General features: G+C 70.3%; 51 protein-coding genes and 1 pseudogene (1 of these 52 running past the window's edge). 20 read left to right on the top strand and 32 right to left on the bottom strand.

From position 1 onward, the window contains the following. Positions 1-106: 106 nt before the first annotated feature. From AC07FN_RS26130 to AC07FN_RS26140, 3 genes and pseudogenes are all read right to left on the bottom strand, one after another. Complete coding sequence (locus AC07FN_RS26130) at positions 107-1,282, bottom strand: RNA-guided endonuclease InsQ/TnpB family protein (protein ID WP_478398016.1); 1,176 nt, start codon at positions 1,280-1,282, stop codon at positions 107-109. Positions 1,283-1,465: 183 nt separating this feature from the next. Continuing rightward, positions 1,466-2,029 (bottom strand): annotated as a pseudogene (locus AC07FN_RS26135) (CoA transferase subunit A); the annotation flags it as partial. Between the two features lie 378 nt (positions 2,030-2,407). Continuing rightward, positions 2,408-2,902, bottom strand: coding sequence for a winged helix-turn-helix transcriptional regulator (locus AC07FN_RS26140; protein WP_132482568.1), 495 nt, complete (start codon positions 2,900-2,902; stop codon positions 2,408-2,410). 110 nt (positions 2,903-3,012) lie between these two features. On the opposite strand from AC07FN_RS26140, the gene AC07FN_RS26145 reads away from it, so the two are divergent. Then, entirely contained in the window at positions 3,013-3,609 is a 597-nt protein-coding gene (locus AC07FN_RS26145) for a dihydrofolate reductase family protein (protein ID WP_452618704.1), read from the top strand. 122 nt (positions 3,610-3,731) lie between these two features. Then, positions 3,732-4,436: an SdrD B-like domain-containing protein gene (locus AC07FN_RS26150; RefSeq protein ID WP_478398017.1), complete on the top strand. Its 705-nt coding sequence runs from the start codon at positions 3,732-3,734 to the stop codon at positions 4,434-4,436. A gap of 6 nt (positions 4,437-4,442) precedes the next feature. On the opposite strand, the gene AC07FN_RS26155 is transcribed toward AC07FN_RS26150, so the two are convergent. Continuing rightward, complete coding sequence (locus AC07FN_RS26155) at positions 4,443-5,072, bottom strand: NAD(P)-dependent oxidoreductase (RefSeq protein ID WP_478398018.1); 630 nt, start codon at positions 5,070-5,072, stop codon at positions 4,443-4,445. Positions 5,073-5,174: 102 nt separating this feature from the next. On the opposite strand from AC07FN_RS26155, the gene AC07FN_RS26160 reads away from it, so the two are divergent. After that, positions 5,175-5,738 carry a TetR/AcrR family transcriptional regulator gene (locus AC07FN_RS26160; protein WP_478398019.1) on the top strand — a complete coding sequence of 188 codons (564 nt, stop codon included), beginning with the start codon at positions 5,175-5,177 and terminating at the stop codon, positions 5,736-5,738. Between the two features lie 65 nt (positions 5,739-5,803). After that, a complete protein-coding gene (locus tag AC07FN_RS26165) occupies positions 5,804-6,346 on the top strand; it encodes a DinB family protein (protein WP_478398020.1) in 543 nt (180 codons plus the stop codon). A 37-nt stretch (positions 6,347-6,383) separates the two neighbouring features. Here the strand turns inward: AC07FN_RS26165 and AC07FN_RS26170 are convergent, their stop codons facing one another. The 3 genes from AC07FN_RS26170 to AC07FN_RS26180 form a co-directional block, all read right to left on the bottom strand. Beyond that, complete coding sequence (locus tag AC07FN_RS26170) at positions 6,384-7,643, bottom strand: M20 family metallopeptidase (protein ID WP_478398021.1); 1,260 nt, start codon at positions 7,641-7,643, stop codon at positions 6,384-6,386. Positions 7,644-7,967: 324 nt separating this feature from the next. Next, positions 7,968-10,805, bottom strand: a complete 2,838-nt coding sequence (locus tag AC07FN_RS26175) for a penicillin acylase family protein (RefSeq protein ID WP_478398022.1) — start codon at positions 10,803-10,805, stop codon at positions 7,968-7,970. Positions 10,806-11,090: 285 nt separating this feature from the next. Continuing rightward, the gene (locus AC07FN_RS26180) at positions 11,091-12,347 is read right to left on the bottom strand and encodes a LysR family transcriptional regulator (RefSeq protein WP_478398023.1); all 1,257 of its coding nucleotides are present in this window, start codon (positions 12,345-12,347) and stop codon (positions 11,091-11,093) included. A gap of 358 nt (positions 12,348-12,705) precedes the next feature. Here AC07FN_RS26180 and AC07FN_RS26185 point away from each other — a divergent pair, with 358 nt between their 5' ends. Beyond that, positions 12,706-13,296 carry a hypothetical protein gene (locus AC07FN_RS26185; protein ID WP_358576420.1) on the top strand — a complete coding sequence of 197 codons (591 nt, stop codon included), beginning with the start codon at positions 12,706-12,708 and terminating at the stop codon, positions 13,294-13,296. A gap of 327 nt (positions 13,297-13,623) precedes the next feature. Here the strand turns inward: AC07FN_RS26185 and AC07FN_RS26190 are convergent, their stop codons facing one another. Both AC07FN_RS26190 and AC07FN_RS26195 read right to left on the bottom strand, forming a co-directional pair. Continuing rightward, positions 13,624-14,487, bottom strand: a complete 864-nt coding sequence (locus AC07FN_RS26190; protein WP_478398024.1) for a fumarylacetoacetate hydrolase family protein — start codon at positions 14,485-14,487, stop codon at positions 13,624-13,626. A gap of 238 nt (positions 14,488-14,725) precedes the next feature. After that, positions 14,726-15,187, bottom strand: coding sequence for a MarR family winged helix-turn-helix transcriptional regulator (locus AC07FN_RS26195; RefSeq protein WP_478398025.1), 462 nt, complete (start codon positions 15,185-15,187; stop codon positions 14,726-14,728). An 80-nt stretch (positions 15,188-15,267) separates the two neighbouring features. Here AC07FN_RS26195 and AC07FN_RS26200 point away from each other — a divergent pair, with 80 nt between their 5' ends. After that, complete coding sequence (locus AC07FN_RS26200; RefSeq protein WP_478398026.1) at positions 15,268-16,050, top strand: dioxygenase family protein; 783 nt, start codon at positions 15,268-15,270, stop codon at positions 16,048-16,050. 66 nt (positions 16,051-16,116) lie between these two features. Here the strand turns inward: AC07FN_RS26200 and AC07FN_RS26205 are convergent, their stop codons facing one another. Together AC07FN_RS26205 and AC07FN_RS26210 are read right to left on the bottom strand one after the other, a co-directional pair. Beyond that, entirely contained in the window at positions 16,117-16,905 is a 789-nt protein-coding gene (locus AC07FN_RS26205) for an IclR family transcriptional regulator (RefSeq protein WP_478398027.1), read from the bottom strand. A 222-nt stretch (positions 16,906-17,127) separates the two neighbouring features. Further along, complete coding sequence (locus AC07FN_RS26210; RefSeq protein WP_478398028.1) at positions 17,128-18,039, bottom strand: pseudouridine-5'-phosphate glycosidase; 912 nt, start codon at positions 18,037-18,039, stop codon at positions 17,128-17,130. A gap of 69 nt (positions 18,040-18,108) precedes the next feature. Here AC07FN_RS26210 and ileS point away from each other — a divergent pair, with 69 nt between their 5' ends. Further along, positions 18,109-21,246, top strand: coding sequence for an isoleucine--tRNA ligase (gene ileS, locus AC07FN_RS26215; RefSeq protein ID WP_478398029.1), 3,138 nt, complete (start codon positions 18,109-18,111; stop codon positions 21,244-21,246). A gap of 96 nt (positions 21,247-21,342) precedes the next feature. On the opposite strand, the gene AC07FN_RS26220 is transcribed toward ileS, so the two are convergent. The 3 genes from AC07FN_RS26220 to AC07FN_RS26230 form a co-directional block, all read right to left on the bottom strand. Beyond that, positions 21,343-22,131, bottom strand: coding sequence for a S1 family peptidase (locus AC07FN_RS26220; protein ID WP_478398030.1), 789 nt, complete (start codon positions 22,129-22,131; stop codon positions 21,343-21,345). A gap of 648 nt (positions 22,132-22,779) precedes the next feature. Next, a complete protein-coding gene (locus tag AC07FN_RS26225; protein ID WP_132482538.1) occupies positions 22,780-23,439 on the bottom strand; it encodes a response regulator in 660 nt (219 codons plus the stop codon). Then, positions 23,432-24,694, bottom strand: coding sequence for a sensor histidine kinase (locus AC07FN_RS26230; protein ID WP_478398031.1), 1,263 nt, complete (start codon positions 24,692-24,694; stop codon positions 23,432-23,434). Before AC07FN_RS26230 ends, AC07FN_RS26225 begins: the two co-directional genes overlap by 8 nt. Positions 24,695-24,889: 195 nt before the next feature. Between AC07FN_RS26230 and AC07FN_RS26235 the strand changes: the two genes are divergently transcribed. From AC07FN_RS26235 to AC07FN_RS26245, 3 genes are all read left to right on the top strand, one after another. Then, positions 24,890-26,362 carry a glycosyltransferase family 39 protein gene (locus AC07FN_RS26235; RefSeq protein ID WP_478398032.1) on the top strand — a complete coding sequence of 491 codons (1,473 nt, stop codon included), beginning with the start codon at positions 24,890-24,892 and terminating at the stop codon, positions 26,360-26,362. Between the two features lie 125 nt (positions 26,363-26,487). Beyond that, positions 26,488-27,003 carry a PH domain-containing protein gene (locus AC07FN_RS26240; RefSeq protein WP_478398033.1) on the top strand — a complete coding sequence of 172 codons (516 nt, stop codon included), beginning with the start codon at positions 26,488-26,490 and terminating at the stop codon, positions 27,001-27,003. After that, complete coding sequence (locus AC07FN_RS26245; RefSeq protein WP_478398034.1) at positions 27,000-28,562, top strand: PH domain-containing protein; 1,563 nt, start codon at positions 27,000-27,002, stop codon at positions 28,560-28,562. Before AC07FN_RS26240 ends, AC07FN_RS26245 begins: the two co-directional genes overlap by 4 nt. A 63-nt stretch (positions 28,563-28,625) precedes the next feature. Here AC07FN_RS26245 and AC07FN_RS26250 read toward each other — a convergent pair whose 3' ends face one another. The 3 genes from AC07FN_RS26250 to AC07FN_RS26260 form a co-directional block, all read right to left on the bottom strand. Beyond that, complete coding sequence (locus AC07FN_RS26250; RefSeq protein WP_452619251.1) at positions 28,626-28,817, bottom strand: DUF397 domain-containing protein; 192 nt, start codon at positions 28,815-28,817, stop codon at positions 28,626-28,628. Further along, positions 28,818-29,666 carry a helix-turn-helix domain-containing protein gene (locus AC07FN_RS26255; protein WP_358576396.1) on the bottom strand — a complete coding sequence of 283 codons (849 nt, stop codon included), beginning with the start codon at positions 29,664-29,666 and terminating at the stop codon, positions 28,818-28,820. Positions 29,667-29,893: 227 nt separating this feature from the next. Next, the gene (locus AC07FN_RS26260; RefSeq protein WP_478398035.1) at positions 29,894-31,627 is read right to left on the bottom strand and encodes a pyruvate dehydrogenase; all 1,734 of its coding nucleotides are present in this window, start codon (positions 31,625-31,627) and stop codon (positions 29,894-29,896) included. Positions 31,628-31,811: 184 nt separating this feature from the next. On the opposite strand from AC07FN_RS26260, the gene AC07FN_RS26265 reads away from it, so the two are divergent. Together AC07FN_RS26265 and bcp are read left to right on the top strand one after the other, a co-directional pair. After that, entirely contained in the window at positions 31,812-31,979 is a 168-nt protein-coding gene (locus AC07FN_RS26265) for a hypothetical protein (RefSeq protein ID WP_478398036.1), read from the top strand. Between the two features lie 53 nt (positions 31,980-32,032). Continuing rightward, positions 32,033-32,506 (top strand): thioredoxin-dependent thiol peroxidase, encoded by a 474-nt coding sequence (gene bcp / locus AC07FN_RS26270; protein WP_132482522.1) that lies wholly within the window; start codon positions 32,033-32,035, stop codon positions 32,504-32,506. Between the two features lie 186 nt (positions 32,507-32,692). On the opposite strand, the gene AC07FN_RS26275 is transcribed toward bcp, so the two are convergent. Continuing rightward, complete coding sequence (locus AC07FN_RS26275) at positions 32,693-33,451, bottom strand: sulfite exporter TauE/SafE family protein (protein WP_452619247.1); 759 nt, start codon at positions 33,449-33,451, stop codon at positions 32,693-32,695. A 153-nt stretch (positions 33,452-33,604) separates the two neighbouring features. On the opposite strand from AC07FN_RS26275, the gene AC07FN_RS26280 reads away from it, so the two are divergent. After that, a complete protein-coding gene (locus AC07FN_RS26280) occupies positions 33,605-35,032 on the top strand; it encodes a carotenoid oxygenase family protein (protein WP_478398037.1) in 1,428 nt (475 codons plus the stop codon). Between the two features lie 90 nt (positions 35,033-35,122). Here AC07FN_RS26280 and AC07FN_RS26285 read toward each other — a convergent pair whose 3' ends face one another. Beyond that, entirely contained in the window at positions 35,123-35,818 is a 696-nt protein-coding gene (locus AC07FN_RS26285; RefSeq protein ID WP_478398081.1) for an MOSC domain-containing protein, read from the bottom strand. A 192-nt stretch (positions 35,819-36,010) separates the two neighbouring features. Then, entirely contained in the window at positions 36,011-37,027 is a 1,017-nt protein-coding gene (locus tag AC07FN_RS26290) for a L,D-transpeptidase (RefSeq protein ID WP_478398038.1), read from the bottom strand. A gap of 560 nt (positions 37,028-37,587) precedes the next feature. Here AC07FN_RS26290 and AC07FN_RS26295 point away from each other — a divergent pair. Continuing rightward, positions 37,588-40,776 carry an NACHT domain-containing protein gene (locus tag AC07FN_RS26295; RefSeq protein WP_478398039.1) on the top strand — a complete coding sequence of 1,063 codons (3,189 nt, stop codon included), beginning with the start codon at positions 37,588-37,590 and terminating at the stop codon, positions 40,774-40,776. 9 nt (positions 40,777-40,785) lie between these two features. Here the strand turns inward: AC07FN_RS26295 and rdgB are convergent, their stop codons facing one another. From rdgB to AC07FN_RS26320, 5 genes are read right to left on the bottom strand one after another with little or no spacing between them, the layout of a single operon-like run. Continuing rightward, positions 40,786-41,391: an RdgB/HAM1 family non-canonical purine NTP pyrophosphatase gene (rdgB, locus tag AC07FN_RS26300; RefSeq protein ID WP_452619242.1), complete on the bottom strand. Its 606-nt coding sequence runs from the start codon at positions 41,389-41,391 to the stop codon at positions 40,786-40,788. Continuing rightward, positions 41,388-42,143, bottom strand: a complete 756-nt coding sequence (gene rph / locus AC07FN_RS26305) for a ribonuclease PH (RefSeq protein WP_478398040.1) — start codon at positions 42,141-42,143, stop codon at positions 41,388-41,390. The genes rdgB and rph overlap by 4 nt, the downstream gene beginning before the upstream one ends. 45 nt (positions 42,144-42,188) lie before the next feature. Then, the gene (locus AC07FN_RS26310) at positions 42,189-42,959 is read right to left on the bottom strand and encodes an MBL fold metallo-hydrolase (protein WP_478398041.1); all 771 of its coding nucleotides are present in this window, start codon (positions 42,957-42,959) and stop codon (positions 42,189-42,191) included. After that, positions 42,956-43,771, bottom strand: coding sequence for a glutamate racemase (gene murI, locus AC07FN_RS26315; RefSeq protein WP_478398042.1), 816 nt, complete (start codon positions 43,769-43,771; stop codon positions 42,956-42,958). Before murI ends, AC07FN_RS26310 begins: the two co-directional genes overlap by 4 nt. Beyond that, positions 43,768-44,364: a rhomboid family intramembrane serine protease gene (locus tag AC07FN_RS26320; protein ID WP_478398082.1), complete on the bottom strand. Its 597-nt coding sequence runs from the start codon at positions 44,362-44,364 to the stop codon at positions 43,768-43,770. The genes murI and AC07FN_RS26320 overlap by 4 nt, the downstream gene beginning before the upstream one ends. Positions 44,365-44,556: 192 nt before the next feature. Between AC07FN_RS26320 and AC07FN_RS26325 the strand changes: the two genes are divergently transcribed. Beyond that, complete coding sequence (locus tag AC07FN_RS26325; protein ID WP_478398043.1) at positions 44,557-45,387, top strand: SMP-30/gluconolactonase/LRE family protein; 831 nt, start codon at positions 44,557-44,559, stop codon at positions 45,385-45,387. 510 nt (positions 45,388-45,897) lie between these two features. Here AC07FN_RS26325 and AC07FN_RS26330 read toward each other — a convergent pair. The 4 genes from AC07FN_RS26330 to AC07FN_RS26345 form a co-directional block, all read right to left on the bottom strand. After that, positions 45,898-46,848 (bottom strand): PLP-dependent cysteine synthase family protein, encoded by a 951-nt coding sequence (locus AC07FN_RS26330; protein ID WP_132482501.1) that lies wholly within the window; start codon positions 46,846-46,848, stop codon positions 45,898-45,900. Between the two features lie 233 nt (positions 46,849-47,081). Continuing rightward, complete coding sequence (locus AC07FN_RS26335) at positions 47,082-47,360, bottom strand: MoaD family protein (RefSeq protein WP_358385211.1); 279 nt, start codon at positions 47,358-47,360, stop codon at positions 47,082-47,084. Between the two features lie 69 nt (positions 47,361-47,429). After that, the gene (locus AC07FN_RS26340; protein ID WP_358304495.1) at positions 47,430-47,885 is read right to left on the bottom strand and encodes a M67 family metallopeptidase; all 456 of its coding nucleotides are present in this window, start codon (positions 47,883-47,885) and stop codon (positions 47,430-47,432) included. Between the two features lie 98 nt (positions 47,886-47,983). Beyond that, positions 47,984-49,015, bottom strand: coding sequence for a P1 family peptidase (locus AC07FN_RS26345; protein WP_478398044.1), 1,032 nt, complete (start codon positions 49,013-49,015; stop codon positions 47,984-47,986). Positions 49,016-49,211: 196 nt separating this feature from the next. Between AC07FN_RS26345 and AC07FN_RS26350 the strand changes: the two genes are divergently transcribed. The 4 genes from AC07FN_RS26350 to AC07FN_RS26365 all read left to right on the top strand — a co-directional run bounded on the left by AC07FN_RS26350 (position 49,212) and on the right by AC07FN_RS26365 (position 53,602). Continuing rightward, on the top strand, positions 49,212-50,522 hold the full coding sequence (locus AC07FN_RS26350) for an MFS transporter (RefSeq protein ID WP_478398045.1): 1,311 nt from the start codon (positions 49,212-49,214) through the stop codon (positions 50,520-50,522). 45 nt (positions 50,523-50,567) lie between these two features. Then, positions 50,568-51,224, top strand: coding sequence for a response regulator transcription factor (locus AC07FN_RS26355; RefSeq protein WP_093261950.1), 657 nt, complete (start codon positions 50,568-50,570; stop codon positions 51,222-51,224). Positions 51,225-51,320: 96 nt separating this feature from the next. Beyond that, positions 51,321-52,694 carry a sensor histidine kinase gene (locus AC07FN_RS26360; RefSeq protein ID WP_478398046.1) on the top strand — a complete coding sequence of 458 codons (1,374 nt, stop codon included), beginning with the start codon at positions 51,321-51,323 and terminating at the stop codon, positions 52,692-52,694. Further along, on the top strand, positions 52,694-53,602 hold the full coding sequence (locus tag AC07FN_RS26365; RefSeq protein WP_478398083.1) for a TAXI family TRAP transporter solute-binding subunit: 909 nt from the start codon (positions 52,694-52,696) through the stop codon (positions 53,600-53,602). Before AC07FN_RS26360 ends, AC07FN_RS26365 begins: the two co-directional genes overlap by 1 nt. A gap of 50 nt (positions 53,603-53,652) precedes the next feature. Here the strand turns inward: AC07FN_RS26365 and AC07FN_RS26370 are convergent, their stop codons facing one another. The 3 genes from AC07FN_RS26370 to clpS all read right to left on the bottom strand — a co-directional run bounded on the left by AC07FN_RS26370 (position 53,653) and on the right by clpS (position 56,601). Then, on the bottom strand, positions 53,653-55,653 hold the full coding sequence (locus tag AC07FN_RS26370) for a neutral/alkaline ceramidase (RefSeq protein WP_478398047.1): 2,001 nt from the start codon (positions 55,651-55,653) through the stop codon (positions 53,653-53,655). Positions 55,654-55,743: 90 nt separating this feature from the next. Continuing rightward, on the bottom strand, positions 55,744-56,307 hold the full coding sequence (locus tag AC07FN_RS26375) for a DUF2017 domain-containing protein (RefSeq protein WP_478398048.1): 564 nt from the start codon (positions 56,305-56,307) through the stop codon (positions 55,744-55,746). After that, complete coding sequence (gene clpS / locus AC07FN_RS26380; protein ID WP_010693751.1) at positions 56,308-56,601, bottom strand: ATP-dependent Clp protease adapter ClpS; 294 nt, start codon at positions 56,599-56,601, stop codon at positions 56,308-56,310. Between the two features lie 111 nt (positions 56,602-56,712). On the opposite strand from clpS, the gene AC07FN_RS26385 reads away from it, so the two are divergent. Further along, a protein-coding gene (locus tag AC07FN_RS26385; RefSeq protein ID WP_478398049.1) for a nicotinate phosphoribosyltransferase crosses the window boundary here: on the top strand, positions 56,713-57,257 show its start. Its footprint extends 760 nt past the window's final position; the window shows 545 of its 1,305 coding nt (coding positions 1-545); its start codon is at positions 56,713-56,715; its stop codon lies off the right edge, out of view.

Here is a 57,257-nt window from a genome sequence, read left to right on the forward strand (position 1 = left end):
ACCGGCACACCCCTGGGAAACACCAGAACTTCCCACCTCACTGCCCTCAATCTCGAACTGGCCGCCTGATCGAAATTGAGCAACAGAGTCCTGAAGGCCGGAGATTCTACTGCGCTTTAGCGGCGCTTCGCTGGGTTCCTGCTTCAACCCCAACCGCCCCGGTAGGGGGTCTTACATCGGGTCCACAGGCGTTTAACCTCTCCACCCGTCCAGCGGCGAGGATGTTACAAGCTGCGTTCACATCACGGTCCAACACAAGCGGGCACTTCTCGCACCGGAACACCCGCTCGTCTAGCGGCATAGCACCCTTCACGTGTCCGCAGGCAGAGCAAGTCTTCGTACTAGGGAGCCACCGGTCGACCACTACCAGCGTTCGGCCGGCGCGGGCGCATTTCTCTTCCAGCAGCTTGCGGAAGCTGCCCCACGATGCGTCGTGCACGCTCCCGGCCAACCGGGTACGGCCCAAACCGGACACAGCCAAGTCTTCCAGGTAGATCGCTTGGTTCTCACGAACGAGCCTGGTCGTTTCCTGGTGCAGCCAGTCCGACCGAGCATCGGCTACCTTGGCGTGCTGCCTGGCCAGGCGCTGCCTGGCCTTGGCGCGGTTATTGCTGCCTTTCTGCTTACGCGACATTTGCCGTTGTGCGCGTTTAAGCTTTCTCTCTGCCTGCCGCAGGAACCTCGGGTTCTCGATCCGCCGTCCCTGGTCGTCGACGGCGAACACAGACAAGCCCAAGTCGAGGCCAGCCTCGATCTCGTTTCCGCATTCGTCGAGCACAGGACCGGTGGTTTCGTCACCGACCTCGACCACGAACGACGCGAAATAGCGGTCATCAGCGGTTTTGATCACCGTGACAGTCTTCGGGACGCTGGGCAGGTTCCGTGACCAGGCAACCTTGATGTCACCGATCTTCCCCAACCGCAACCTGCCATTGTCCAGTATTCGGAACCCGTTGGCTTGGAATCGGATCGTCTGCCTGTTGTCGCGTCGCGACTTAAACCGAGGCACACCCATCCTCCGGCCCACTCGCCTGCCTGCGAGCGAATCGAAGAAGTTCTTGTAGGCCATATCGCAGTCCCGAACGGCCTGCTGCAGCATCGAATGCTGCACGTTCGCCAGCCACGCCCGCTCGGGAGTGCGTTTTGCTTCGGTAATTAACCGCTTCTGCAGTGCCCCCGATGTCGGGTACTCCTCACCTGCCAACCACGCGGCACGACGCGCTGCCACAGCGTCGTTGTAGACCACGCGCGCGCACCCGAACGATAGGGCAAGAGCCTGCATTTGCCCTGGGGCAGGGTAGAGCCGGTACCGGTAACGCAGCTGCAGCGTTGATCACCTCACCTTCACTCTGGGCAGGTTACCGATCAAGGCTGAAAGGGACGCGTACGCCAATAGCCCCTGAAAGACGAAACACCCTCAACTCGAAATCCTGTGCGAGCTCGTATCGAGCATCGGTAGTTCTAGCACCGACGCGCGTGCGCCGAGCATGCCCCAGGCCTGCACGTTCCCGGCCCGGTCGGTGCGCTGCGCGTGGATGATCGAGACGTCCGGGTTCAGCGCGGGCACCACGTGGATCTCGCCGCCGCCGTAGGGGTCGGTGACGCTCTTGATCAGCGGGTTCAGCGCGACCAGGTCGCTGCCGGTGTAGGAGCGGATCGGCGCGAACGGCAGCTTGGCCGCGCCGGCGGCGTAGCGGGCGACCATGCCGCCGTGGCTGTACTCCTCGAACTCCAGCGGCTCCGGATCGTGGTGCTCGATGCGCCGCCGCAGCTCGTGCAGCGACCCGGCGGAGCTGTTGCCGACGAACGACGAGATCAGCTTGGTCACGCACCCGGCCGCGAGCAGCTGGTCCACGAGCGTGTCGCCGGTCATCCGCGCCAGGGTCAGGCCGGTGACGCCCTGCCGGATGATCTCGTGCGCGGCGGCGGTCGGGACCAGGTGGCCGAAGCCCTCCAACGCCACCGTCTGCCCGTCGCGGACGTGCCGGGTTATCGCCTCGGCAAGGCTCAGTGTCTTGTCGGTCGGCACGTTCGCCCCTCCGTTGCAGCTGGCCGAATCACGTTGCGAGCCTTGCACATTCGCGCGCGCCCGAACCAATACCGATTCGGTGGGGAATAGATGCCCAACCGGCATCAACGGGCGCGGTCAGGGCGTGATGGTCAGGGCGGCGAGGACCTCGTCGGTCTGCGTCACCTCGGTGCTCGGCTGCTTGACCTGCACCCACACCAGGCGGCCCGCCGTGGACATCAGCGCGTCCTGCACCACGACCGCGCCGCATCACGACGCAGCTGGAGCTGCCGGAAGGCACGGTGAAGTCCCGGATCCACGGCGCCCGCGCCCGGATGCGCGAGCTCATGGCCCAGCACGCGCACGGCTGACCAACGCCGCCGAGCGCGGGGAACCGCGTCACTCCCGCGCGAGTTCCGCCTCGTAGGCGGCGCGCAGGCGGGCGAAGACCGATTCGGTTCCGGCCGGCCGCGGGATGCCCAGGTGCTGCTCCCGCAACTCGTCCATGAACTCGTCCCACAGCTCGGGGCCGCCCCGTTCGAGCAGTTCGGCGCGGATGGCCAGCTCGCGCGTCACCGGCAGGTGGCGGCGTCCCCAGGCGCCGAGGTGCGCCATGACCGGGACGAGCTGGATGGCGGTCTCGGTGAGGCTGTAGATCACCTTCTGCTTGTGGCTCGGGTCGGCGGCCTTCGACACCAGCCCGTTCTCGACGAGGCGCTGCAGCCGCGACGCGAGGATGTTCGAGGCGATGCCTTCCTCGGAGTTGTTCAGCAGCTCGCGGAAGTGCCTGCGGTTGCCGAACATCATGTCCCGGATGACGACCAGCGACCACTTGTCGCCGAGCACCTCGACGGCGAGGTTGATCGGGCATCCGGATCGGCGCTCGTCCTTCACCGAAACCTCCTTTGATCAGAAACCGCTTGCATTCTGCATCCGGCTCTGCATATGATCCCACTACCGGTTGCAAAACGCAATCGGATGGGACGACGAACACGGGAGAACTCATGTCCAAGGTGGTTTGCGACATCGCCGTTTCGGCCGACGGATACGCTGCCGGGCCCGGCCAGAGCCACGAGAAGCCCTTCGGCGACGGCCCGGTCGACCGGCTGACCGCCTGGATGTTCGAGACCGCGGACGAGAACAAGACCGAAATGGACGCGATCACCGCGGTCGGCGCCAACGTGATGGGGCGCAACATGTTCGGGCCGATCCGCGGCGAGTGGGACCTGGACTGGACAGGCTGGTGGGGCGACGAGCCCCCGTACCACGCCCCGGTCTTCGTGCTCACCCACTACCCGCGCGAGCCCCTGGTCATGGCGGGCGGCACCACCTTCACCTTCGTCACCGACGGCATCGAATCCGCGCTCGACCAGGCGAAGAAGGCGGCGGGCGACCGCAACGTCGCGATCGCCGGCGGCGTGGCCACGGTCAACCAGTACCTCAGCGCCGGGCTCATCGACGAGCTGCGCACCCACATCGCCCCGGTCACGCTCGGCGCCGGAGAGCGGCTGTTCGACGGCGTGCCCGCGCTGGACCTGGAACTGGTTTCGGCACGCCCCGCCTCGCTGGTCACGCACATCACCTACCGCGTCCGCCGCTGAGAACGCGAGTCGTGAGCGCTCCTGGTCGCCACAGCAACCGAAAACACTCACGACAGGGCAACCGCTACCGGGCGAAGCGCGTCTTCGACGCAGAACGGGTACCCACTGCGAGCGGAGGCGTGATGACGGGAAGAGGCGCGGTTTTCGTGGCGGCGAGCGCGTTGGCGCTGCTGGGAACGGCGATGCCGGCGGCAGCCGAGCCGCCGACCGGGACCGTGCGAGGGCTGCACTACTTCGACCGCAACGCCGACGGCGTCTGGCAGCCCGGCGAGCCGAGCGGTGGCAGCGCGGTCGGGCTGTACCACCTGGACGGCAGCTGGGTGGCGACGGTCGGGACGAATCCCGATGCCACGTACGAGATTCCGGGCGTGCCGCCCGGCCGGTACCGGGTCGGCATCAATCCGATCGGCTACCAGATGACCACGCCGGACGAGGTCGTCGTCGAGGTGCACCCCGGCGGCACCAGCACCGCCGACTTCGGCAAGCTCGGCAGCGACATCACCGGCGTCGCCTGGCACGACCTCAACGCCGACGGGCAACGCCAGGCGGATGAGCCGTTGCTGCCCGATATCCGCTTCTGGATCGGCAGGTGGGGCAGCGGCAGCGACGGCACCGGGCACTACGCGATGCCGAACCAGGGCACCAGCACCTACGTCCTGCGCTTCGTCCCGCCCGAGGGCATGGGCTTCTCGCCGCAGCACGTCGGCGCGCCGGAGACCGACTCCGACGCCGCCCCGGCCGACGGCACCGCCACCGCCGTCGTCGCGCTGACCGACGGCAAGATCAACCAGGTCCCGAACCTCGACATCGGGCTGATCACGAAGTAGCCGGGTTCAGTCGGCGACCGCGATCGCCTTGCCCACCGAGCCCGGATCGGCGAGCTCGCGCAGCAGGCAGTCGGCCACGTTCGCCCGCGAGATCCGCTTGGCGCCGCGCACGTTCCGGTCGACCGCCGTCCGGTACCGGCCGGTGCGCGGGCCGTTCGTGAGCTGCGGCGGCCGGATGATCGTCCAGTCCAGCCCGCTGGCCCGGACGACTTCCTCCATGTGGCCCATGTCCGTCCAGGGGTTCCGGAGGATGCGCCACAGGATCGGCTTGATCACGTGCTTGGTCACCGGGCCGTCGCCATCGGAGAGCATGCCGCAGTTGCTGACCACGAGGAACCGGCGCGCACCGGCGGCGGCCATCGCGTCGAGGATGCTCCTGGTGCTGTCGGTCTGGATGGTGGTCGGCTTCAGGTCACGTGAGCCGATCGCCGAGATCACCGCGTCCCGACCGGCCACGTGCGGCCGTATCGCGGCGGGGTCCATCACGTCGGCGGTCACCACGGTCAGCCCCGGGTGGTCGTGGGCGAGCCGCGCCGGGTCCCGCACCACGGCGGTGACCTCGTGCCCCGCCGCGCAGGCCTGTTCGAGCAGGTGCTTCCCGGTGCCGCCGGTCGCCCCGAAGATCGTGATCCGCATGTTCCGCACCCCATCGAGTTGGTGAGTGTTCACTAACCATTATGGTGGGTGAACACTCACCAACTTGTCAACGAGAGGTGCGCTGTGGGAACTCGCCACCGGATGCTAGACGCCGCAGCGCACGTGATGCGCACCCGCGGCCTCGCCCGCGCCACCACCAAGGAGATCGCCAAGGAGGCCGGCTACTCGGAAGCCGCGCTGTACAAGCACTTCCGCGACAAGACCGACCTGTTCCTCGGCGTCCTGCTGGAACGCGTGCCCAGCAACATCCACGAGCTGCTCGCCGCGCTGGACGAGCGTGCGGGACGCGGGGCCGTGCGGGAAACGCTGGAGGAGGTCGCGGCCGAAGCGATCGACTTCTACACCGACACGTTCCCGATCGCGGCGTCCCTGTTCTCCGAACCGGCCCTGCTGGCGGCCCACCGAACCGCGCTGCAGGAGCGGAACATGGGCCCCAACGTGGTGCGCGAGAAGCTCGCGGCCTACCTCGCGGCCGAGCAGCGAGCGGGAGCGATCGACCGGGGAGCGAACCCGGAAGCCCTGGCGGCGCTCCTCCTCGGCGCCTGCCTCCAGTCGGCGTTCTTCGCCCACTTCACCGACCAACCCAGCCCACCCCCGGCCGACCTGGTCGAAGCCCTCCTCACCAACCCGACCCCACACCGGTAACCGACCGAACGGCCGGGAGTGTCGGAGGGCGGTGGGAAGGTTCGGTTCTTCGATTGGAGGGCATCGTGTCGGAAATCCCAGTCAGCACTTCGCTTCGGTGGGCCGGCGGTGATCGGGCCGAGCCGCCGCTGACCGGCAGCGAGTTCGAGACGCTCAGCGCTTTCCTGGAATGGCACCGGGAAACACTGGCGCTGAAGTGCGCCGACGTGCCGGCCGCGCAGCTGTCCGCCCGGCTCGTCGAGCCTTCCGGGCTTTCGCTGCACGGCCTGGTGCGGCACCTCGCCGGGGTCGAGCGGTGGTGGTTCCGCATCCAGTTCGCCCAGGAGGACGTGCCGCTGCTGTACTACTCCGACGACGATCCAGACCAGGACTTCGACGACCTGGGCGGCGATTTCGCGGCCGCGCTGGAAACCTGGCGGGCGGAGTGCGCGAGGTCCCGCGAGATCGTCGCCGCGGCCGGCTCGCTGGACGACACCGGCATCCGCCGCTCCACCGGCGAGCCGATCTCGCTGCGCTGGGTCATGTTCAACCTGCTGGCCGAGTACGCCCGCCACAACGGCCACGCCGACATGCTGCGCGAACGCATCGACGGCGCCACCGGCACGTGAGGTTCGGCGCGGTTTCCGCGGAAACCGCGCCGGACGGTCAGCTCTTCGCCAGCCACTCCAGGGCCGCCGTGGTCATCGCCGTCACGCCGGTCGTCAGGGTCGGCTCGACGACCGGGGCGAAGAACGGCGAGTGGTTGGACGGGATCTCCCGGTTGAGGGTGCCCGCGTCCTTCGCCGCCCGCCACTTCTCCCGGTCGGTGCCGCCGAAGAACCAGTAGCAGGTCGGCACGCCCGCCGCGGTGCCGAAGAGCCCGACGTCCTCGCTGCCGACCACCGGCGGCAGTTCTTGCACCTGGCCGTCGCCGAGCTCCTTGCGCAGCGCCGCCGTCGTCCGGCCGGTGACCTCGGGATCGTTCACCAGCACCGGGAAGTCCGTGAGCCGCTCGAACTCCGGCTCGCGCTCGGCCCCGGCGGCGATCGCCTCGGCGCGCACGATGCGCTGCACGGCCGCGATCACGTGTTCCCGGACCCGCTCGTCGAAGGAGCGGATGTTGACCCGCAGTTCGGCCTGGTCGGGGATGATGTTGTCCTTCGTGCCCGCCTTGATCGAGCCCACGGTCACCACCGCGGTGTCGCTCGGGGCGACCTCCCGGGACACGACGGTCTGCAGGCGCATCACGGTCGCCGAGGCCATCACCACCGGGTCGATGGCGTTCTGCGGCTGGGAACCGTGCGCGCCGCGCCCGAACATGGTGACCTTCAGGCCGTCGGCGGCGGACATGCTGGGGCCGCTGATCATGCCGACCGCCCCCGCCTCGAACGGGAAGACGTGCTGGCCCAGGCACACGTCCGGCTTCGGGAACCGGTCGAGGAAGCCGTCGTCGATCATCGCCTGCGCACCGGCCCCGATCTCCTCCGCGGGCTGGAACACCGCGACGATCGTGCCCGCCCACCGGTCGCGGGCCGCGACCAGCAGGTCCAGCGCGCCGAGCTGGCAGGTGACGTGCATGTCGTGGCCGCAGGCGTGCATCACCGGGACGTCGTTGCCGTCCGGGTCGGTGCCGCGGCGGGTGCTGGCGTAGTCGAGCCCGGTCTGCTCCAGGACGGGCAGCGCGTCGAAGTCCGCGCGCAGCAGCACCGTCGGCCCGTCGCCGTTGCGAAGCACGCCGACCACGCCGGTGCGCCCGACCTCGGTGGTGACCTCCAGGCCCAGCGCTTCCAGCCGGCGTGCGACCTCGGCGGCCGTCCGGTGCTCGGCGAAGGACAGCTCCGGGTTCGCGTGCAGATCCTTGTACAGCTCGGTGAGATCAGCCCGGATGTCGTCGAGTCGGCCCAACACGGCCTCAAGATCGCCCACAGCGCCTCCGTTCGTCGGACCTCACGGTATGCGCGATCATCCGCACGCACCACACCCGGCCGTTGCACAGGCACCTCGAGGCGAACTCAGAATTGGCGACGCGGGCTCTGGTTGCACGGGCTTTGTCTTTGAAGCGGCGCAGCCGCTTAGCCCACCTACGCAACTCGCACCGCCGCGGGTTCTCAGGGGCCTTCTCGCGAGGACAGCCCCGACGTGGTGAATCGGTCATTCATGATGTCGGGGATCCCACAGCGAGAAGGCCGCAGCAACTCCCGCAGGGGGCCGCCACCCCCACCGCCACGCAAAAAGAGCCGGGTCGGGCCCTCATCTGCGGGTGGGGAACTCGACGACCTGTTGGTACGTGGGGCGGTTCTGCCAGCTGATCTTCTCCTGGCTGATGCCGCCGATCTTGGTCTGCAGGATGGCGTCCGCGCACCACTGGTCGCCGGGCTTGCAGTCCGCGTCGCCGGGATAGGTGTCCGTCGCCGGGGTCTCCGCGGCCTGCCGCAGGGTGTCCAGCAGCATCTGCCGGCACGCCCCGGCGTCACCGCCGCCGCACAGCGGCTCGCCGAACCCGCCGGGCACCGGCTCGCCCAGCACCGCGCGGATGTCCTTGGACACCTGCCCGAACCAGCCGAACTGGAACGCCGAGCCCTGGTGGCCCTGGCCGACGTGCAGGCCCGGCTCGCCGTTCTGCCAGCCCGACGGCGACTCGTTGATCTGCATCATGTCCGTCATCGCCCGGTAGGCGTCGGCGCCCACGGCCGGCTCGAACTCGCCGCGCACCAGCCGCGGCCACCACGCGTCCAGCAGCTCGATCGCCTCGGCGTGCGCGTACTCCTTGCTGCCCGGCGAGATTTCCACCCGCCTGCCGCCGTCGGCGAGCCACTCGCGCAGCCGGTCGACCAGCTCCGACGTCTCCGGATCGGTGACCGGTTGGCTGTCGATGAGCCGCAGCAGGTCCGGGAGCACCCGTTCGGCGCGCAGGTCGGTGACGCCCGCGTCGGCCATCGCCTGCGTCAGCGTGACGCGGTCGAACTTGCCGCCCGACGCGATGTGCTCGGCGACGCGGCGGTCGAGCAGGTCACCCCGCTGCACCGCGCCCTTCTCCGCCTTGGCCCCAGCGGTGCCGGGCGCCTGCTTGTTGTTCCAGCTGATGTAGTAGTCCTGGTTGATCGAGTTCGGGTGCTCGTGGAACGGGGCGTAGGCCGCGGTGTTGTCCGCCGGGTTCCAGCCCTGCCACTCGAACGCCGGGTCGCCTACGATCGGCATGCTCGGGTCGACGTCGGGCTTGCGCACCACGTTCGCCCCGGAGTTGAAGTACGCCGTGTCGGTCGCGTCGGCGTAGAACCAGTTGAACGTGTAGTTGATGTCGTGGGCGGCGCGCTGGAAGTCCGCCGCCGAGGTGATCGCGCCCGGGTCGTTGAACTTCTGGAACCCGATGATCGAGTCGACCTCGTGCAGGAACGTCGAGCGGGCCCGCGCGAACGCCACCGGCTGCCCGTCGACCGTCGCCCGGTGCGTCACCGGGCCGTAGCGGGTGCGGAAGGACACCAGGCGGTAGGAGCCCTGCGGGGTGTTGTCGCCGAGGTTCGGCTGCCAGGCGTTCTTGCGCTCGACGGTCTGCATCGGCAGGCATTCGCCGCGGAAGCGGTAGAAGTTCGAGTCCTTCGTGGCCGGGCGGCCGTCGGGTTCGCACAGCTCGACGGCGTAGGAATCGATCATGTCCTGCGATGCGGTGGTGGCGCTCCAGGCGTAGTCCTGGCCGCGGCCGAGCAGCGTGTAGAAGCTCAGCCCGGCGAAGGACGCGCCCTTCGACGAGATGCCGGGGCCCTGGAGTTCCTGCAGGGTCAGCAGCTGCGGCGAGAAGTAGCCGGTCTGCGGCCCGAAGACGGCCACCGGGTGGCCGCTCTCGGTGTGCGCGCCGGAGACGACGAGCGCGTTGGACATGCCGCGGGCCTGCCCCATGTCACCGGGCACCACGCCGTCGTCGAAGATGCCGCGCAGGCTCTCCACCGGGTCGTCGGTGGTCGGCGGCGGGTTGCTCGATTCCGCCCGGGTGGCCGGTTCGGCGGCCTCGACGGCCGATCCGGTCGGGTCGAAGATCAGCTGTTGCGCGGACACCGAACCGGGATCGGGCAGCACGACGCCGCGCGGGTCCGCCGGCGTTCCGCCGTAGGGGAACGACTGTCCATCGTGGATGGTGCTGATCGCTTCTGGATCGTTCTCGGCGCGGAAGGCCGCCCAGATCTGCTCGCCGCGCTCCGGGCCGAACCGCTCGTGCAGCGACATCCGCGCGACGGCGTTCTGCACCTCGTTGCCGCCGCCACCGCCGAACTGGGCGCCGACCAGCGACGCCAGCACGACCAGGTCGGTGAGCCTGAACGGCTCGATCCGGCCGGCGTTGGTGATCGGGTCGACGTGCCCGGTGGCGACGTACTCGCCGGGGAAGTAGCGCCCGTTGTAGGACTTGTCGATGTACTCGTTGATGCCGTCCACATAGGACTTCGCGTCTTCGAGGGCCTGGCGCCCGCGCTCGCCGTACCGCGCGACGGTGTCGATCTGCTGCTGCAGCTCCTGCTCGGTGTACGGCGAGACGGCGAAGAACTGCTGCTCCAGCTGGCGGTTGGCCGGCGCACCACCGGCGAACGGCGACACCTCGCCGCGCCCGGCGCGGCGCATCGCGTCCATCAGGAACAGCTTGTCCTCGGCGATCGCGTAGCCCGCGCCGTAGGCGGTGCCGGAGCGCGTCGTGCCGTAGATGTGCGGGATCCCGGCGGTCTTGTCCCGGACGATGGTGACGTCTTCGCGCGGCCGGTAGGTCCGCTCGACGTCGTCGGGCCGCACGCCGAAGGAGTTGTCGTTGAAGAAGTCGTCGATGGTTCCCGTCGTCAGCTCGCGGTAACCGCCGGCGAGGCGGTCGTACTTGGCGAGCTGGTCGTCGGAGTGCGGCGGGCGGGTGCCCAGCAGCATGTGCGCGACGAGGTCGGCGAAGGTCGCGTTGCCGTTCTGGCCGGGCGGCAGGATGTGGTGGCACTGCTCCTGGCAGTAGTCCGGGGCGGGTTCCGGGATCGGCTCGGCGGTCGAAGCCGGTGCGAGCACCAGGGAACCGACGACTGCCGCGGCGCTGAGCGCGGCCAGGGTGCGCGAACGTCGCGGCATGCCAGGTCCTCTCGGTCGGTTTCGCCGAGTCCGGACGCTAGCCACCCGGAACCAAAACCGAAAGGCTTTCACGTTCGCCTTGACCCTAACGGCCCAGCACGAAACCCCGGCAGCACCAACGACAACCAGCGAGAACCGGCGACACCCGGCACCGACCGGCACCGACCGGCACCGACCGGCACCGACCGGCACCGACCGCAGGATCCTGTGGACAACTCCCCCGACCTGTGGACAACTTCCGCAATTTCAATGGAAATCAGAGGTCCGATTTCCATTGAAATTGCGTCAGGACGCCTTGGCGGTGGCGACCTCGCCGCTCTTCCACTTGGTGTTCTCCAGTTCCAGCGCCGTCCACAGCAGGTTCAGCGGGTGTTCGGCGTAGTAGCCCTGCCGCTCCCCTCGGCGCGTGAAGGCGCCCACCAGCACCTGCATCTTCGGGCCGACGTCGTTGATCAGCTCAATGGTGCGCAGGCCCTGGCCTTCGGGCAGCCGCCCGTCACCGGCCGCCTCGCCCACGCCCTGCGTGACGATCATGCAGCCGTGCAGCAGTTCCGAGCGCAGCAGGTCGAACCCGTAGCGGACGTCGTCGATCTCGGCGGCGATGTCGAGCTTGTCCCGGAAGTCGGTGCCGAACCACCCGTGCAGGAACCCGGAGATCAGCCCGCTCGCCGGAACCACCAGCGGCACCGCGTGGAGTTCACTCGCGCGCAACGCGCGGTTCGGCAACTGTTCTCCGGATAAGTTGGTGACCAGGCTCAGCCCGCTGCGCCGCCACTCCATCACGTCGAATTCAGCAAGCACGGCGTCGCCCTCGGACACCAGCGCGCTGCCGCAGACGAGGTCCGCCTGCTTCGTCCGCAACGCATCCAACAACTCGCGGGTCCGCAAGTGCGTGACGCGCAAATCGATTCCACGATCCTGAAATTCCTCGGCGACGTGTTCACCTGCATTGGCGAGGAAACCGAGAGTGAAGCGAGTGGTGCCGACAGTAACCGTTTCGCCACGAAGTCGTCGCGTTTCGCGCACCCCGTCGAGCCAATCGCCCAAGGTGTCCCGCGCGATCTCCACGAACGCTTCGCCGGAGGCGGTGAACAGCACCTTCTTCCCGCGCCCCTGCTTGATGACGAGCGGTTCTCCGCACAGCTGCGTGAAGTTCCGGTTCAAGGTGTCCAACTGCTTCTGCACGCTGGACTGCTCGCGCCCGAGCGAACGCGCCGCTGCCAGCGCCGTTCCCAACTCGTGCACCAGGACCAGCGTCCGCATCTGGTCCATTGTGGTGTCCAGCAAAGCGGACGGTGATTGCAGCAGGCGGCTGCGCAGGTCGGTCGCGGGCAGGCTGGCGGTTCCGGCTAACGGCACGGCATGCGTCCCTCTCTCTATCCCTTTCCCGCGCCGGAGTGTAGTGCGCCGAACTGATCTGCGTGCCAGAACTAATGATCTGCGGAATTTTTCCGAAAAGTGCTGGAATCCGTTGCGGCGCGGTGTAATGATCTGCCTCGCCCCAACGGCGGTCCTTCGACGACCGCCCGGTTCGGTTCGCACCGACCGGTCAGCTCGGGGCATTTCGCACGGACGCGGGCCCTGCGGTGGCGTGAGCACCGCAACCCGCTTGGAGAGGATTCGCGAAGCACCATGCGCATCACCACCGCTGCGCCCTGCCCGGGCGCGGCGTCGGACGAGGCTCGTTTCAGCAGCGCTTGGGCTCGCGCTGCGCGAAATCGCGTCGGACAGCGGGAGCGACGCGCGGTGGTCGACACGGCTACCGGCTCCCCCGACGGATGCTCCGCCCGGAAACGGTCACGCCCACCCGGCGGCACCGCAGCCGCCGGCCGAGGTGATCGCGCCCCGCGGATCCCCCCACCGATCCCCCTTTCATGAACCCTGGCAAGGAGAAACAGCCGTGACGTACTCCCAGACCGCTCCCCCGGCGGACGGCCCCGTCCAGACCGCGTTGAAGAAGCCCGCCACGCTGCTGGCGCTGGTGGTCATCTCCGCGATCTCCGCGTTATCCGGCCTGATCGGTGCGATCTACCTGTTCGCAGGCGGCCGCGACCTCGCCGACAGCTACGCGACCGACGTCGCGATCAACAACCCCTCGCTGGTCGGCCTCGACACGGTCATGGAGACCATGGGCACCGACAACCCCCAGGAGGCCATCGACCTCGCCAAGTCCGTTGACGAATGGGACACCATGGTCTCGCTCGCGCACGCCGGGCTGATCTTCAAGGCGTTCCTGCTGATCATCTTCGCCGCGCCGCTGCTGCTGTTCACCCTGTTCGCGATCAAGGGCTCGACCTGGTCGCGCGTGCTGGTCACCATCTTCGCGATCCTGTCGCTGATCGGCGGCCTGGCGGCGGCGTTCGACGACGGCGGCCCGGGACTGGTGAACACCATGGGCTACATCGGCCTGGCGACCGCGGTCATCGCGGTCGTGCTGTGCTGGCTGCCGGCCAACAACCGCTACGCGAAGGCGCGGAAGCTGGCGGCCTGATCTGGAATCAGCAGCGTCGCACTGGGGGTCGGCGCAGCGGAGTTCCACGAAGACGGCGACCCGGCACCGAGGGGGTTCGGTGCCGGGTCGCCGTCTTTCTTGCGTCAGAACCTGTTAGCGCAGTTGGAATCGATCTTGCCGTTGAAGCGGCGCAGCCGCTTAGCCCACCTACGCGACTCGCACCGCCGCGGGTTCTCAGGGGTCTTCTCGCGAGGACAGCCCCGACGTGGTGAATTGGCTATTCATGAGTCGGGGATCCCACAGCGAGAAGGCCCCTGAGGTTCCGCTACCCGCACCGCCACGCAGAACAAGCCCGGAAACAGCCCCTCAGGCCGACTTGAGCTGCTGGCGCTGGCGGCCGAGACCGTCGATCTCCAGTTCCATCACGTCGCCCGCGGCCAGGTACGGGAACTTCCCGGACAGCGCCACGCCTTCCGGCGTGCCGGTGTTGACCAGGTCTCCCGGCTCCAGCGTCAGGTACTGCGAGAGGTGCCTGATGATCTCCGCCACGTCGAAGATCATGTCCGACGTGCTGGAGTCCTGCCGCGCATCGCCGTTGACGAACGTCCGCAGCCGCAGCGCTTGCGGATCGGCGATCTCGTCGGCCGGGACCAGCCACGGGCCGACCGGGTTGAACGTCTCGCAGCACTTGCCCTTGGACCACTGCCCGCCGGAGTGTTCCTTCTGGAACGCCCGCTCGGACACGTCGTTGGACACCACGAACCCGGCGATGCTGGCCAGCGCCTCCTCCGCGCTGTCCAGGTAGCGGGCCCGGCGGCCGATCACGATGCCCAGCTCCACCTCCCAGTCGGTCTGCTCGGCGCCGCGCGGGATCAGCACCTCGTCGTACGGCCCGACGACCGTGTTCGGGTGCTTGAAGAACAGGATCGGCACCTCCGGCGGGGCCGAGCCGGACTCGGCGGCGTGCGCGGCGTAGTTCTGGCCGATGCACAGCACCGCCATCGGCCGCGCGATCGGCGCGCCGACCCGCAGGCCGGTGCCGTCGCCAGGGTCGTCGACCGCCGGGAGTTCGCCGGCGGCCAGCGCCGCGCGGGCCCGCTGGATGCCGTCGCCGGCCAGGAAGTCCCCGTCGATGTCGTCGGTGATCGGGCTCAATTCGAACACCCGGCCCTGGTCGTCCGCCACGTGCGGGCGCTCGGCCCCCACCGGACCCAACCTCAGAAACTTCATCTCTCTCCTTCGAAATGCGCGTGGCGGTCGCGCTGCGCCACGCAACTTCCTTCGGTCCTGCCGCGGCGTCCGGGCGGCCGGGTGGGGCGCGGTGCGCCCCGAGCCCATCGGCACGGCAGCCCTCAGACTTTCCACGGAACCGGTCCAGAAGGCAATACTCCGCGGGCAGGCATGTGCCTTCACATACCAGAAGAGACTTCGGTGTCCTGAAAATTTGATCAGGGACGCGAGTGCGCCGTCAAGGCCGCTCGCGGAGCGCGCGGGTCACCGCCCCCAGCCCGGTCGCGATGGCGCGCAGCTGGTCGCGGCTGAGCACGTCGATGAGGTTCGCGCGGACCAGCTCGACGTGCCCGGGCGCGGCCTCGCGCAGCTTCTCCCGGCCGGCGTCGGCGAGCCCGGCGATGACGCCGCGGTCGTCGGTGTCGCAGGTCCGGCGGTATACCAGGCCCGCCTTCTCCAGCTGCGTGACCTGGTACGTCAGGCCGCTCTTCGACGTCACCACCCGCTGGGCGAGCTCGGTCATGCGCATCTCGCCGCCGGGCTCGGCGGCGAGCCGGACCAGGATCTCGTACTGCGGGTGCGACAGCCCGGCCTGCTCGCGCAGCTGCTGCTCGACCCGCCGGGCGACCAGGTTGCTCGCCTCCACGAAGGCGTTCCAGGCGGCCATCTCCTCGGCGTCGAGCCAGCGCGGTTCCGTCATGCCCACCAGCCTAGCTTGTTCAAATTCGAACAACAGCGTACCTTCGGAGGTGTAGTTCAAATTCGAACGAGGAGATCGCCATGACCGCTCCGGCGACGGGCCGGATGCCCGCCCTCTACCTCAGCCACGGCGCCCCGCCGCTGGCCGACGACCAGCTGTGGACCGGGCAGCTCGCCGCCTGGTCACGGGATCTGCCGAAGCCGAAGGCGATCCTGATCATCTCGGCGCACTGGGAGGAGGCCCCGCTGGCGATCGGCGCCACGACGACCGTGCCGCTGGTCTACGACTTCTGGGGCTTCCCCGAGCACTACTACTCGGTCCAGTACGCCGCGCCCGGCGCCCCGGAACTCGCCGCGCGGGTGCGCTCGCTGCTGCGCGGCCCGGACACCCCGGTGCAGGACTTCCCGGAGCGCGGGCTCGACCACGGCGCCTACGTGCCGCTGAAGGAGATGTACCCCGACGCCGACGTGCCGGTGCTGCAGATCTCCATGCCGACGCTGGAGCCGGAGCGCCTGATGCGCATCGGCCAGGCGCTCAAACCGCTGCGCGACGAAGGCGTGCTCATCGTGGGCAGCGGCTTCTTCACCCACAACCTCGCTGCGCTGCGCGCCGAGACCACCCCGAGCTGGTCGACGGAGTTCGACGACTGGGGCAGGCAGGCGCTGGAGGCCCGCGACGTCGACGCGCTGCTCGACTTCGAGCGCAAGGCCCCGGCGGGCCGCCTGGCGCATCCGCGCACGGAGCACTTCGCCCCGCTGTTCGTCACGCTGGGCGCCGCCGGCTCAGACCTCGACCGGCAGAAGATCGCCATCGACGGCTTCTGGTGGGGCCTGGCCAAGCGCTCCATCCAGTTCGGCTCGTGAGATGGCGATTTCGCGCGAAATCGCCGGGCAGAGCCGCCTTTCGCGGCGCCGGCTCGCGGAGCCTGATCAGCGGCGGAGCTGCTGCTCCACGGAGGAGACCACAGTGGACAGCGGGGCGCGGGTCTCGTCGGTCCAGTCCGGCCCGCAGCGCGGCGTCGGCGCGGAGACCGACATGGCCGCCACCACCGCGCCGGAGTGGTCGTGGATCGGCATCGCGACGCAGCGGCAGCCGACGATGTACTCCTCGTCGTCGACGGCGTAGCCGCGGACGCGGGCCTGCTCCACCTCGGCCAGCAGCTCGGCCGGCTCGGTGACGGTGTTCTCCGTGTAGCGCTCCAGGTGCACGCCGCGGTACCGGCGCTCCAGCTCGTCGCCCGGCAGCCCGGCCAGCAGCGCCTTGCCCAGCCCGACGGCGTGCGCGGGCAGCCGCATGCCCACCGCGGACACCAGCTTCATCGGCTGCGGTGACTCGGCGATGGCGATGTAGACGTTCTCGGTGCCGTCCAGCCGGGACAGCTGCACCGTCTCGCCCGTCTGCTGCGCGAGCTGCTCCATCAGCGGCAGCGCCAGGCCGACGATGTCGCGGTGCCCGGTGTAGCCCTGGCCGACGGTCCACGCCTTCAGCCCCAGCCCGTAGGTGCGGGTGGTCTGGTCGAACTCGGCGAAGCCGCGGTGCACCAAGGTGCCGAGCAGGCCGTGCACGCTGGACAGCGGCAGCCGGAGGATTTCGGCGATGTCGCTGAGCCGGTGCCGGCCGCGGGAGAGCAGCTCCAGGATCACCAGCGCGCGGTCGGCGGACTTGACCACGTTCTGCCCGCTGCCCGCCTGTTCAGCGGTGGCCGATTCCGCCTTCACGCCGAGTTTCCTCCTGCTCCGTTGCCGCCGCGCTGACCCCCGCACGACCTACTGAACAGTACAGCGGGCGAGCCGGGACCGCGCAGCTCGTCCAAGCGACCCAACTGCGCTGCTCCGGCGGGTCAGCGAGCACTTTCGGACTCCGGAAAACCCGGCCCGCCGAGTGCACCCCGGCCGCAGCGCCGGCGCGCGAGAGGCGTAGCGGTTTCGCGCGAAACCGCCCTAGGGCGCCCCGGCCAGGGCGGTGGCGATCGCAGTGGCCAGCTCGATGTTGTTCCGGTAGACCGCGATGTTGACCGCCAGGCTGCGCCCGCCGGTGGCGGTGCGGATCCGGTCGAGCAGGAACGGCGTGATGTCGTGGCCGCCGACGCCCTGCCGCCGGGCTTCCTCCCACGCCTCGGCCAGCGCACGGTCGTGCAGGGCCGGGTCGAGCTGCTCGTCCGCCGGAACCGGGTTGGCCACCAGAACCGCCGAGCGCAGGCCCAGCTCGTCCCGGGCCGCAACTGCCGCCGCGACCTCCTCCGGGGTGTCGGCCGAGTACTCGATCTCGTGGCCGGAATCGGCGACGTAGAAGCCCGGGAAGCGCGACGTCCGGTAGCCGAGCACGGGGATGTTCAGCGTCTCCAGCCGTTCCAGCGTGGCGGCGACGTCCAAAATGGACTTCACCCCGGCGCTGACCACGACCAGCGGCGTGGCGGCCAGGGTCACCAGGTCGGCCGATTCGTCGAAGCTCGCCGCCGCGCCGTGGTGCACCCCGCCGAGCCCGCCGGTGGCGAACACGCGGATACCCGCGCGGTGCGCCAGGAACGACGTCGCCGCGACGGTGGTCCCGGCGTTGCGGCGCTTCGCCGCCGCGACCGGCAGGTCCCGGACGCTCGCCTTCGCCGCGGCGCGGTCGTCGGCCAGCCGGTCGAGCTGCGCTCCGGTCAGGCCGACCGTCGCGACTCCGTCGACGACGCCGATCGTCGCGGGCACCGCCCCGGCCGCGCGGATCTGCCGCTCGGCCGCCCGCGCCACCTCGCCGTTGTCCGGGCGCGGCAGCCCGTGGGTGATGATCGTCGATTCCAGCGCCACGACCGGCCGCCCCTCGGCGACGGCCCGCCGGACCTCGTCGGACACCACCGGCAGCGACATCGCACCCTCCAGCCGTCTCGCGGGAGCTTTCCCCCGGTCCGCGGCCGGGGAAGGTGTGAGCATATAAGGATGCAGCAGCCTGAAACGCCGTTTCGGCCGGTCGAGCCCTCGATCGAACTGCCCGCCGTGGAGCGGCGCATCATCGAGTGGTGGCGCGACCGCGAGGTGTTCGAGCGCAGCCTCGCCCAGTCCACAGGCGGTCCGCGCTGGGTGTTCTACGAGGGCCCGCCGACGGCGAACGGGACGCCCGGCACGCACCACGTCGAGGCGCGGGCGTTCAAGGACGTCTTCCCGCGGTTCAAGACGATGAAGGGCTGCTCCGTGCCGCGCCGCGCGGGCTGGGACTGCCACGGGCTGCCGGTGGAGTTGGCCGTCGAGAAGGAGCTCGGCATCAGCGGCAAGCGGGACATCGAACGCATCGGCATCGCCGAGTTCAACGCCCGCTGCCGGGAGTCGGTGCAGCGCTACGTCGGCGAGTTCGAGGCCGTGACGCGGCGGATGGGCTACTGGATCGACCTGTCCGAGGCCTACTGGACGATGTCGCCGGGCTACGTGGACAGCGCGTGGTGGGCGCTGAAGCAGATCTTCGACGCGGGGCTGCTGGTCGAGGACTACCGGGTGGCGCCGTACTGCCCGCGCGACGAGACGACGCTGTCCGACCACGAGGTGGCCCAGGGCTACGAGAACGTGCACGACCCCTCGGCCTACGTGCGGTTCCCGGTCGACGGCCCGGTCGCCGGGCACCGGAACGCCGACCTGCTGATCTGGACGACCACGCCGTGGACGCTGGTGTCCAACACCGCCGTCGCGGTGCACCCGGACGTCGACTACCAGGTGGTGCGCACCGTGCGCGGCACCTTCGTGGTGGCCGCGCCGCTAGTCGAGGCGGTGCTGGGCGCGGACGGCGAGGTGCTCGCGACGCTGCGGGGCACCGAGCTGGCCGGGCTGCGGTACCGGCGGCCGTTCGACCTGGTCGACATCCCGGACGCGCACCGGGTGGTGCTCGCCGAGTACGTGTCCACGGAGGACGGCACCGGCCTGGTGCACCAGGCGCCCGCCTTCGGCGCCGACGACCTGGCCGTCTGCCGCGAGAACGACCTGCCGGTGGTGAACCCGGTCGACGGCGACGGCCGGTTCGCCGCCGGGGTCCCGCTGGTCGGCGGGATGTTCTTCAAGGACGCCGACGCGGTGCTGGTCGAAGACCTCCAGCACCGGGATCTGCTGTTCCGCTACAGCACTTTCGAGCACCCGTACCCGCACTGCTGGCGCTGCCACACGCCGCTGATGTACTACGCGCAGCTGTCCTGGTACATCCGCACCACGGCGATCCGGGAAGCGCTGCAGCGGGAGAACGAGCGCACGAACTGGTTCCCGCCGAACGTCAAGCACGGCCGCTACGGGAACTGGCTGGACAACAACGTCGACTGGGCGCTGTCGCGCAGCCGCTACTGGGGCACGCCGCTGCCGCTGTGGCGGTGCCCGGAGGGGCACGTCACGGCGGTCGGTTCCCGCGCCGAGCTCGGCGGGCTGACCGGCCAGGACTTCACCGACCTCGACCCGCACCGCCCCTACCTGGACGAGATCGAGTTCCCCTGCCCGGCCTGCCGGCGCTCCGCGGCGCGGGTACCCGAGGTCGTCGACGCGTGGTTCGACTCGGGCTCGATGCCCTTCGCGCAGCTCGGTTATCCGCACGCGCCCGGCAGCGTCGCGGAGCTGGCGAAGAGCTATCCGGCGCAGTACATCTGCGAGGCGATCGACCAGACCCGCGGCTGGTTCTACACCCTGATGGCGGTCGGCACGCTGCTGTTCGACCGCTCCGCGTACGAGAACGTCGTGTGCCTGGGGCACATCATGGCCGAGGACGGCCGGAAGATGAGCAAGCACCTCGGCAACGTGCTGGAACCGCTGCCGCTGATGGAGGCGCACGGCGCCGATGCCCTGCGGTGGTTCATGCTCTGCTCGGGTTCGCCCTGGTCGGCGCGGCGGGTGGGGCACGGGCCGCTGCAGGAGATCGTCCGCAAGGTACTCATGACGTACTGGAACACCGCGTCGTTCTTCAGCCGCTACGCCTCGCTCGTCGACTGGATCCCGGCGGACGCCGATCCGCCCGCCGGGCGCCCGGTCCTGGACCGCTGGGTGCTCGCGCGGGTCAACCGGCTGGCCGACGAGGTCGACTCGCGGCTGGAGGATTACAACACCGCGGGCGCCGGGCGGGCGCTAGCGGAGTTCGTCGACGACCTGTCGAACTGGTACGTCCGCCGCTCGCGGCAGCGCTTCTGGGACGGCGACCGCAACGCCCTGCGCACCCTGCACGACTGCCTGGACGTGCTGACCAGGCTGCTCGCGCCGTTCGTCCCGTTCATCACCGAGCAGGTGTGGCAGGACGTCGTCCGCCCGGGCCGGCCGGGCGCGCCGGAATCGGTGCACCTCGCCACCTGGCCGGAACCGGATCCCGCGCTGGTCGACGACGCCCTGCTGTCCGAAGTGGACGTCGAGCGCCGGCTGGCCGAGGCGGGCCGCGCGGCGCGCAAGAGCAGCGGCATCAAGGTGCGTCAGCCGCTGGGCCGCGCGCTGGTCAGCGCCGCGCTGCCGGCGGAACTGCTCGCCGACCTCGCCGACGAGCTCAACGTGCGGCGCATCGAACCGCTCGGCGGCGCCGGTGAGGTGCTGGACGTGTCGGTGAAGCCGAACTTCCGCGCACTGGGCAAGCGGTTCGGCAACCGCACGCAGCAGGCCGCGGCGGCCGTCGGCGCCGCCGATCCGGGCGAGCTGGCCCGGGAACTGCGCGCGACGGGCCGGGCCACGATCGAGGTCGAGGGGCAGGCCGAGCCGCTCACCGGCGACGACGTGGTCATCAGCGAGGTGCCGCGCACCGGCTGGGTGGTGGAATCGCAGCGCGAGGTGACCATCGCGCTGGACACCGCGATCACGCCGGAGCTCAGGCGCGCGGGGCTGGCCCGCGAGGCGATCCGCTTCGTGCAGGACTGCCGCAAGCGGGACGGGCTCGACATCACCGACCGGATCGCATTGCGCTGGCGGGCGACCGGCGAGCTGCGCGAGGCTCTGCAGGCCCACGCCGGGGAGATCGCCGCCGCCGTGCTGGCCGTCGAAATCGGCGAAACCCCCGCTCCCGCCGGGGATTTCGCCGAGCACTCCGACGCCGAGCTCGGCCTGTCGGTCTGGCTGCGCAAGGCCGGTCTCACGTAACGAGCCGTGGGCGGCGCACCGCCCACGGCTCGTCCATTGCTGGTCGTGAGGGGTGACGGGCCTCCGGGGCTGCCGTCACCGCTCACGGGATCGGGGTCAGGAACCGATCTGCGCCGCGATGTCGTCGTGGTAGGCACCGACGCGGGCGTACACGCCCGGCTTGCCCGGGCGGGCGCAGCCCTCGCCCCACGACGTGACGCCGATCAGCTTGTTGTCCACGACCATCGGGCCGCCCGAGTCGCCCTGGCAGGTGTCCACGCCGCCTTCCGGCACGCCGGCGCACACCATGGCGTCCTTGTTGTACTCGCCGTACGCGCCGCTGCAGGTCTCGTCCGAGACCACCGGCACGGTGGCCTTCTGCAGGTTGTCGGCCTGCTGGCCGCCCTCGGTGGTGTTGCCCCAGCCCAGGATCGTCGCCTGGCTGTCCGGCGCGTAGCCCGGGTCGTCGGCCGTGGCCAGCTCGATCGGCGCCTCCTGCACCGGGGCTTCGAGGGTGAGGACCGAGACGTCGAAGCCCTGCGAGGCGTCCTGGTACTCGGGGTGCACCCAGACGTTGGTCACCTTCGAGACGGTGCCCTCGTCCGAGCTGATCACGGTGCGGCCGCTGACCACGTTGATGTCCGTCGGCTGCGAGCCGACGGTGCAGTGCGCGGCGGTGAGGACCTTGTCCGGGGCGACCAGCGAGCCGCCGCAGAACTGCTGGCCGTCCGGGGTCACCAGCGCGACGGTGAACGGGTGGTCGGCGATGTTGGCGTCTTCGCCGCCGACGATGAACGGGCTGACGTCCGACGGCTGGGCTTGCGCGACGGAAGCCGTCGTCAGACCGGCGACGGCGATCGCGGCGACTCCGGCGAGCCGGGCCAGGCGACGTGGGGCATCGACCATGGTTGCACTCCTTGTCCCGATGGTCGCTGGCGATTTCGCCCCGGCGGCCTGCCTTCCGCCGAAACCGTTACGCACAGCGACGAACTTGACCGAAACGATATCCGCGCCCCCCGTACCGGGAAAGCCTCCGAATTTGCCGTTTTAACCAGTCCGCGCAACCACTTTCCACAATCGGAAACCAACCGATCTACATCAAGGGGCGGCGCGCGTCAACCGGCTTGGCTACTTTTCGTTGCCATCGGGGCGGATTCGGCACGCGCCGCCGACGGGCGAGCGCGCACGCCCACCGGCAGGCAGGCGAACGGTTCGCGAATTCCTCGCAAGACTCGGCTTTCCGGCGCCGGGAGCACGAATCGACCGGGCGCGCATGGAAATGTCCCCGGTGCACCCCGATTTGCACCGGGGACACCCCAACCTCGGCCGGACCCCTCCGACCGGTGTCGCCATCGATCCCCGAACCGACGGCTGGCTCGCTCCGAGGCCCCGACCGCCTCGACCGGAACGTGCCACGTCTGGTTTACCTTTTTTCCGATGGAATATTCCAGAGCCAATCGGGGGAGCCCGATCGGTTGATCGTTAAACCTGTCGGCGTAACGCCCCTGCACGCTGCGAGGACGGCCTACCGCTGACCGAGTCTGGAAACGATCTCTACCTCGGCACCAGGCCCGCGTCGTAGGCGAGCAGCCCGGCCTGGAGCCGGTTCGCGCAGGACAGCTTCACCAGCATCCGCGACACGTAGCTCTTCACCGTCGCCTCCGACAGGAACAGCCGCTCCGCGATCTGCGCGTTGGACAGCCCCTGCCCCAGGCAGGTGAGCACCTCGATCTCGCGGTCGGTCAGATCGCGCACCAGCTCCACCGCCCGCTGCCGGCTGCTCTGCTCCTCCCCCGACGCCGCGAGCAGCCGCTTCTTCGCCTCCTGGGAGAGCACGGTGTGCCCGTCGGCGGCGACCCGGACCAGCCCGATCAAGTCCTCCGGCGGCGTCGACTTGACCAGGAACCCGGCCGCCCCGGCCCGCAGCGCGCGCAGCACGTACTTGTCGGCGTCGAAGGTCGTCAGCGCCACCACGGCGGGCGGATCGGGCAGCTTGCAGATCCGCTCGATCCCGGTCAGCCCGTCCACGCCCGGCATCCGCAGGTCCATCAGCACCACGTGCGGCCGGTGCCGCACCACGCACTCGACGGCCGCCGCGCCGTCCTGCGCGTCGTCGACGACCTCGATGTCCTCGGCCGAACCGAGGATGGTGCGCAGGTGCGCGCAGACCATCGGTTCGTCGTCCACCACGACGACCCGGATGGGATCACTCATCGCCGACCGCCTCCCCCGTGGGCACGTACGCAGGGAGTATCACATCCACCTCGAAGCCACCGTCGCCGCCGGCCCGGGCGTGGAACGTCCCGCCGACCAGCTCCACCCGCTGCTGCAACCCGAGCAGGCCGGATCCCGAGCCGCTGCCCGCCAGATCCGCCGCGGCGCGGCCCGGCGGCTCGGTGTTGCGGATGACCAGCCGCAGCCGGTCGTCGCTGTAGATCACGTGCACGCTCACCCGCGAGCCGAACGCGTGCTTGTGGACGTTCGTCAGCGCCTCCTGCACCACGCGGTAGGCGGTCCGCCCGACCGCCGACGAGACCATCGCCGGATCACCGTCCACAGTGAACTCGACGGGCACCCCGACCGCCTCGGACCGCCCGATCAGCTCCGACAGGTCCGGCACCTCGGTCGGCGGGGCCGAGGCGGGGAGGCCCTCGTCTTCGACGGAGCCGCGCCGCAGCACGCCGACGAGATCCCGCAACTCCTCCAGTGCTTCGCAGCCGCTGGTGCGCAGCTCCTCGGCGGCCTGCCTGATCTCCGGGTCCTCGGCCGCCACCCCCAGCGCACCGGCCTGCAGCACCATGAGGCTGACCCGGTGCGTGACCACGTCGTGCATCTCGGTGGCCAGCCGCGTCCGCTCGTCCGCCCGGGCCTGCTCGGCGAGCAGTTCCTGCTCGTACTCGGCCCGCTCGACGCGTTCCCGCAACGCCTGCACCAGCCGGCGACGCGCGCCGATGTAGAGCCCCAGGACGGCCGGGAAGATCGTCCACAACACCGAGACGACCAAGAGGTCCCGGAAGTTCGGATCCCACGGCCGGATCGCGATCACGGTGACGATGGCGACCATGTCCCAGGCGAGGAACCGCCTGGTGCGGCCCTCCGTGTAAGCCGCGACGGCGTAGACGATCCACGGTGTCAGGCCCGGGACCCACGGGTCGTCGTGCTGGTTGATCGCCAGCAGCGGGCCGGGGCCGAACTCGATCAGCAGCACCTGCGCGATCGAAAGCACCGTGGTCACGGCCATGATGGCCACCGGGAAGCGCCGCCGGGCCAGCAACGTGATGTCCAGCAGGGTCATCAGCAGGTCGTTCGCCCACAGCCCGCCGATCCAGTCGTACACCTCGGGCGGCGTCTCCGGCGGGTAGAGGACTTCGAGAACGCGGCCGAGCAGGTGCAACCCGATCACGAGGCACACGTCGAACGCGGCCTCCCGCTTGGAGTTCCACAACAGCCGCCACAACGGGCGCTTCACGTGGAACACGGTAGTCAACCGGGGGTTCGGAATCGGCGAAGAACCCACTCGCGACGGCCGGGGATAGACGAAAGTTGCACCGGCCTCCCGGAGCCGCAACTTTCGGTCGCCCGAACCGCTACGAAGCGCGGTGTCGGCAAGATGATCAACCCGGTTCCAATGGACGCACAGTCCAGTCGAGACCTGGGGGAACCGATGAGCGCCCAGCTGCTCAGCCCGCAACAACCACCGCCGACCCGCGCCGAGCTGCCACCGCTGGCGAAGGGTCCGGTGTTCACCATCGCCGGCCTCGTCGCGGCCGCTCACCTGGCCTTCAGCCCGTTCGGCGGTTACTGGATCGACGAGGTCTACATGCTCGCGGCCGGGAAGTACCACCCGGACTGGGGCTACGTCGACCAGCCTCCGCTGGCGCCGCTGATCGCGGCGGCGATGGACTGGCTCGCCCCGGGGATGATGCCGGTGCTGCGGCTGCCCGCGGTGCTCGCGACTGCCGCGATCGTCGTGCTGACCGCGCTGCTCGCCCGCGAGTTCGGCGGCGACCGGCGGGCCCAGGCGCTGGCCGGCGCGGCCGGGGCCACCGGGCTGTGGACCGCGCTGGTCGGGCACTGGGTCACGCCCTACACCTTCGAACCGCTGTTGTGGCTCGCGCTCACGTGGTCCTTGGTGCGCTGGGGCCGGCTGCGCGACCTGGGTCGTCCAGATGATCGACTGCTGCTGCTGTTCGGCGTGCTGCTCGGCATCAACATGCAGATGAAGTTCCAGGTCGCGATCCTGTGCGCGGCGCTGCTGGTCAGCGTGCTCCTGGTCGGCCCGCGGGACGTCCTGCGCCGCCCCATGTTCTGGGGCGGAGTCGGCATCGCGGTGCTGATCGCCCTGCCGACGGTGCTCTGGCAGGCGTTCAACGGCTGGCCGCAGCTCGAGATGGGCGCGATCGTCGCGGCCGAGTCGCCGATGCTCTCCGGTGGCCGCAGCGGCACCGCCATGAACCTCGTGCTCTTCGCCGGTGTCGCCGGTACCACGCTGTTCCTGTTCGGACTGTGGCGGCTGCTGCTCTCACCCGAGCTGCGGTCGTACCGCTTCCTCGGCACCACGACCGTGCTGCTGTACGCGTTCTTCATCGCAACCGCCGGGCGGCCGTACTACCTGATCGGGCTTTACGGCGTGTCGATCGCCGCCGGAGTCGTCGGGTTCCAGCGGCGCCGGGAATCCCGGCGGACCCGGTTCGGCTGGACAGCTTGGCCGGCCTTCGCGCTGTCGGCCGCGGCTGCGGGCTACATGATGTTCGCGTCCACGACCATGACCATGATGTTCGGAATGTCGACCGCGGATTCGCTGGCCCGCGAGTCGGCGGCCGCGTATGCCGCGCTACCGCCGGAACAGCAGCAGCACACCGCGATCGTCGCCGACAGCTACATCACCGCCGCGATGGTCGAAGTCGGTAGCGCGCAACACGAACTGCCGAATGTCTACAGCCCGCACCGCGGCTACGGCTACTTCCCGCCGCCGACAGAGCAGATCGACTCCGTGCTCGTCGTCGGCGACCCGACCGCGCTGCGGACGCAGTTCTCCGACGTTCGCCAGGTGGGCTACGGCGAAATCCCGATCTGGCTCTGCACCGGCAAGCTCGGCACTTGGGCGGAGATCTGGCCGCAGCTCAAGTCGCTGTGAACGGGCCGACACCGAACCGGTTTCCCGGACCGGCCCCGGCGCGCCGGGAAACCGGGAACCGTCCGACCGCGGGGATGCACGCTGCGAGAATGGCCCCAGCAAAGCGAAACAGAGAGGGGCCGACAGTGGCCGCCCGAAGCAACCCGAATCCCGCCGGGCTCCGGCTCCGGCCACCGCGCAACCGGGTCGAACGCCGCGCCATCGGCTGGTGGACGACGCAGGCCCTGGTTCTCGTCGCCCCGCTGCTGATCGCGCTGGCGGTCACGGCGGTGTTCATCCCGCCCGCGCGGTTCTGGCTGCTGCTCTCGCTCGTCGTGGTCGCCGTGCTCGGCGTGCCCTACGTGCTGGTGATGCCGCAATGGCGGTACCGCGTGCACCGCTGGGAAACCACCGAGGACGCCGTCTACACGGCCGAGGGCTGGCTGAGCCAGGAATGGCGCATCGCGCCGATGTCCCGGATCCAGACGGTGGACACCGTGCGGGGCCCGCTGCAGCAGCTGTTCAAGCTGTCCAGCGTCACCGTCACCACGGCGTCCGCCGCCGGCCCGCTGACGATCGCCGGCCTCGACCGGGACGTCGCCTCTTCGCTCGTCGAGCACCTGACGGCCACCACGCAGGCCGCCCCGGGAGATGCCACATGAGCAGCGTCATCGACGGGCAGTGGCGGCGCCTGGACCCGAAGACCATCGCGGCCGCCGCGGTCCTGGTGCTGGCGCCGCTGGTGCCTACCGCGGGGGTCATGTTCCTGTCGGACGCCGAGCCCGCGACCCTGCTGGTCACCGCGCTGATCTGGATCGGCGCCGCGGTGCTGATCGCCGGGTTCAGCGCGGCGGACTGGTGGCTCACCTGGTACCGGATCACCGACGAGCGCTTCGAGCTGCGCCACGGCGTCCTGACCCGCAACCACCGCTGGATCCCGCGCGAGCGGATCCGCAGCGTCGACCTCACGGCGGACCCGGGCCACCGGCTGTTCGGCATCACCACGGTGAAGGTCGGCACCGGCGGCCAGGCCAGCGACGCCAGCGAGCTCAAGCTCGACGCGATCTCGCGCCACCACGCCGAATCCCTGCGCCAGGAACTGCTCTTCGGCGGTCCGTCCACTTCGGACACCGTGGCCTACCGCGAGCCGGTCACCGTGCCGGACATCGCGGCGAGCGCCGGAGCCGGCGGCACCGCGGTGAGCACCGAGGTCGGCGAGGCCACGCTCGCCCGCCTCAACCCGACGTGGTTCCGCTTCTCCGCGCTGACCCTGTCGTTCATGCTGATCGTCTGGGGCGCGATCGCCTCGGGCATCGGGTCGTTCAAGGACCTGCTGAAGTCGTTCGGCGTCTTCGACAGCCTCGGGCAGGCCGTGCAGGCGACGTCGCTGTGGCTGGTCATCGGGGTCGGGGCCGCCATCGCCCTGGTCGTCGGCGTGCTCGGCGCCATCGCGCTGTCCGTGGAGATGTGGTGGGGCTTCCGGCTGACCCGGGAACGGGGCGACACGCTGCGGGTGAAGCGCGGGCTGCTCACCACGCGGTCGGTCTCGCTGGAGGAACGCCGCCTGCGCGGCGTCGAGCTGGCGGAGCCGCTGCTGCTGCGCTGGGCCCGCGGTGCGCGGCTGCACGCCGTGGCCACCGGGCTGAACCAGAAGCAGGAAGAACACCAGCCGGACAACAAGACGCTGCTGCCGCCGGCTCCCCGCGCGGAGACGCACCGGGTGGCGGCCGAGGTCCTGCGGGAACGGGAATCGCCCTTCGGCGGCGAACTGCACCGGCACCCGCGCGCCGCGCTGCGGCGGCGCATCACCTGGGCGCTCGTTTCGGCCGTCCCGTTCATCGCGGCGGCCGTGGCGACGGCGGTGATCGGCTGGTTGCCGGTCGCCGCGACCGTGGCCGTGGGGGTGGTCGCGGTCGCGGTGGCGATCGGTTTCGCGCTGGACGCCTACCGCAACCTCGGTCACGCGATCACCGATCGCTACCTGATCGCCCGCTCCGGCACCGGGATTCGCCGCACCGTCGCGCTGCAGCGCGAGGGGATCATCGGCTGGCGCATCAGGAGGACCGTGTTCCAGCGGCGCTCGGACCTGTTGACCATCGGTGCGACGACAGCGGCCGGGAACAGCGTCTACGAGGTGCCGGACGTGAGCACCGAGACGGGGCTGCGGCTGGCGGAAGAGGCGGTCCCGGGGCTGCTCGCGCCGTTCCTGCAACGGGGCTGACCTGCCGGGATCCTGTTCGGTGATGGTGGCTCCGCTCTTCCCCGGGAGCGGAGCCACTGCTGGTCAGGAGTCGAAGCAACCGTGCTTCAGGCCGCGCACGAACTCGTGCCAGCGCTGCACCGCAACGGTGATCTGGCCGGCGGCGCGATTCTTGGTGTCGCGAACTCCGACGTAGTCGGAACCGAAGCCGACTTCGACGCACTGGCCCTGCCCCTGGGTGCGGGTGCTGGTGCGCCAGTCGGTGATGCTTGACATCTACAGCTCTCCTATACGTTGTTGGAGGAGTTTCACGGAACCCTCAGGGTCTACCGCATGCGCGCGTAAATGGTCCATCATCATCACGTAATTCGATAGCTCGATCTCCCTTTCGAGGTAAAGCCCGCCCACATGTGTTTCCAGATAAACCACGTCCGGGTCGACGTTATTCGAGTAGCGCAGGATGACGAACGGACCGGCCTGGGCGGGATGGGCACCGGCGTCCAACGGCATCACCTGCAGCGTCACGTGCGGCATTTCCACCAGCTTGAGCACGTGTTCCAGCTGGCGGCGCAACACGCCGTCGCCACCGACGCGGCGGCGCAACGCCGCTTCCCCGACGACCGCCCACAGCTCCAGCGGGTTCGCCCCGACGACCCGCTGCTGGCGCTGTATTCGGAGATCTACTCTTCGAGTAATTTCCGAATCATCCGCTCGAATGAGCGTGGCCTTGGTCAGCGCATAGGCGTATTCACGCGTTTGGAGCAGTCCGGGAATGGCCTCGGACTCGTACGTGTCAATTGACGAAGCTTCGGCTTCGAGCCCCACATATGTCTCGTACCACTCCGGCAGGACATCGCTGTACGAATGCCACCATCCGCGCTTCCTGGCATCTCGCGCCAGGTTGATCAGCTGGTCCCGCTCGGCCCCGTCCACCCCGTAGAAGTCCAGCAATGCCGAGACATCGCCGACCGAAGGCGACCGCTTCGCGGTTTCGAAGCGCCCGATCTTCGCCTGCGTGCACCCGAGGTGGGTGGCGGCCTGCTGCTGGGTGACCTCGGCCTGCGCCCGCAGCCGCCGCAATTCGGCGGCGAGGCGGCGACGCCGCACCGTGGGACTGACTGTCATGATCCCATACTCCACGCAACCCCACATTGCGTCACCACCCCGTCACCCTTACGACAGAAGGGGTACCGGCATATTCCAGAGATTGCGCCGAATGGGCGTCACCCGATTTGCGGCTTGCCGGATTTGTGTTTGCCGTGGCGGGCAAGCGAATCAGCGCGGCGCGAACACAGCGGCGCCCCGCCCTGGCTCGCAGGACGGGGCGCCGCTCGGCCGCACAGCGATGGGGCTTACGGCCGCGGCACGTTGCGCAGGTTGCTGCGCGCGAGCTGCACCATCTTGCCCACTCCGCCGGAGAGGACCGTGCGGCTGACCGCGAGCGCGAACCCCTTCACCTGGTCGCCGGTGATGCGCGGCGGGATCGACAGCGCGTTGGGATCGGTCACCACGTCCACCAGCGCCGGACCCGGTCGGCCCAGCGCGTCGGCCAGCGCGTCGCGCACCTCGCCGGGCTTCTCCACCCGCACCGAGTGCATCCCGGCGGCCGCGGCCAGCGCGGCGAAGTCGACGTGGTCGTGGTCGGTGCCGAAGTCGGGCAGCCCGTCGACCAGCATCTCCAGCTTCACCATGCCCAGCGAGGAGTTGTTGAAGACCACGACCTTCACCGGCAACCGGTGGGTGCGCAGCGTCAGCAGGTCGCCGAGCAGCATGGAAAGCCCGCCGTCGCCGGACATCGAGATCACCTGGCGCCCCGGGTCGGCGATCTGCGCCCCGATGGCCTGCGGCAGCGCGTTGGCCATCGAACCGTGCACGAAGGAGCCGAGCACCCGGCGCCGGCCGTTCGGCGTGATGTAGCGGGCCGCCCACACGTTGCACATCCCGGTGTCCACTGTGAACACGGCGTCGTCGGCGGCGAGGTCGTCGAGGACGTCGGCGACGTACTCCGGGTGGATAGGCACCTGCGTCTCGACGTTCCGCGTGTAGGCGTCGACGACGCGCTCCAGCTGGCCTGCGTGCTCGCGCAGCATCCGGTCCAGGAAGGACCGGTCCGCCTTCTGCGAAAGGCGCGGCAGCACTGCGCGGATGGTCTCCCCGACGTCGCCGTGCACGGCCAGGTTCAGGACCGTGCGCCGCCCCAGGTGCGCGGGTTCGATGTCCACCTGCACGGTGTTGGCCTGCGGCAGGAAGTTGTCGTACGGGAAGTCGGTGCCCAGCAGCACGACCAGGTCCGCGCGGTGCATCGCGTCGTAGCAGGCGCCGTAGCCGAGCAGCCCGCTCATCCCGACGTCGAAGGGGTTGTCGTACTGGATCCATTCCTTGCCCCGCAGCGCATGCCCGACCGGCGCGTTCAGCCGCCCGGCGAGCTCCATGACCTCCCGGTGCGCTCCGCGAGTCCCCGAACCGCAGAACAACATCGGCCGCTGCGCGGCGTTCAGCTCCTCCGCGAACGCGGCCACCTGGTCCTCCGACGGCACCACGACGGGCGGCTCGCACTCGACGATGCCCTGGCCGGTGGGCCGGGCGACCGACTTCTGCGCGACGTCGCCCGGCAGCACCAGCACCGAGACGCCGCGCCGGCCGGACGCGGTCTGGATCGCGGTGCGCAGCAGGCGCGGCATCTGCTCGGGCTGCGAGAGCAGCTCGCAGAAGTGGCTGCACTCGTTGAACAGCTCCTCGGGATGGGTTTCCTGGAAGAACCCGGTCCCGATCTGCTCGGACGGGATGTGCGAGGCGAGCGCCAGCACCGGCGCCCCGCTGCGGTGCGCGTCGAACAGGCCGTTGATCAGGTGCAGGTTGCCCGGCCCGCAGCTGCCCGCGCACACCGCCAGCCGCCCGGTCAGCTGCGCCTCGGCGCCGGCCGCGAACGCCGCGGCCTCCTCGTGGCGCACGTGCACCCACTCGATGCCGTCGGTGCGGCGGACCGCGTCGACCACCGGGTTGAGGCTGTCCCCGACGATGCCGTAGATCCGGCGGACGCCGGCTTGCACGAGCACTTCGATGAACTGGTCGGCGACGGTGGGCATGGTGATCCTCCGGCAGTCGGTGGGGCGGGCCACCCACCCGTCTACGCGGGGTGCCCGTGACCTGCAACTCGAAACCCCCGATAACCCGTACGGGGGACATCGGTAACGAACCGGGCGGCGAAGTCGATCAGCATCACGTCGACGTTCCATCGTCGGAATCCCCTGCCACCGGAAGGAAATCGCGGTGTCCATCCGCCTGTACACCACCTGCGCGCTGGCCCTGACCGCCTCTGCGGTCGCCGGACTGCTCGTCGGCGGATTCATCGCGACAGCGGATCAGACGCCCGCCCGGCCGCAGATCACCCAGGTCTCGCAGCTGACCCCGGCGACCGGCGAGCTCGTCAGCGAGTGACGGTCGCTTCACCGGCCACGAGCCGGTCGGGCGCATCGGATAGCGTCGGGAGCATGAGCGAACAGAATCGACTCTCGACCGGCGACAAGGCACCCGAATTCGCGCTGCAGGACGCCGACGGCAACACCGTGTCGCTGGGCGACTACCGCGGCCGGTCCGTGGTGGTCTACTTCTACCCGGCGGCGAGCACGCCCGGCTGCACCAAGGAAGCCTGCGACTTCCGGGACAGCCTGGCGGTGCTCAACGACGCGGGCTTCGACGTCCTCGGGATCTCCCCGGACCAGCCGGCGAAGCTGGCGAAGTTCCGCGACGAGGAGGGCCTGACCTTCCCGCTGCTGGCGGACGCGGACAAGTCCGTGATGACGGCGTGGGGCGCGTTCGGCGAGAAGCAGAACTACGGCAAGACGGTGCAGGGCGTGATCCGGTCGACCTTCGTGGTGGACCCGGAGGGCAAGATCGCCAAGGCGCTGTACAACGTGAAGGCGACGGGCCACGTGGACCGGCTCCGCAAGGACCTCGGGGTCTGATCCGTTGGGCACCGACCCGGCCGGTGCCCTCCGATTCGACCCAGAACCGGGCAGACCGCCCCGCTGCGAAGACGGCCTCGCCCCGGTCGGCGGGGCTCCGATTTTGCCTGAAATTGGGCGGATCCGCCCAGACGCCCGCCCGGTCGGCGGGCTCCGGTTTCGCCTGGAATCCGGGAGCTCGCCCCGTCAGTCGAGGGCCATGTAGATCGCCACTCCGGCGGCGATCACCACCACCAGGTAGCGCAGCAGGTTCGACGGCAGCTTCTGGGCCAGCTTCCCGCCGATGAAGCCGCCGAGCACCGTGGTGGGCACCAGCATCAGCACCGCGATCCAGTCCACCGGCGCGATCAGCGCGTAGACGACCAGCGTCACGGCGCTGCCGATCATCCCCAGCCAGCTCTTCAGCGCGTTGAGCCGCCGCATGGTGTCGGTGGCGGCCAGCACCAGGATCGCGATCAGGATGACGCTGCGCGCCCCGCCGAAGTAGCCGCCGTAGATCGAGGCCAGGAAGATTCCCACCGTCAGCAGCACGGTGCGGTCCGGGGCGTCCTCGCCGGGCGTGCCCAGCCACTTGCGGATGGTGTTCTGGAACGCCATCAGCACGGCGGACAGCCCCACCAGCGCGGGCACCACGGCGTCGAACACCTTGCCCGGCAGGATCATCAGCAGCGCGCAGCCCAGCGCCGACCCGACGGCCGCGGCCACCGTGGTCAGCCACACCCGCCGCGGCGTGCCGGTGAGGTCCTTGCGCTGGCTGATCGCGGCGCCGACGAATCCGGGCCCCTGCGCCACCGAGTTGGTCACGTTGGCCACCAGCGGCGACATCCCGGTCGCCAGCAGGGCCGGGAAGACCAGCAGGGATCCGCCGCCGGCCACGGCGTTGATCGCGCCGGACAGGAAGCCGACGACGACGAGCAGCGCCAGTTCGAGCCAATCCGTGAACACGACTGCTGAAGTTAGCTTCTGGAACGACTCAAGTTCACACCGGGGCGAGCGGCATCACATCGCGATCCGGCCCCGATCGGCCGTTGCTCCCCTTCGGTAACGCCGTTATCGTCCCATAACGGCGTTACACAACCTCGCAGGAGCGTGTTCACCATGGACAACCCGTTCACGCAGGGCAACTACGCACCGATCCGGCAGGAGCTCACCTGCACCGACCTGCCCGTCATCGGCGAGATCCCCGACCACCTCGACGGCCGCTACCTCCGCAACGGCCCCAACCCGATCTCCGAGATCGACCCGGACACCTACAACTGGTTCATGGGCGACGGGATGGTGCACGGAATCCGGCTCCGCGACGGGAAGGCCGAGTGGTACCGCAACCGCTGGGTCCGCTCCCCCGCCGCCGCCCAGGCGCTCGGCGAACCGCCGCGCCCGCGCAACCCCCGCGCCGGCCTCGACGTCCTCGGCGCGAACACCAACATCGTCGGCCACGCCGGGCGCACGCTCGCCCTGGTCGAGGGCGGGGCGACGAACTACGAGCTGACCGACGAGCTGGACACCGTCGGCCCGTGCGACTTCGACGGCACGCTGCCGGGCGGCTACACCGCGCACCCCAAGCGCGATCCGGAAACCGGCGAACTGCACGCGGTGTCGTACTTCTTCGGCCGCGGCAACACGGTGCAGTACTCGGTGATCGGGGCGGACGGGCGCGCCCGTCGCACGGTCGACGTGGCCGTGTCCGGCAGCCCGATGATGCACGACTTCTCGCTGACCGAGAACCACGTGGTGTTCTACGACCTACCGGTGAGCTTCGACGCCCGCCAGGCGGTCGAGGGCGCCGTTCCGGCGTGGCTGCGCCGCCCGGCCCAGCTGGTGGTGTCCGCGCTGATCGGCCGGGTCCGGGTACCGGACCCGATCATGGCGCGGATGGCGCGCTTCACCCCGGCGAACCAGTCGTTCCCGTACCGCTGGAATCCGCGCTACCCGGCGCGGATCGGCGTGATGCCGCGTGCCGGCGGTTCGCGCGACGTCCGCTGGTTCGACGTCGAGCCGTGCTACGTCTTCCACCCGCTGAACGCCTACGAGACCGGAACCGGCCTCGTGCTGGAGATCGTGCGGCACGCGAAGGTCTTCGACGCGGACCTGCACGGCCCGTCCGAGGGAGCCCCGACGCTGGACCGCTGGACGGTGGACTTCAAGTCCGGGCGGGTCCGGGAAGAGCGCCTCGACGACCGCCAGCAGGAGTTCCCGCGCGTGGACGAGCGACTGGTCGGCAAGCGCCACCGCTACGGCTACGCGGTCGGTGACGACACCCTGTTCAAGCACGACATGACGACCGGGAAGACGGAAACCCGCAGCTTCGGCGAGGGCAACCAGGTCGGCGAGTTCGTCTTCGAGCCGAGGACCCCGGACGCGGCGGAGGACGACGGAGTCCTGATGGGCCTGCGCTTTTCGGCGGCGGAGGAGCGCAGCGACCTGCTCCTGCTGGACGCGGAAACCCTGGAGACGGTGGCGGAGGTCCAGCTCCCGGACCGGGTCCCCAACGGCTTCCACGGCAACTGGGTCCCGACGAGCGGCTGACCCCGTGTGCACTTTGTGCCGCCATAACAACACAAAGTACGCACGGCGCCTGAACAGCTGGAACGGCAGCCGTTGCTTTCGCGGCAGGCGCTAGAGAAGTACGACGGCGTCCCCGACTTGCACCGGCCCCGGGGTCGCGACCGTCGCCAGCGCGTCCAGGCGGGTGTCGTGCTCCTTGGCGATGGCCCGCAGCACCTGCGCCGAGTGCGGCAGATCCCGCTGGGCCTCGTTGACCATCGCGCACCGCTCGCTGGATCGCACGAATTCGACGCACAGGCCGCCGATCCGCGCCTTGCTCCCGAACCATTCGTCCTCCGCGAAGGGCGGGGTGCCCGGCGGCGTGCGAACCAGGAGGTTCGGCCGGAAGCGCCGCTCGTCGACCGGCACGCCCGGGACTACCGAGCGCACCCAGTCGAGGGTGGCGGTGGTCAGGACGCTCAGCGGGAGCTGGTCGAAGTGGGAGACGGCCGCCTCGCGCGCCACCTCGACGTCGTCGCGGCCGAGGTAGCCGCGGAGGTAGGCCGTCGGGTCCGCGACGACGGTGCCGTGCGGATCCAGCAGCTCCGGCTCGTCGGCGTCGTCCAGGTAGCGGGAGCGCAGCTCCAGCAGGCCGGGCATCCGCCGGAAGCGGCGGGTGTTCTTCCCCGACCCGAACTTGCCCCCGGCGTCGCGCACCGCGAAGAGCCGGTCCCCGAGCAGCCCCCGCGCATCGACGTCGACCCGGTGCAGCGGCTCACCGCCGGTCGACTTGATCGGGTACCGCCAGATCCGCTCGACCACTCCCATCACCCGGACGAGGCTACCGACGCCGCCGCTAGATGTTTGATTCCTATTGGGTCCGCAGCCGCGACGCCTCACGCACCAGCGGTGTGAGCTGTCGCAAGCGCGTAGCGCTTAGCCCACCCCGCGACCGGCACCGCCGCGGGTTCAGGTTCCGCCACCTGCACCGACAAGCAAACCGAGTTTGGAATCAATCATCTAGTGGAGGGCGCTGCCGGCCTGCCACTTGTCCCAGGACAACGCCCAGTCGCCGTAGGTGTCCCACACCGGTAGCGCCGGGCCGCCGGAGTTGGTGACCTCGACGACGTCGCCGAGCCCGAAGTGCTCGAAGAACCACTGCGCGTTGGCCTGGTCGAGGTTGATGCAGCCGTGCGAGACGTTGGAGCTGCCCTGCTGCGCGACGCTGGCCGGGTTCTCGTGCACGAACTCCCCGTCGTTGGAGATGCGTTCGGCGAAGAACTCGTCGGACCGGTACGCCTTCGGGTCGGGCGGGCACACGCCGTAGGTGCAGGAGTCCATCGTGTACTTCTCGTGCTTGTCCGAGATGACGTGCGCGCCGACGTGGGTCGGGGTGATGTCCTTGCCCATGCTGATGGGCATCGTGTTGACGAGCTGACCGTTGTGGAAGATCTGCATCTGCTCGGTATTTCCGTCGGCCTTCGCGATCCAGGAATCGTGCACCGCGAAGTCGATGCTGCGGTCGGTCTCCCCGTAAACCCCGCCGCCCAGGTCCACGCCGTAGAGGTTGATCTTCAACGTGACCTTGGTGCCCGGCTGCCAGTAGTTCTGCGGCCGGTAGTGCACTTCCTTGTCGGAAATCCAGTACCAGCCGCCGGGCTGGTCGGGAGCGCTGCTGATCTGCAGCGCCTTCTCCGCTGCGACATGGTCCTTGATGGCGTGGTCGAACCGGACGACGATGGGCTGCCCGACGCCCACGTCGTGGGTGGAGGGCGCCGGGACCACGCTCGGGTAGGCCTGCGCCTCGGGGGCGAGCGTGTGGATCGCCTTGTGCTGCGTGGTGCTCTTCCCGTCGCCGTCGACGACCGTGGCGGCCACGTCGTAGACCTTGTCGTAGGCGAGCACCTCGGTGGTGCGCCAGCCCGTCTGACCGTCAGCCATCTGCCCGGCGACCTGCTTGCCGTCGGGATTGGTCACGGTGACGGCGGTGAGCTTGCCGTTCTGAACCCGCACGTCGATCGGAGTGGTCGGGTTCACCTGGTCGCCTCCGGCAGCCGTGATGTCGACGACCGGCGCCGGCTTCGGAGGCGGCGCGGCATCCTGCCCACCGCCGCCCGGAGAGCAGCCGGCAATCCCGACCAATGCCCCGAGAACAACACCAGCAACACAAACCCGAAAACGGACGAATTCCCGCCGTCGAACACCTCGGCTCATTACCCCACCCTACTCAGGAATCCGGTTTCCCCAATGCCGCCGAAATATGCGGCGAAAAAGATCAAGAACAACTGAGGTTTTTCCAACCTCGGTTTGCGTGGCGGTGCGGGTAGCGGAACCTCAGAGGCTCCCCGGACTGTGGCTGCCCCTCCTGATGTATGACCAATGTCGCATCGGCGCACTAAATCCGAATTAAATGGAATTGCCCAGAATCCGGATGTGGAGGGTCCCACCACGACAACCGCCCGTCACACCGCGCACACCACAGTCCCTGCCGAGCCCGCCTTGCCCGCGCCCCCGGCCACCACAGTTGACCAGCGGATTTGTCCGAAACCTGCGATTCCCGCGAAGATCGGCAGCGGAGTCTGCCTGAGGGGGTTGGCGTGTCCGGACTCGAAACGGCCTTCCTGCGCGTCGGTGGAACCGTCGTCAAGCACGTCGCCACTGCCTGGTTGACCAGCAGGAAGGCGGAGAACCGCCGAGGCGCGGAGCTCACCGAGCTGATCGCACAGCGCTTCGGCGGGCTCCGCGAACGGGACCGCCGCGCACTCCGCCGCAAGCTCGAAGAGGTCGGCGAGCTCGCCGGGGAACAGCTGGAAGAGCTGTGCGCGAGGGAATTCGCCGATCTGGCGGAGAACGAGCGCCTCGCCGCCCTCGACGCGGTCGTGGACGCCCTCGCGGACGCGGACCTCTCCGACGCCGTGCTCCTCGGCGCGGACCTGCACCCGATCTCGCTCGCCAAGCGCGTCCGCGACCAGGTGCCCGACGCAACCGCCCGGGCCGGGCTCGGTGCGGACGCGCAGGCGCTGTTCGATCGCGCCCTGGACCAGAGCTGCGTGCAACTGGTGCACCTGGTCCGCGAGCTGCCCGAATACGACTCGCGCCTGGCCGAGGAGACCCTCCGGCGCGCATCCGCCGTCCTGTCCGGCATCGACCGGATCCTGGAACGATTACCGGTCACCAGCCTGGACGCACCGGCCGGGGCCGACCACGACGAGCAGTTCCGCGCCCGCTACCTCGACCTCGTCGCCAAGCACAACGACGACCTGGAGCTGATCGGCGTCAGCATCCGCAACTTCCGCCCCAAGACCCGGCTTTCCGTGGCCTACCTCAGCCTCAGCGTCGACGAGGGACGGCACCGCAACGACCCGTGGTCCGCGCAGCAGAAGCACCGCAACGAGTCGATGCGGGTCGAAGCCGCGCTGAGCAGGGCCGAACTCACGCTGGTGCGCGGGGAGGCCGGTTCGGGCAAGAGCACGCTGCTGCGCTGGATCGCGGTGCAGGCCGCGCGCAACGGCTTCACCGGCGCGCTGCAGAAGTGGAACGGCCGCGTGCCGGTGCTGATCAAGCTCCGCAGCTACGCCGACCGCCCGCTGCCGCACCCGGAGGAGTTCCTGTCCGAGCCGCGGAGCCCGCTGGTCGGCCCGGTCCCGGCCGGCTGGGTGCACCGGCGGCTGATCGCCGGTGAGGTGCTGCTGCTGGCCGACGGCGTGGACGAGCTCGTCGAGGACGAGCGCGGCCGGGTCCGCGACTGGCTCGGCAACGTGCTGCAGAGCTACCCGGGCACCGCCGTCGTGGTGACCGCGCGACCGGCCGCGGCGAGCACCACGTGGCTGCGCGCCGAAGGTTTCACCGCGGTCGATCTGGAGCACATGACCGCCTCCGACGTCCACGAGTTCCTGCGGCGCTGGCACCAGGCCCTGCTCGACTCCGAAGTCGATGCGCTGCCGTTCGACCGGGCCGAGGTCCGGGCCCACCAGCGCGGCCTGATCGCGAAGCTCGACGCCCGTCCGCACCTGCGCAACCTGGCGCGCAGCCCGCTGCTGTGCGCGATGTTGTGCGCGTTGAACCTCGATCGCGGCGGCGACCTGCCGCGTGATCGCAAGAACCTCTACGAGGCGGCGCTGGAGATGCTGCTGGTCCGGCGGGAATCCCTGCGCGGCATCCGGCACGAGATCGACCTGACGTACGCGCAGAAGCTGGTGCTGCTGCAGGACCTGGCGTTCTGGCTGAACCTCAACGGCCGCGCGGAGATCGACCGCGACAACGCCTTGCGCCGCATCGAGCGGAAGCTGCCGACCATGCCCGGGGTGACCTGCCGGGCCGAGGACTGCCTGGACTACCTGGTGGAGCGCAGCGGGGTCGTCCGCGAACCCGCCGAGGACCGCATCGACTTCGTGCACCGGACCTTCCAGGAATTCCTCGCCGCGCGCGAGATCGCCGCGGAGGAGCACGTCCCGCTGCTGGTGGACAACGCGCACTCCGACCAGTGGCGGGAGACCGTGATCATGGCGGCGGGCCTGCTGACGCGGCCGCGTCGCGCGGACCTGCTGACCGGCCTGCTCGACCGCGCGGAGCAGTCGAACGTGAAGCAGCGCCGCCGCCTGCTGCTGCTGATCGCCACCTGCCAGGAATCCCTCGACGACCTGCCGGTGTCCATGGTGGACCGCTTGGAGGCCGCGATCGGCAGCCTGGTCCCGCCGCGCAACACCCGGGAGAGCCAGTCCCTGGCGACCGTGGGCGAGGTCCTGCTGAGCTACCTGCCCGAACGCACCGGAGATCTCTCCGCGGCGCAGGCGGTGGCGTGCGTGCGCACGGCTGCGCTGATCAACGGCCCGGCGGCGCTGGAACGGCTCGCCGAGTACGCGGTGGATCCGCGCGGCGAGGTGCAGGACGAGATCGCGGCGGCATGGGAGCTGTTCGAGCCGCAGGCGTTCGCCGAGCGAGTGCTCGCGCACGCCCCGCTGAACGGCGGCCACCTCGCGGTGCGCAACCTGGACCAACTGCCGCACCTGGCGAAAGTCGCCGCGCTGCAACGGGTTTCGCTGCGGATCCGGGAGGAGATCGGCGACCTGGACTTCCTCCCGCGCGACATGCCGATCTCCGCGATCAACGCCTACAGCCGCACCCCGGTGTCGCTGCGCCCGCTGCGCGACCACCCGGAGCTGACCTACCTGCTGCTGAGCAACTCGACGAGCTGGGCCGATCACGACGTCCTGCGCGAACTACCCGGGCTCCGGCACCTCTTCTTCGCGCAGCGCCCCGGCCCGGACCGGCTGGATTTCCTGGACAACCTGCCACGGCTGCGGGAGCTGTGGCTGTTCGAGCTGCAGGGGGTGACCGACTACGCACCCATCACCAACAGCGCCGACCTGGAGGTGCTCAGCCTGCAGAACCCGCGCAAGATCGGCTTCCTGTCGGACCTGACCGCGCTGCCCCGCCTGCGGGAGCTGCACATCCACGACTGCGGGACCGCAGACGTCTTCGACCGCACCTACGAGGCGTTCCCCGAGCTGCGGCGGGTCCTGTTCAACAGGTGCTGGATCACCGACCTCGCGGCGCTGGGCGCACTGCCGGACCTCCGGCGCCTGGAGATCATCGACTGCCCGTCGTTGACCAGCGTGGAGGCGTTGCGGCGGATGCCGCGCCTGCGCACCGTGCACCTCCGCGGCACCCGCCCCGGCCTCGACCTGTCGCCGATGGCCGGACGCGACATCCGGGTGATCGTGGGTGCGAAGGACCGGGTGAAGGGCATCCCGCTGTTGCGACCCGGCACGGTCCGCCGGGTCTGACCGCGCGCTCTAGCCCGCGAGTTCGCGGATGGCCGGGAGGAGGAGTCGCAGTGCCCGGCCTCGGTGGGAGTCCGCGTCCTTCTCCTCCGGGGACAGTTCCGCGCTGGTCCGGGTTTCGCCTTCCGGGACGAAGATCGGGTCGTAGCCGAAGCCGTTGGCCCCGCGCTCTTCCCGGATCACCGTGCCCCGCCACTCACCGCGCACCACGGTTTCCGCGCCGTCCGGCAGCACCAGCGCCGACGCCGACACGAACGCCGCCCCGCGGCGCTCGTCCGGGACGTCCGCGAGCTGGCCCAGCAGGAGGTCCAGGTTCGCCTGGTCGTCGCCGTGCTCGCCCGACCAGCGGGCCGACAGGACTCCCGGCATCCCGTTGAGCGCGTCGACCGCGATGCCCGAATCGTCCGCGATCGCCGGCAGGCCGGTGGCCTTCGCCGCGTCCGCGGCCTTGGCCACCGCGTTCTCCTCGAAAGTCGCGCCCGTCTCCGGCGCCTCCGGGAACTCCGGGACGTCGGCCAGGCCGATGACCTCCACGCCGGTCACGCCCTCGGCGGCGAGGATCCGGCGCAGTTCCACCAGCTTCTTCTGGTTCCGGGTGGCCAGCAGCACTCGCGTCATGCCGCGCTCCCCGGGAGTTCGCCCGGGTAGGGCTCGGCCAGCGCCGCCGACTGGAGCTCGGCCAGCTTGGCGCAGCCGTCCAGCGCGAAGTCGATCATCTTGTCCATCGTGGACCGCGTGTAGGTGGCGCCCTCGCCGGTGCCCTGCACCTCCACCAGGGTGCCGTGGTCGGTGGCCACCACGTTCATGTCCACCTCGGCGCGGGAGTCCTCCTCGTAGGGCAGGTCCAGCCGCACCCGGCCGTCCACCACGCCGACGCTCACCGCCGCGACCGAGCAGGACAGCGGCTTCGGGTCGGACAGGCGACCGGCCGCGCCCAGCCACGTCACCGCGTCGGCCAGCGCCACGTAGGCGCCGGTGATCGCGGCGGTGCGGGTGCCGCCGTCGGCCTGGATCACGTCGCAGTCCATTGTGATGGTGTTCTCGCCGAGCGCCGCCAGGTCGATGCAGGCCCGCAGCGAGCGGCCGATCAGCCGGCTGATCTCGTGCGTGCGGCCGCCGATGCGGCCCTTCACCGACTCGCGGGCGCTGCGGGTGTTCGTCGACGACGGCAGCATCGCGTACTCGGCGGTCACCCAGCCGAGCCCGGAGCCGGTCCGCCAGCGCGGGACGCCCTCCTGGACGCTGGCCGCGCACAACACCCGGGTCTTGCCGAACTCCACCAGCACCGAACCAGCCGGCCAGTCCTGGTATCCGCGCGTGATCCGCACCTCTCGGAGCTGGTCGTCGCTCCGCCCATCCGCTCGTGCCACGCCCCCAACCCTAAGCCCGCCCGGCAGCGGACCCGTCGCGGGTGCCTAGACGTCGTAGGTGCGGTCGGCGGCGACGAGCTCGGCCGGGCCGTCGAACGCCGCCTTCGCCTCGGCGAGGATCTCCTCGCGGTCCGCCCACGGCACGATGTGCGTGAGCAGCAGGCGGCGGACTCGGGCCGCCTTCGCCACCTCGGCCGCCTGGCGCCCGGACAGGTGCACGCCCTCGGGCGCGTCCGGGAAGTCCGCCCAGGACGCCTCCGACAGCAGCACATCGGCGTCCGCGGCGAGCTCGGTCAGCTGCGGGCACGGCCCGGTGTCACCGGTGTAGGCCAGCACCTTGCCCTCGGCCGCCACGCGGAATCCCCACGACGCGCACAGGTGCGCCATGGGCACCGCCTGCACCTCGAACGGGCCGACGCGCACCGGCTCCGCCGCGATCGGGGTGAACTCGAACACATCGGACAGATCGGTCTCGGCCCGCTCGGCCGCGTCCGGCGCGTAGAGGGCCGCGAACCGCTCCGGGGCGTTCTCGGGCGCGATCACCCGCAACCGCCGCGCGGTCGGGTCGTGCGGCGGGTTCGGGTGGTAGCGGCGCAGCACCGTCAGCGCGGCGAAGTCCGCGCAGTGGTCCGGGTGCAGGTGGCTGAAGAACACCGCGTCGAGCTGGAACGGGTCGACGAACCGCTGCATCGCGCCGAGCGTGCCGTTGCCGAGGTCGAGCGCGATGCGCGTGCCGCCGGACTCCAGCAGGTATCCGGACGACGGCGAGTCCGGGCCGGGAAAGCTGCCGGAACAACCGAGGATCGTCAGCTTCATGCGATGGAGCTTGACACGGTCAGCGGCCGAACGGCATCGGCCACCACGGCCGGACCCAGGAAGCGAGCCGCCAACCGGGCGAACCGGTCCGGCGCGCCGGTGGCCCGGAACTCGTGCTCGGGCACCGTCTCCGGGTCCGCGAGCAGGTCGTTCTCGGTGAGCGCCCGCAGCACGTCCTTGGCCGTCTCCTCCGCGCTGGAGACCAGCGTCACGTGGTCGCCCATCGCGAGCTGCAGCACGCCGGTGAGCATCGGGTAGTGCGTGCAGCCGAGCACCAGGGTGTCGACGTCGGCCTGCTGCAGCGGGTCCAGGTAGCTCTGCGCCAGGCCGAGGATCTGCCTGCCGCTGGTGATGCCGCGCTCGACGAACTCCACGAAGCGCGGGCACGCGACGGTGGTGAGCGTGATGTCCCGGGCGGCGGTGAACGCGTCGTCGTAGGCGCGGGACTGGATGGTGGCCTTGGTGCCGATCACGCCGACCCGGCCGTTGCGGGTCGTCGCCACCGCCCGCCGCACCGCGGGCAGGACCACCTCGACCACCGGGATCTCGTACCGCTCCCGGGCGTCGCGCAGGCAGGCCGCCGACGCGGTGTTGCAGGCGATCACCAGCATCTTCACGCCCTCGTCGACCAGTGAGTCGGTGATCGCGAGGGTGCGGGCGCGGATCTCGGCCAGCGGCATCGGGCCGTACGGGGCGTTGGCGGTGTCGCCGACGTAGTGCACCGTTTCGGCCGGCAACTGGTCCATGACCGCTCGGGTCACGGTCAGCCCACCGAGGCCGGAGTCGAAGATCCCGATCGGGGCGTCAGTCACTCGGCCAGTTTGCCAGGCGCGGGTTCGGCGACCTGCCGACGAGTGCTGCGCGCCACGATCCAGGCCGCGAGCACCCCGCCCAGCGCGCCGAACAGGTGGCCCTCCCAGGAAATGCCGGGCTGGCCGGGCAGCACGCCCCACAACATGCCGCCCCAGTAGAAGAACAGCGCCACCGCGACCAGGATCTGCGCGAAGCTGCGCTGGAAGAAGCCGCGCAGCAGCAGGAACACCATCCAGCCGAAGATCACGCCGGACGCGCCGACGTGCACCCCCGGCGCGCCCACCAGCCAGGTGCCGATGCCGCCGACGATCCAGACCGTCGCGGTCACCGCGACGAACTGCCGCAGCCCGCCGGCCAGCACCAGCCAGCCGAGCACCAGGAACGGCAGCGTGTTCGCCCACAGGTGTCCCCACCCGGCGTGCAGCAGCGGCGCCCACACGATGCCGCCCAGGCCGTCGACGTCCCGCGGCTCGATGCCGTAGGCGTCGAGGCTCGAAGCAGGGGTCGCGGCGTCGTAGAACTCGATGCCGTAGAGCGCCGCGACGGCGATGAGCATCCCGACAGCGGCTCGCAGCGGATTCTGGGGCAGCACTCGTGCCCGGCGGCGTTCAGGCAGTCGGTTCACACCAACGAGGTTACGCGGCGGAGTCTCCCCAGGCCCCAGGTCTCGGGGATGACCCCGATATTTGCCGTGGGCCGCACGTCACCGGGGCCGAGCCATGATCAACAAGCGCCGCCCCGGTAAAGTCCCGGATCGTCGTGATCGTCCCCCGAAAGGTGCCTCGTGCAAGCCCAGGTCGACATCGCGGTGCCCGCGGAGGCGCGGTCCGGACAGGCACCGACCTGGGACGTCGGCACCGACACGCTGCTCTGGACCGACGCGCCCGCCCACACCGCGCACCGCTACGTGCCCGGGCAGGCCGATCACGTGATGGGGCTGCCCCAGCAGGTCGGCGGCGCGAAACCGCGCAGCCGCGGCGGGCTGGTGCTGCACCTGGCCGAAGGCATCGCCCTGTACGACGCCGGCGGTGAACAGCGCACCTGGCTGGCCTACTGGGCCCGCGACGGCGTCCAGGCCGGGGCGACGACGATCGACCGCAAGGGCCGGCTGTGGGCGACGACGCTGGGCGCCGGGGGCTGGCTGGCCCGCGTGACGGCGGACGGCGCGGCGAAGATCGCGGTGCCCGATCTGGTCGCCGGGCACGGCATCGGCTGGAGCCCGGACGACACCCGGATGTACCTGTCGGACGGCGCGGCGCGGCGCATCGACGTGCTGGACTTCGACCTCGTCGCCGGTGCGGCAAACAACCGCCGGGCGCTCTGCGACGTCGACGGCGAACCGAGCGGCCTGTGCGTCGACGACGCGGGCCGGATCTGGGTCGCGGTGCGCGACCGGGGCGAAATCCGCTGCTACACCGCGCAAGGCGAGCTGGAGCGAACGATCCCGCTGCCGGCGCGCCGCCCGACGGACTGCTGCTTCGGCGGCCCGGACCTCACGGACCTGTACGTCACAACGGCCCGCGACGGCGTCCCGGACCCGGCCGAGGCGGACGGCGCCCTGCTGGTCCTCCCGAACATCGGCACCGGCACCCGCCCCTTCGCCTTCACCGGCTGACCCACCAGACTCCCGACCGGCGCACCGCAATTTCCATTGAAATCGAAGGTTCAATTTCAATGGAAATTGCGGGTTGTCCACAGTCTCCGGCGTGTCGTGGGTCCGACACACCGGAGGATGTGGACAACTTCTTCGATTTCAATGGAAATTGCGGACCCTCGGAGCGAGGTTTCAATGAGCCTTTTTCATCCTGGTCGGCCCGCAGCCGCGAGCCGCAAAGCTGCACGTCGATGGGCTGTCGCATGCGCCGCAGGCGCATAGCCCACCTACGACACTGGCACCGCCGCGGGTTCTCAGAGGCTTCCTGGCGAGGACGGCCCTGACGCCGTGTATTGGACATACATAAGTCAGGGCACCCACAGACCAGGAAGCCTCTGAGGTTCCGCTACCCGCACCGCCACGCAAAACGAGGATGGAAAAACCTCAATTGAAACTGTGCAACGACGCAGGCGAGGAGCACCTTTGACCTGGCGGGTCAGCGGTGCTCCTCGGGGAGCTCGTCCGCGGTGATCAGGCCCAGAGTTGGCCTTCGAGGCGTTGGGCCGCCTCGTCGAGGGTGCCGCTGTAGGCGCCCGTCGAGAGGTACTTCCAGCCCGCGTCCGCCACCACGAACGCGATGTCCGCCGATTCTCCTTCTGCCGCAGCCTTTTCCGCGATCGTCAGCGCCGCGTGCAGCACGCCGCCGGTGGAGATGCCCGCGAAGATGCCCTCGCTCTCCAGCAGCTGGCGGGTGCGGCGCAGCGCGTCGTAGGAGCCGACCGAGAACCGGCGCGTCAGCACGTCCGGGTCGTACAGCTCCGGCACGAAGCCCTCGTCGAGGTTGCGCAGGCCGTAGACCAGCTCGCCGTAGCGCGGTTCCGCCGCGACGATCTGCACGTCCGGCTTCTGCTGGCGCAGGTAGCGGCCGACCCCGACCAGGGTTCCGGTGGTGCCCAGCCCGGCCACGAAGTGCGTCACCGTCGGCAGGTCGCGCAGGATCTCCGGTCCGGTGGTGCGGAAGTGCGCTTCGGCGTTGGCCGGGTTGCCGTACTGGTAGAGCATCACCCAGTCCGGGTTCTGCTCGGCCAGTTCCTTGGCCACCGCCACCGCCTGGTTCGAGCCGCCCGCCGCGGGCGAGGAGACGATCCGCGCCCCGTATGCCTGCAGCAGCTGGCGGCGTTCCTCCGAGGTGTTCTCCGGCATCACGCAGACCAGGCCGTAGCCCTTGAGCTTGGCCGCCATCGCCAGCGAGATCCCGGTGTTGCCGGAGGTCGGCTCCAGGATCGTGCAGCCGTGGGTGAGCCGGCCTTCCTTCTCGGCCGCCTCGATCATGGCCAGCGCCGCCCGGTCCTTGATCGAACCGGTCGGGTTGCGGTCTTCCAGCTTGGCCCACAGCCGGACGTCCGGCGCCGGTGACAGGTGGGGCAGCCCCACCAGCGGGGTGTCACCGAGCGCGTCCAGCAACGAGTCGTAACGAGCCACGGTGCGTCTCCTCCTCGCCCTCCGCCCGGAGGGGAATGTCCTGCTGCGGGTGGAGTTCTTCCGCGCCGGCGAGGCGCGGAGCTCCACGTGCCGGGCCGCCCGGACCTCGCGACCGGCATCGCCGCGGGTTCCCAGAGGCCTTCCCGCTCAGGACGGCCCCCATGCCGGGGCCGGGAGAAGGCCTCTGAGGTTCCGCTACCCGCGCCGTGCGGCGCGGGTCCCGCAGAATTCCGTCAGCGCATGCCGCCGGCGACGGCCGGGAGGATGGTGACGCTGTCGCCGTCGGCGACCTTGGCCTCCAGGCCGCCCGCGAAGCGCACGTCCTCGTCGTTGACGTAGACGTTGACGAAGCGGTGCAGATTGCCTTCCTTGACCAGGCGGTCCTTCAGGCCGTTGAAGTTGCTGTCGAGGTCGTTGATCACCTCGGCCACGGTGTTGCCCTTGGCCTCGACGGACTTCTCGCCGCCGGTGTGGGTGCGCAGGATCGTGGGGATCGAAACCTTGATTGCCATTGGGGAACCTCCTGTCCACGAAGGACTTCGTTGGGATCGGGACGCGAACACTGGTGGGCGAGCCGCGGCTCAGTCGAGGTCTGGGACCTCGTCGGCACCGGTGTGGGCGAACATGTACGACTCCACGACCTCCACCGGCTCCTCGGTCACCTGACCGTCGAGGATCCGGTAGGAACGCAGCTCATGGGTCTTCGGGTCCCGGGTGGACACGAGCACGTAGTGCGCGTTGGGCTCCGAGGCGTAGGAGACGTCCGTGCGCGATGGGTACGCCTCGGTCGAGGTGTGCGAGTGGTAGATGACCACCGGCTCCTCGTCCCGCTCGTCCATCTCGCGCCACACCTTCAGCTGTTCGGCGGAGTCGAACCGGTAGAAGGTGGGCGAACGCTCGGCGTTGATCATCTCGATCAGGCGCGTCGGGCGGTCCGACCCTTCCGGGCCGGTAATCACGCCGCACGCCTCGTCCGGGTGGTCCCGTCGGGCATGCGCGACCATCGCATCGACCAGGTCGCGTCGGATCACCAGCACAGCAACCATCCTAGTAGGTGAGGCACCGGCCTCCCACGATGTGGAAGATCCCGCTACCGGTGCGGCTTCGTCGGGCGAAAACGCAGGTACACGATGATTCATTCCCGCGCCGAGGGGTAGAGGCGCGTGTAGGAAGTCACCTCATCCACCGGTTCGGCGGCCAGCACGCCGCGCACGATCGCCCGCGCGACGACGTCGGCCGCGACCGCGCACACCGCGTCCAGCCGCGCCGCCCAGTCCGGCTCGCCCGGCGCGGGCAGGGCGGCTCCGGTGCCGGTGGCCAGCGCGAACATCGTGTCGCCGTCGACCAGGAGGTGCGCCGGCCGGACGGTGCGGGCCAGCCCGTCCTGCGCGGCGACCGCCAGCCGCCGGCACTCGGCCTTCGAGAGCTCCAGGTCGGTGGCGACCACGCCGATCGTGGTGTTCAGCGGCCGCTCGACCGGGCCGCGCCGCCCGGGGCGCTTCCCGAACAGCCGCCGGCCCGCTTCGACCTCGGCGGGATCGGGCGGGCGCAGGCCGGGCGTCGGGATCCACGGCAGGCCGGTGTCCGGGTCGATCGCCGAGCCGGCCGCGTTGACGGCCACGAGCGCGCCGACGGTGGTGCCGTCGTCCAGCACGGCGCTGGCCGTGCCGATGCCGCCCTTCACCGTGCCCACGACCGCGCCGGTGCCCGCCCCGACGTTGCCCTGCCGGGCCTCGGTGCGGGTCGCGTTCTCGCAGGCCCGGTGGCCGAACCCGGCGTCGGGCCGGTTTCCCCAGTCGCTCATCGGCACGTCGAAGATCACCGCGCCCGGCACTACCGGAACCACGTGCGACGGATCGGCGCCGACCCGCACGCCGTGCCCGCGCTCGCCGAGCCAGCGCATCACCCCGTCGGCCGCCGCCAGGCCGTAGGCGCTGCCGCCGGTGAGGACCACGCCGTGCACCCGCTGCACCAGGTGGCTCGGTTCGAGCACATCCGTCTCGCGCGTTCCGGGGCCGCCGCCGCGCACGTCCACCGCCGCCGTCGCGCCCTCCGGCACCAGGACCACGCTGGTGCCGGTGGCCCAGTGCTCGTCGAGCCGCTGCTCGTGCCCGACCCGCACCCCGTCGACGTCGACGATCGCGTCGAGCCCTCCCGATCGCAGCATTCCGACAGGCTCCTCTCGTCCAGGGGTGTGCGTGTTCCGGAGTGCTGGAGCGCTCCGAAACACGCACGAACCACCGACCGCACAGCGTGATCACCCACGTTGGCATCACGTTAACCAGACGTAAAGGAAACGCCGCCGTTCTTGTTGTCGATCCCCCGCCTCCGCACTGTGAGTCCGTTCACTAGGAGGAGGATGGATGTCAACTGAGGTGCACGGCCGCGACGCTGCGGCGCGCTCCGGTGGCGAGCGCCGGGTGGTCGCCAACGTCATTCGCGGCTCGATCGGCAACTTGATCGAGTGGTACGACTGGTACGCCTACACCGCGTTCAGCGTGTACTTCGCGGCGGCGTTCTTCCCGAAGGGCGACCTGACCGCCCAGCTGCTCAACACCGCGGGCGTGTTCGCCATCGGCTTCCTGATGCGCCCGCTCGGCGGCTGGCTGCTCGGCCGCTACGCGGACCGCTTCGGCCGCCGCGCCGCGCTGACGCTCTCGGTGACGCTGATGGCCTGCGGCTCGCTGGTGATCGCGCTGACGCCGGGCTACAACACGATCGGCCTCGCCGCGCCGCTGATGCTCGTGTTCGCGCGGCTGGTGCAGGGCCTCTCGGTCGGCGGCGAGTACGCGACGTCGGCGACTTACCTGTCGGAGGTCGCGACCGCGAGCAAGCGCGGCTTCTACTCCAGCTTCCAGTACGTCACGCTCGTCGCCGGGCAGCTCACCGCGCTGGGCGTGCAGATCGTGCTGCTCCTGGTGCTCACCAACGAGCAGATGGATTCGTGGGGGTGGCGGATCCCGTTCGCGATCGGCGCGGTCGGCGCGGTGATCGTGATGTGGCTGCGCCGCGGCATGGACGAGACCGAGAGCTACAAGAAGACCTCGGAGGGCAACCAGTCGCGCGGCACCGTCAGGGCGCTGCTGCAGCACCCCAAGGAGTGCCTGCTCGTCGTCGGCCTCACCCTCGGCGGCACCGTGGCGTTCTACACGTACACGACCTACCTGCAGAAGTACATGGTGGCGACCTCGGGCATCGACAAGGGCACCGTGGCCTGGATCAACTTCCTGGCACTGCTGGTGTTCCTCTTCCTGCAGCCGCTGGCGGGCGCGCTGTCGGACCGCATCGGCCGCCGCTGGCTGCTGCTGGCCTTCGGCGTCTGCGGCACGGTGCTGACCGTGCCGATCATGACGCTGCTCGGCTCGACGCAGAACCCGGTCGCGGCGTTCGCGCTGATGCTGGGCGGTCTGGTGATCGTCACCGGCTACACCTCGATCAACGCGATCGTGAAGGCGGAGCTGTTCCCGACCAACATCCGCGCGCTCGGCGTCGGCCTGCCCTACGCGCTGACGGTGGCGATCTTCGGCGGCACCTCGGAGTACGTGGCGCTGTGGCTGAAGACGGCGGGCATGGAGCAGGTGTTCTTCTGGTACGTCTCGGGCTGCGTGCTGATCTCGCTGGTCGTGTACCTGCGGATGCGCGAGACGTCGAAGGACTCCCGTCTGGAGGCCTGACCCGGCGCGTCGCCATACTCGGGGCGGAGCTTTCGGAGGTGGCTGGTGCGCGTGCTTCTCGTCGAGGACGACGACGGCGTGGCGGATGCGCTCGTCGACGTCCTCGCCGCGCACGGCCACCAGCCCACCCGGGTCTCGCGCGGCGCGGACGCGCTGACCCGGCACCGGGATCACGACCTGGTGCTGCTCGACCTGGGGCTGCCGGACGCCGACGGCCTCGACGTGCTGCGGAAGCTGCGCCGGGTCGGGCCGATCCCGGTGGTGGTGCTGACCGCCCGCGGCGAGGAGCGGATGGTGGTCCGCGGCCTGCGTTCCGGCGCGGACGACTACCTGGTCAAGCCGGTGCGGATGGCGGAGCTGCTGGCCCGCATCGAGGCGGTGGCCCGGCGCGGTCGCCCGGCGGCCGCGGCCGCCGACGAGGTCCGGGTCGGCGACGTGCTGGTGGACCTGCGGACCCGCCGGGTGCGGGTCGGCGACCGCGACGTGGAGCTGACGCCGAAGGAGTTCGACGTGCTCGCGGTGCTGGCCGGCGAGGCGGGCAGCGCGGTGAACAGGCAGCGCCTGATGGACGAGGTCTGGGGCGATGCCTACCTGGCGGTCTCGCGGTCCCTGGACGTGCACATCGCGCAGCTGCGCGCCAAGCTGGGCCGCCCGGAGCTGCTGGTGACGATCCGCGGCTTCGGCTACCGGTTCGGGGAGTGAACCGATGCGTGGCAGCAGGCACGGAGCCGTGCGTGTTTCGTGTCGCCATTGCAGCAAGAAGTACTCACGGCCCGTGACCAGGCTCGGTGACCGCTGATGCGCCGACGCTTGTTGCTGGTGCTGCTCACCTTCTCGGTCCTCGCGGTGGCCGGGTTCGCCGCTCCGCTGCTGCGCGCCACCGCCGCGGAGCGGACGCAGCAGCTGGTGCTCGCCCGCACCGCCGATCTCGACCGGTTCGCCGCCCTCGCCGACCACGCGTTCAGCACCGGCGACACCGCCCAGCTGCGCGCCGAGGCGAGCCGTTACGCGGAGCTCTACGGCGAGCCGCTGGTGGTGGTCGACACCACCCGCGTGCCGGTCGTGGAAACCGGCGGCATGCGCGCCACCGACGTCGCCGAGTCGATCGACAAGGCGCTGCGCAACGAGCCGGCCGGGCCGGTGCCGTGGCTGCGGCCGTGGTCCGAGGGCGAGCTGATCCGGTACCGGCCGGTCGGTGACGGCACCCGGGTGACCGGCGCGGTCGTGCTGCGTGCCTCGGTGCAGCACGCGACGCAGGACATCGCCTCGCGGTGGGCGCTGATCGTGGCGGGCGCGCTGAGCGCCTTGGTGGTGTGCGGGCTGCTCGCGTTGGTGCTGGCCCGGTGGATCCTGCGGCCGTTGGCGGAGTTGCGGGCCGGGGTGCGGGCGGTCGGCGCCGGATCGCGCCGCTCGCGGGTTCCGGAGGACGCCGGGCCGCCGGAACTGCGGGAGCTGGCGGTGTCCTTCAACCGCATGTCGGAGGCCGTCGCGGACGCCGAGGAGCAGCAGCGGCGCCTCGTCGCGGACGCATCGCACCAGCTGCGCAACCCGATGGCCGCGCTGCGCCTGCGGGTCGACGCGCTGGAACGGCGGATCACGCCGGAAGGAGCGCTTACCTACCGGTCCACTTTGGACGAGGTGGACCGGCTGGAGTCGCTGCTGGACCGGCTGCTGGCCCTGGCCACGGCGGATCGCGAACCCGGCGGGTCAGCGGTGGAGCCCAGCGACGTGGCGGCGGTGGCGGCCGACCGGATCGAGGCGTGGCGGCCGGCGGCCGAGGCCGCCGGGGTCCGGTTCGCCGAGGCCCGCCTCGACGACGCCGAGGCGGACCTCCCGGCCGACGACCTCGCCCAGATCCTCGACATCCTGCTGGACAACGCCATCAAGTACGCCGGATCTGCGGCGACCGTGTCGGTGCGATGCGAGGCCGGGCCGGGCAGCTGCGCGCTCACCGTCGGCGACACCGGCCCCGGCCTGTCCGATGCGGAGATATCCCTTGCCGCGCAACGCTTCTGGCGCGCCGGGCGGCATCGCGGCAGCCGCGGTTCCGGGCTCGGGCTGGCCATCGCCGACCGGCTGGTGACCGCGCGCGGCGGCTCGCTGCGAATCGAGCCCGTCCGGCCGCACGGCTTGTCGGTGCGGCTCGACCTGCCGGTCCGGGAGGAGACGTGATTCGCCGCCGAGCCCTGCTCGCCCTGGCCGCTGCCGGGCTGGTCAGCGCCTGCACCGGGCGGACGCCCGAGCGCACGCTGCGCATCGCCGCCGGCGAGCCGGGCGGCTTCTACACGGCCTTCGCCGGTCAGCTGGCCGCCGAGGTTTCCGCGGCGGTGCCCGGCCTGCGGATGCCGGTGCTGAGCAGCCAGGGCAGCGTCGCCAATGTCGAGCTGCTGCGCGACGGGTCGGCCGATCTGGGCATGGTGCTCGCGCACACCGCGGCGGCGGCGCAGAACGGCGATCTCGGCCCCAGGGTTGAGCTACGTGCCCTCGGGCAGGTGTACGAGAACTACACGCAGCTCGTCGTGCTGGCCGGCAGTCCCGTGCACAGCCTCGCCGAGCTGGCCGGACGCACAGTGTCGATCGGCGCGCCGAAGTCCGGGACGGCATTGCTGGGGGCGAACCTGCTGGCGGCACATCCCGGGGTGCGCCGCGAATCGCTGCCGCTGGAAGAAGCGATCGACGCGCTGGAACGCGGCCGGATCGATGCGCTGCTGTGGTCCGGCGGCCTGCCGACGCCGGTGCTCAAGACGCTCGACGACCGGGTCGGCATCCGCCTGCTGCCGCTCGATGCGGCGGAGGCCGGCTGCGGCCCGCTGTGCGACCCGGTGCTGGTGCCGCCCGGCGCCTACCGGCGGACCAGCCGGATCCCGACGGTCGGCGTGCCCAACATCCTGGCCTGCACCCCGGAACTCCCCGCCGACCTGGCCGAAGCGGTGGTCCGGGTCCTGGTGCTGCGAGCGCCGTTCCTGGTGCCGCAGCAGACGGTGGGCACCCAGTTCCTGGACGTCCGGAACCTGATCAGCACGGGAGCGGTCCCCCTGCACCCCGGAGCCGAACGCGCCTACCGCGACCTCCACGGCTGACCCGGCCGCGCCGGAGAAGTCGGGGCGGCGTTGTCGACGGTCGGCGGATCTCAGGTGATCACGAAGGTTTGCGTGGCGCCGGTGAAGGCGTTGATCGAGCCGTTCCAGCTGTTCTTCCAGTTGCCGCGGTGGACGATCCGGTAGCGGCCGGCCGGGGCGTTGTCCGGGACGTCCCAGGTGATCGTCGCCGTCGAGGTCGCTACACCGCTGCGCGCCCAGTGGTACTTCGTCGACCAGTGCCGGTCGTCGGCCACGCGCCGCCAGCCGCCGTCCACCTGGCGTTGGACCTCGGCGAAGGTGCCGCCGCGGCGCAGGTCGTTCTTCGGGTGGCCGGTCACGAACGCCGCCGAGACCTGTTCGCCGCGCCGGTAGCGGTTGGCGGGTTCGGTGAGCACGTCGCCGAATTCGCGGCCCGGCGGCTTGTCGTCGAAGACCACGCCGGGCTGGAAGTTGATCAGCTTGCCGCGCAGGTCGCGCGGGGTCGGCCCGGGCGGGACCGGCTTCCCGGACCGCATCGCGCTGGCCAGCCGGGTGAACTCCTGCTGGTAGGCGGGCAGCGTGTACCTGCCGAACAGGGTGGAGGCGCCCTCGTACTGCTGGGCGTCGTACTCCTCCGGCGTGGTCACGTACTGGCTGTACGCGTTGGCGTAGCCCTGCACCAGCACGTTCTCCAGCGGCACGCCCAGCTCGTCGGCGACGGCGCGGCGGATCCGGAGCCCGGCCACGATGGTGAATTCGGCGGGCCCGGCCACCAGGTGCAGCTGGCCGATCCGGATCAGTTGCAGCGGCAGCACTTCCGGGCACCACGGGTAGGGCTTCATCGCGCCGAAGGGCACCGCGATCGGCTTGGGCGCCTGCTCGTCCGCCAGCCCCGCCGGGATGGGCGCGTCCGCGCCGCCGAGCCAGTCCAGGAACGGATTGCGGATGCCTTCGGGGATCGGGAGTCCGGGCCCGTCCTCGCGGCTTCCGGCGAGCATGGACACGCCGATCGCGGCGGTGCAGGCGGAGTGCTGCTCGCCGTCCGGCGTGAACCGACCGTCCACAGTGACCTTCGACATGTCCACGAAGCTCATCCGGTGGTCCACGGCGCCGCCGATCTGCTCCCGCGCCGCGTCGAAAGCGCGCTTGGCGGCGCGGAACTGGCGTTCGCCGATGATCCGGGTGTTCACGAACTCGTCGTCGGTCGGGCCGGAACCGGGCGCCAGGTTCAGGTTCGGCGACATGTCGCCCGAGTTGGTCTGCGCGAAGCAGGCGACGAAGTCGTCGCCGCGTTGTTCCCAGGCGAACGCCGCGTAGCCCTTGTTGTCCGAGCTGATCAGCCGGTTCTCGTTGGTCATCGAGGTGCCGTGGGTGGCGAACCAGGTGATCGCGCCGACGTCCCGGCCGCCCTGCGCGAAGCGCAGCACGGTGACCGCCGGGTCGATGGCCAGCGGGAAGTGGTCCCTGTCCGCTCGGGGGTTGAGGTCGAACGCGCTGCGCGACCGGTTCACGCTGGCGTCGGTCAGCACGGCCCGGCCCAGGTGCAGGGTGCCGGGCTTGAGGTCGTCGTGCGCTCGGGAGATCGCTTCGACGATCCCGTCCACGACGGCGTTGTAGGTCTGCTCCTGGAAGCCGAGGATCGACAGGTCGTAGGCGGCGTAGTGCGAGTCGCCGCCGCACGCGGCGTGCGTGTGCGTGGCGTTGAGCAGCACGTTCTGTTCGGTGTAGAGCTCGCCGCGGGTTTCGGCGAGCTTGCGCAGAACCCCTTGGTGCACCGACTGGAACAGCGCGCCGAGCTCGGCGGTGACGAACGCGATGCGCTTGTCGCCGTCGGCCACGATGAACGCGCGCGCGAGGGTGCGCAGGTGGATGCCCGCAGTCTGCTGCTGGGGCATCGAGTAGCCCATCATGCCGTTCTCGGCGGCCGGGCCGGTCACGTCGGCGATACCCCGGCCGACCAGGTAGCCGGTCGGGCGGGCGGGTTCAGCGGCGGCGCTGGTGCCGCCGAGCGCCGAAGCGACCAGCGGTGCCGCCGCGGCGGCGGCCAGCACACGTCTCCTGGCAACGGGCATGGGCCTGCACTCCTCGATGAATGCGAACCAAATTCACGTTCTTGATCGAGGGGAGGCTACGTGATCCCGTTCACCCTGCCAAGGGCGCGGTCAGGCCATCAGGGCGCCGACCAGGCTGTCCTGGACCCAGGTGAGCCACTGGTAGACGCCCAGGTGCTCGCGGCGCATGTCGTCGTCGGGCACGTCGTCCGGCATGTCCTCGTCCACGTCCAGCGCCGTGCCCAGCGCCAGCCGGACGTCGTTGAGCGCCGCGAGCCACCCATCGGCCTGCTCGCCGGTCAGCTTGACCCGGCCGCCCATCGGCGGGCACGTCTCCAGCACCAGTGCGGCCGCCCCGGTCTTGGCCTCCAGCAGCCCCGGCTCGTGCAGCGACCGCATCGCGCCGGCGGCGTCCGACTCCTCCTCGTCGGTCTCGCCGGTGATCGGGTCGCGCCGGTAGAAGTCCGGCAGCAGCCGCGCCAGCACGCGGTCCTCCGGCGGCGTCGTCGGCCCGGTGCGGATGCCGGTCAGCTCGGCCAGCTCGTCCTTCGGCGCCTCGTCGGCGCGGGCGGTGAGCATGTCCTTGAGCTGCCCCACCAGGCCCCGGATGACCGCGGCCTCCTGCTGCGACAGCTCGGCCAGCACGTGACCGTTCTTGCGGGTCCAGCCTTCCACTCAGGAATCCTTCTGCATCGTCGCCCACAGGCCGGCGGCATGCAGCTTCGCCACGTCTCCCTCGACCTTCTCCTTGGAGCCCGAGGAAACCACCGCCTTGCCCTTGTGGTGCACGTCCAGCATCAACTTCGTCGCATGATCCCGGGTGTAACCGAAGATCTTCTGGAGCACGTAGGTCACGTAGGACATCAGGTTGACCGGGTCGTTCCACACCACGGTCACCCACGGCTTGTCCTCGGTACCGAGTGCATCCGGTTCGAGTTGCGCGCGCTCGATTTCAGCGGGCGAGGTCATGGCCCCATCGTCGCACGCGGCCGTCACAGCAGTGTCGACCGCACGGGCAAACCCGGCACGCACGGGGTTCGCGCTGCGAATGCGCGCCGACCACCACGTAATCTCTGCGGCATGAGCTCTCCGACGGGTAGCACCGCGCTGCTGACGGACCAGTACGAGCTGACGATGCTCGCGAGCGCGCTGCAGGACGGCACCGCGCACCGCCCGTGCACCTTCGAGGTGTTCACCCGGCGGCTGCCGGACGGCCGCCGCTACGGGGTCACCGGCGGCACCGGCCGGGTGCTCGACGCGATCGAGAACTTCCGGTTCGGCGAGGCCGAACTCGAACAGCTCTCGGCCACCCGCGTGGTGGACGACGCGACCCTGGAATGGCTGCGCGACTACCGGTTCCAGGGGCAGGTCGACGGCTATCCCGAGGGCGAGCTGTTCTTCCCCGGCTCCCCGCTGCTGACCGTGCGCGGCACGTTCGCCGAGGCAGTGGTGCTGGAGACGCTGGTGCTGTCGATCCTCAACCACGACAGCGCGATCGCCGCCGCGGCGGCCCGGATGGTGTCGGCGGCCAACGGCCGGCGGATGATCGAGATGGGCTCGCGGCGCACGCACGAGGAAGCGGCCGTGGCCGCGGCGCGGATCGCCTACCTGGCCGGTTTCACCGC

It is taken from the genome of Saccharopolyspora sp. NPDC045941 (assembly GCF_056431445.1).

Excerpts from the sequence above, each read along its gene's own strand:
- AC07FN_RS26130 (WP_478398016.1), bottom strand. The coding sequence starts at position 1,282 with ATGCAGGCTCTTGCCCTATCGTTCGGGTGCGCGCGCGTGGTCTACAAC.
- AC07FN_RS26245 (WP_478398034.1), top strand. The coding sequence starts at position 27,000 with ATGAGCAGCGTCATCGACGGGCAGTGGCGGCGCCTGGACCCGAAGACC.
- AC07FN_RS26250 (WP_452619251.1), bottom strand. The coding sequence starts at position 28,817 with ATGTCAAGCATCACCGACTGGCGCACCAGCACCCGCACCCAGGGGCAG.
- AC07FN_RS26350 (WP_478398045.1), top strand. The coding sequence starts at position 49,212 with ATGTCAACTGAGGTGCACGGCCGCGACGCTGCGGCGCGCTCCGGTGGC.
- AC07FN_RS26225 (WP_132482538.1), bottom strand. The coding sequence starts at position 23,439 with ATGAGTGATCCCATCCGGGTCGTCGTGGTGGACGACGAACCGATGGTC.
- AC07FN_RS26360 (WP_478398046.1), top strand. The coding sequence starts at position 51,321 with ATGCGCCGACGCTTGTTGCTGGTGCTGCTCACCTTCTCGGTCCTCGCG.
- AC07FN_RS26220 (WP_478398030.1), bottom strand. The coding sequence starts at position 22,131 with ATGGTCGATGCCCCACGTCGCCTGGCCCGGCTCGCCGGAGTCGCCGCG.
- AC07FN_RS26190 (WP_478398024.1), bottom strand. The coding sequence starts at position 14,487 with ATGAAGTTTCTGAGGTTGGGTCCGGTGGGGGCCGAGCGCCCGCACGTG.
- AC07FN_RS26145 (WP_452618704.1), top strand. The coding sequence starts at position 3,013 with ATGTCCAAGGTGGTTTGCGACATCGCCGTTTCGGCCGACGGATACGCT.
- AC07FN_RS26260 (WP_478398035.1), bottom strand. The coding sequence starts at position 31,627 with ATGCCCACCGTCGCCGACCAGTTCATCGAAGTGCTCGTGCAAGCCGGC.
- AC07FN_RS26345 (WP_478398044.1), bottom strand. The coding sequence starts at position 49,015 with ATGCTGCGATCGGGAGGGCTCGACGCGATCGTCGACGTCGACGGGGTG.
- AC07FN_RS26200 (WP_478398026.1), top strand. The coding sequence starts at position 15,268 with ATGACCGCTCCGGCGACGGGCCGGATGCCCGCCCTCTACCTCAGCCAC.
- AC07FN_RS26210 (WP_478398028.1), bottom strand. The coding sequence starts at position 18,039 with ATGTCGCTGCCGGTGGTGTCCGACGAGGTCCGGCGGGCCGTCGCCGAG.
- AC07FN_RS26235 (WP_478398032.1), top strand. The coding sequence starts at position 24,890 with ATGAGCGCCCAGCTGCTCAGCCCGCAACAACCACCGCCGACCCGCGCC.
- AC07FN_RS26280 (WP_478398037.1), top strand. The coding sequence starts at position 33,605 with ATGGACAACCCGTTCACGCAGGGCAACTACGCACCGATCCGGCAGGAG.
- AC07FN_RS26285 (WP_478398081.1), bottom strand. The coding sequence starts at position 35,818 with ATGGGAGTGGTCGAGCGGATCTGGCGGTACCCGATCAAGTCGACCGGC.
- AC07FN_RS26160 (WP_478398019.1), top strand. The coding sequence starts at position 5,175 with ATGCTAGACGCCGCAGCGCACGTGATGCGCACCCGCGGCCTCGCCCGC.
- clpS (WP_010693751.1), bottom strand. The coding sequence starts at position 56,601 with ATGACCTCGCCCGCTGAAATCGAGCGCGCGCAACTCGAACCGGATGCA.
- AC07FN_RS26255 (WP_358576396.1), bottom strand. The coding sequence starts at position 29,666 with ATGACAGTCAGTCCCACGGTGCGGCGTCGCCGCCTCGCCGCCGAATTG.
- ileS (WP_478398029.1), top strand. The coding sequence starts at position 18,109 with ATGCAGCAGCCTGAAACGCCGTTTCGGCCGGTCGAGCCCTCGATCGAA.
- AC07FN_RS26155 (WP_478398018.1), bottom strand. The coding sequence starts at position 5,072 with ATGCGGATCACGATCTTCGGGGCGACCGGCGGCACCGGGAAGCACCTG.
- bcp (WP_132482522.1), top strand. The coding sequence starts at position 32,033 with ATGAGCGAACAGAATCGACTCTCGACCGGCGACAAGGCACCCGAATTC.
- AC07FN_RS26310 (WP_478398041.1), bottom strand. The coding sequence starts at position 42,959 with ATGAAGCTGACGATCCTCGGTTGTTCCGGCAGCTTTCCCGGCCCGGAC.
- AC07FN_RS26150 (WP_478398017.1), top strand. The coding sequence starts at position 3,732 with ATGACGGGAAGAGGCGCGGTTTTCGTGGCGGCGAGCGCGTTGGCGCTG.
- rdgB (WP_452619242.1), bottom strand. The coding sequence starts at position 41,391 with ATGACGCGAGTGCTGCTGGCCACCCGGAACCAGAAGAAGCTGGTGGAA.
- AC07FN_RS26370 (WP_478398047.1), bottom strand. The coding sequence starts at position 55,653 with ATGCCCGTTGCCAGGAGACGTGTGCTGGCCGCCGCCGCGGCGGCACCG.
- AC07FN_RS26335 (WP_358385211.1), bottom strand. The coding sequence starts at position 47,360 with ATGGCAATCAAGGTTTCGATCCCCACGATCCTGCGCACCCACACCGGC.
- AC07FN_RS26195 (WP_478398025.1), bottom strand. The coding sequence starts at position 15,187 with ATGACGGAACCGCGCTGGCTCGACGCCGAGGAGATGGCCGCCTGGAAC.
- AC07FN_RS26175 (WP_478398022.1), bottom strand. The coding sequence starts at position 10,805 with ATGCCGCGACGTTCGCGCACCCTGGCCGCGCTCAGCGCCGCGGCAGTC.